Below are 54,998 nucleotides of genomic sequence, written 5' to 3' on the forward strand. Positions count from 1 at the left end.
GCGACCAGCCGAGCCAGATCGCGCGCTCGGGTGCGGCCTCCAGGCAGGCGTCGGCCCAGGCCCAGAGATCGCCGAGAGGCGGCGAGAAGGGGCGGTCGCCGTGACCGGGCAGGTCGATGGGGCAGGGGATGACGCCGGGCGGGAGATCGCCGGCGAGATCGTCCCAGACGGCACTGTTCATCCCCCAGCCGTGGAGGAGAACGAGGTGGCGATGGTTGTGCTGTGCGTCTGTCGCGTCGGTCATTCGGTGCTTGGTCGTCCGTCCGAAAGTAGAGGCTGCGCGTCTGGCTTGTCGGGATCGCGCGGCTCGGCGCTTGATTCTAACCGATTGGCTCGGGGGGGGGGGCGGTAGCGCTGCGCCTGCGCGCCTGCGCGAGGCTGAATCTCGGACTTCGCTGCACGCGTCCGACCTACGGGTTCGCGCGCCTTGCGTTCCGGGTTACGTACCGGGTGATGCGTTCGGCGCGGCGTGGCGTAGGGTTGCGAGGGCGTCGAGCAGACGGTCGACCATGGTCTCGGTGTGGGCGGCCGACAGACAGACCCGCAGACGTGCGCTGCCCTCGGGGACGGTGGGCGGGCGGATCGCACCGACGAGGATTCCGCGCGCCTCCAGCTCCCCCGCCCAAGCCAGCGCCTGATGGCTGCTCCCGGCGATCAGCGGCTGGATGGGTGTCGGCGATTCGGGCAACGGCAGGCCGAGCTGGTTCGAACCCGCCCGGAAGCGGGCGATCAGGGCTTGCAGGTGCTCGCGTCGCCAGTCCTCGCGGCGGGCGAGTGCGAGGCTCGTGCGCGTCGCCTCGGCGATGGCCGGGGGTGTTGCGGTGGTGTAGACGTAGCTTCGCGCGCGCTGGATCAGGGTCTCGATCAGGGCTTCCGAGCCGGCCACGAAGGCGCCGAAGGTGCCGAATGCCTTGCCCAGGGTGCCCATCAGGATCGGCACCTGCGCGGCGTCGAGTCTGAAATGATCGAGCGTTCCGCGCCCTTCGCGCCCGAGCACCCCGAGCCCGTGGGCATCGTCGACCAGGAGCCAGGCGCTTGCGCGTCGTGCGATCAGGGCGAGTGCAGGCAAAGGGGCAAGATCGCCGTCCATGCTGAAGACGCCGTCGCTGGCGATCATGCGCGTGTCGCGGGCGCCGATCAGACGGACGAGCTCGGCGGTATCGGCGTGCGGATAACGGCGCAACGTCGCGCGCGAGAGGAGTGCGCCGTCGAGCAGCGAGGCGTGGTTGAGCCGATCCTGCCAGAGTGTGTCGCCGCGGCCGGTCAGCGCCGAGATGATGCCGAGATTCGCCATGTAGCCGGTCGAGAAGAGGAGCGCGCGGGGTCGACCGGTGAAGTCGGCCAACTCCTCTTCCAAGGCATGATGGGCGGCACTGTGTCCGTTGACCAGATGGGCGGCACCGCTGCCGACGCCCCAGCGCTCCGCCCCTTGTCGCAATGCCGCGATGACCTCGGGGTGATTGGCGAGCCCCAGGTAGTCGTTGCTGCAGAAGCTCAGCATCGGGCGGCCGTCCACGATGGCCTCGGGCTGCTGGGGGCGCTCCTGCACGCGACGGTGTCGATAGAGCCCCGCCGCCCGCTGCTGTTCGAGCGCCTGGTCGAGGTCGGGGGTCATGGCTGAGGCATCGGCTGGGTTTCGGCTGGGGTGATCAACCCGGGTCTTGCGCCTGAAGCGCGGCGCCGTTGGTTCCCTGTCCGGCCGGGCCGAGCAGACGGACGTAGACGCCGGCGATGCTCTCGGGCAAGGGGTTGTTCAGCGCGTTCTCGCCCGGATACAGGCGGGCGCGCAAGGCGGTTCGCACCACGCCGGGGTCGATGCTGTTGACCCGGATCTTCCTGTTCTCGCGCATCTCCGCGGCGAGGACCTGCATGAGGCCTTCGATGCCGAACTTGGCCGCGGCATAGGCGCCCCAGTAGGCGAGCCCCTGCCGACCGACGCGGTCGGAGGTGAAGATCACCGAGGCGTCTTCGGAGGCCCTCAGCAAGGGCATGCAGACCTGCGTCAGGAGAAAGGGCGTGGTGAGATTGATGCGGATCACGCGATCCCATTCGCTTGCGTCATAGTCGTCGATGCGGCTCAGGAAGGGCGCGTAGGAGGCGCAATGGGCAAGTCCGTCGAGATGACCGAAGGCATCGCCGAGGACATTGGCGGCGGCGAGGAAATCGTCCTCCGTCGCCGTCTCCGGGTTCAGCGGCAGGATCGCCGGCTCCGGCCCGCCGTCGGCCTCGATTTGGTCGTAGACGTCGGTGAGGTCCGACTCGTTGGATTGCGACAGAACGACGGTCGCCCCGGCGGCCGCGCAGGCGAGTGCGACGGCCCGTCCGATCCCCTCGGCGGCGCCTGTCACCAGAATCACACGCCCGTCCAGTCGATCGGCGTCGGATTGTCCTTGGTCCATTGCTTGAAATGCCTCGTGCTCGGTTGTCATGATTCGGAATTATCGCCGTGATCGCGCGCAGCGGCATTGACGATTAAACCGCGCCGGATCCGACGGTCGTCAAGTCCGCCGGGGCCGATTCCATCCAAAAACAGCGCATACCGCGCCCGGCGCGGTTTAATCGAGTGCCCCGCGGCGACTTTCGCGCCAGGCGTTCCAAAGCTTGCGGATCGGGGTCAGGGCGATCCGCTGATCGGCGACCTGAAAACCGCTGGCCGCGATCTCGGCGAGGAGGCGATCGGCAAGGCGGACGCGGATGCGGATCATGGCGGGCAACCGGGAAAGATCATGGCTCAGGCCGTTGCGATGGCGATTCAGATCCTCGGCGAGATCGGCGAGCAGTTGGGCCAAGTGCTTGCGGATCTCGGTCGGCCGTTGAACCGCATGACCCAAAGCATGACGATTCAGTCGCTCCTCGGGCAGGAAGCCGCAGCGTCCCTGTCGCAGCAGACGACCGCTGTCGCGCACGAGTTCGACCAGGCCGCAATGGCTCCCGGCGCGTCGGGCAGCGACCAGTCCGGCCGGGGCGGTCTCGCCGTGCGCGCGGGTGATCAGCTCGAAGAGCGCGCCGAGATCCAGGTCGGTCAGGGCCGCAAGTGCGTCGACGTCCCGCACACGCCGATCGGCCAGGATCGCTTCGGTCCCCAGGAGGATGTCGACGAAGGATTGTCGCGGCAGCTCGGCCCGCGCGATCAGCGGACCGAGCGACGCACCCAACGGATGCCGCCCCGTGCCCGCGAAGATGCGCTCGAGCTCGTCGTTCCACCAGTCGAGCTTGCGTGCCGCCACACCCGGGTCCGAGACTTCATCGACAACGGATCGCACCAGATGACGCCAGCCGAGCAGCGCGGCTAGATCATCCCGCAACCCAACCGGTGCAAAGCGCACGCTGTAATACGCGGACGAGCCGGGCGGGGTTGCGGGATTCGGATAGGCCCACTCGGTCGTCGCCTCCGAGCCCTGCATCACTCGGAATCGCGCACGCAGGTGGCGAGGTAGTTGACGTCGAGGTTGTCGGGGTCGAGGTGATAGGTTTGGGTCAGCGGGTTGTAGGTCATGCCGGTCATGTCGGTGGTGCGCAGATCGGTCGGGCGGATCCAGGCGTGCAGCTCGGAGGGGCGGATGAAGCGGGCGTAGTCGTGCGTGCCCTTGGGCAGGAGACCCATCAGATACTCGGCGCCGAGAATGGCGAAGAGATAGGATTTGGGATTGCGGTTGAGGGTGGAGAAGACCACGGTGCCGCCCGGGCGCACCAGACGCGCGCAGGCATCGATGATCGAGGCCGGGCTCGGCACGTGCTCGAGCATCTCCATGCAGGTGACCAGGTCGAAGCTGTCCGGCTGCTCGGCCGCGAGCACCTCGACCGGCACGAGTCGGTAGCGCACCTCCACGCCGCTCTCCAGGGTGTGCAGCTCGGCGACACGCAGCGGCATAGCGCCCATGTCGATCCCGGTGACATCGGCACCGCGCAGCGCCATCGACTCGGAGAGGATGCCGCCGCCGCAGCCGACATCCAGGACACGCTTGCCGGCCAGCCCGCCCGCAGCGTGCTCGATATAGTCCAGGCGCAGCGGATTGATCTCGTGCAACGCCTTGAACTCGCTGTGCGGATCCCACCAGCGCGAGGCCAGCTCCTCGAACTTGCTGATCTCGGCGTGATCGACGTTGTGGATGGTTTCGGTCATCGTCTGCGGCCCCGGCGGTGTGCTGTCGACATGGTGATGAGGGACATGTCGGTCTGATCGGGCCGCAATTCTACACCGCGAAGCCCTCCAAGTCGGATCAGCGTCGGCCGCTCTCGGGGACGGTTTTTGTTCGGAGCGAGACCGATTCCGTTCAAACCCGTCCTTCCGCGGGATTGCCGATCCTCACGACATCCCTCATCTCTTCGGAACTGCGCGACCCAGATAGCGACGCGGGACCGGAAAATCGATACACTGTGCGGCTTTGCGCCGCCGGGGGAATGAACGATGTTCGAGAAAAGCATGCAGATCAGCGACTACGATCCTGAGCTCTGGGGTGCAATCCAGAACGAGGAGCGTCGCCAGGAGGAGCACGTCGAGCTCATCGCCTCCGAGAACTACGCGAGCCCGCGTGTCTTGGCGGCTCAAGGCAGTGTCCTGACCAACAAATATGCCGAAGGGTATCCGGGCAAACGCTACTACGGCGGCTGCGAGTACGTGGACGTGGCCGAGAGCCTCGCCATCGATCGCGCCAAGCAGCTGTTCGGCGCCGACTACGCCAACGTCCAGCCGCATTCCGGCTCCCAGGCCAACGCCGCGGTCTTCATGGCCCTGTGCGAGCCCGGCGACACCGTGCTCGGCATGAGCCTGGCGCACGGCGGTCACCTCACGCACGGTGCCAAGCCGAACTTCTCGGGCAAGATCTACAACGCGGTCCAGTACGGCCTGGATCCCAAGACCGGCGAGATCGACTACGCCGAGGTCGAGCGTCTGGCCTTTGATCATCGCCCCAAGATGATCATCGCCGGCTTCTCGGCCTACTCGCGGCTTGTCGATTGGGCGCGCTTCCGGACCATCGCCGATGCCGTCGGTGCCTATCTGATGGTCGACATGGCGCATGTCGCCGGCCTGATCGCCGCCGGGGTCTACCCGAGCCCGGTGCAGATCGCCGACGTCACCACGACCACCACGCACAAGACACTACGCGGTCCGCGCGGCGGCTTGATCCTGGCAAAGGCCAACCCCGAGCTTGAAAAGAAATTCAACTCGCTGGTCTTCCCGGGCACCCAGGGCGGCCCGCTGATGCATGTGATNNGTGATCGCCGCCAAGGCGGTGGCCTTCAAGGAGGCGCTGGAGCCGAGCTTCAAGGTCTACCAGCAGCAGGTCGTTCTGAATGCCCAAACGATGGCCGAGGTCTTTCTCTCGCGCGGCTACGACGTGGTTTCGGGCGGCACGAACGATCACCTCTTCCTGGTCAGCTTCATCGAGCAGGGTCTGACGGGCAAGGACGTCGACGCCTGGTTGGGTGCGGCCAACATCACGGTCAACAAGAATGCGGTGCCCAACGATCCGCAGTCGCCCTTCGTCACCAGCGGGATCCGTGTCGGCACGCCGGCCATGACCACGCGTGGCTTCGGAACCGACGAGGCGCGCGATCTGGCCGGCTGGATGTGCGATCTAATCGACGCGCGCGGCGATCAGGCGACCATCGATGCGGTCAAGACCAAGGTGCTGGCGCTCTGCAAACGCTTCCCCGTCTACGAGCGTTGAATGCGCTGCCCCTTCTGCGGCGCCCAGGACACCAAGGTGGTGGACTCGCGTCTTTCCGGTGAGGGTGACCAGGTGCGCCGGCGGCGCAAGTGCGTCGTCTGTCACGAACGCTTCACGACCTTCGAGACGGCGGAGCTGAATCTGCCGCGTGTCGTGAAGCGCGACGGCAGCCGTGCGCCCTTCGACGGGCGCAAGCTGCGCTCCGGGATGATGCGGGCGCTGGAGAAGCGGCCGGTGAGCACCGACGAGATCGACAGCGCCATGTGGCGAATCCAGCGCAAGTTGATGTCCAGCGGCGAGAGCGAGGTCCCGGCCCTGCGCATCGGCGAGCTGGTGATGGAGGAGCTGCGTCAGCTCGATCAGGTCGCCTACGTGCGCTTCGCCTCGGTGTATCGCCAGTTCGAGGACGTCGCGGCCTTCCGCGAGGAAATCGAGCGCCTCGAGCAGCAGCCCACGCCCGAGGTCAAGCGTCAGCAGTTGGATCTGCTCCAGGAGCTGGAGCCCAAGCCTTGACGACCGGTTCGGATGAGGCGTGGAGGGGCGGGTCGGCTCCGGGTGCCGACCATGCCTTCATGGCGCGTGCCGTTCAGCTCGCCGAGCTCGGGCGCTTCACGACCGACCCCAATCCGCGCGTCGGCTGCCTGATCGTTCGCGACGGTCACATTGTCGGCGAGGGATGGCACCGGCGTGCCGGCGAGCCTCATGCGGAGCGCCATGCACTGATCGAGGCCGGCGAGCGTGCCCGCGGCGCCACCGCCTACGTGACGCTGGAGCCCTGCTGCCATCAAGGCCGCACGCCGCCTTGTACGGACGGTTTGCTGGAGGCCGGTGTCGCGCGTGTCGTCTGCGCCATGGTCGACCCGAATCCGCTGGTTGCGGGGCGGGGCTTGCGACTGCTCGCCGAGGCCGGGGTTGCCGTAGAGACCGGCCTACTCGAGGCCGAGGCGCGTGCCCTGAATCCCGGTTTCATCAAGCGGATGGAGCGGGGACGGCCCTATGTTCGCTGCAAGCTCGCGGCGAGCCTGGACGGGCGCACCGCGATGGCGAGCGGGGAGAGTCAATGGATCACCGGCGAGGCGGCGCGCCGCGACGTGCAGCGTCTGCGCGCCGGCAGCTCGGCGATCCTCACCGGGATCGGCACCCTGCTGGCGGATGATCCGAGCCTGAATGTCCGGCTCGATGCCGACGATCTACCCGGGCTGCGTCCCGGCGAGGCGATTCGCCAGCCCCTGCGGGTTGTCCTCGACAGCCTCTGGCGGACCCCGGCGATTGCACGCATTCTGACCCTGCCCGGGACCACACTGATCGTCGGCGCAGTCGACGACCCGGGGCGGATGGCCAAGCTGAAGGGCGCAGGTGCCGAGGTGTTTCTCTGTCCAGGGGACTCGGGGCAGGTCGACCTCGCTGCTCTCATGAGCGAGCTGGCCCGACGCGAGATCAACGAGGTGCTCTTGGAGACCGGACCCACCCTTGCCGGGGCCGCCGTCTCGGAAGGCCTGGTCGACGAGATCCTCATCTACCTGGCCCCGCACCTCATGGGCGATGCGGGGCGCGGTCTGTTCAGCCTGCCCGGAATCGAGCGGATGCGCGATCGCATCCCGCTCGCGATCGTCGACGTGCGTGCCGTCGGCCGAGATCTGCGCATCACGGCCCGCCCGGAGCCGACCGGCAGTGCTCGCGCACCGGGTTAATCAGGCCTATCACCACTCTTCACTCACCACTCGTTACCTCACCATGTTCACCGGAATCATCCAATCCATCGGCCGAATCGAGCGGCTCGAGCCGCGCGGCGGCGACGTACGCCTCTCGATCGACGCCGGGAAGCTCGATCTGGCGCTCGCCTCGCTCGGCGACAGCATCGCGGTCAACGGCGTCTGTCTGACTGCCGTGGAGCTTCATGCTCACGGTTTCGCTGCGGATGTCTCGCGCGAGACCCTCTCGCTCACGACGCTCGGAACACTGGCGCCCGGCAGCCCGGTCAATCTGGAACCGGCACTCACCTTGGCGACCCCGCTCGGCGGGCACTTGGTCAGCGGTCATGTCGACGGTGTCGGGCAGATCATCGAGCAGCGCGAGGATGCACGGTCTTGGCGACTGCGCATCCAGGCCCCGGCCGAGCTGGCACGCTATATCGCACCGAAGGGCTCCATCTGTGTCGACGGCACCAGCCTGACGGTCAACCAGGTGGACGGCGCGATCTTCGCGCTGAACATCGTGCCTCACACCTTGACCGAGACCATCATCGGCGGCTACCGCAGCGGCACCCGGGTCAACCTGGAGGTGGACCTGATTGCCCGCTATCTGGAACGGCTGCTGCTGGGCGATGCCGCGGCCGAGGGCGGCCCGGCGACGCCGGGCCTGACCATGGAGTTTCTCGCCCGGCATGGATTCGCGAGATCCGGCGATTGATCATCACCAGCTGTAGGATGGGTAGAGCGCAGCGAAACCCATCCTCCGAAGCGAGAGGGATTCGTCGACCGCTTCTCGGATCCGACTTTGTTAAACTAACGGCCTTTTCGCTCGGACGACATTTCAGTCATGGGTAATCCAGGCCTCCACAGTACCGAAGAGATCATCGAGGAGCTCCGCCAGGGGCGGATGGTCGTGATCATGGATGACGAGGATCGCGAAAACGAGGGTGATCTGCTCATGGCGGCCGATCGCGTGACCCCGGAGGCCGTGAACTTCATGGCCAAGTATGGGCGCGGTCTCATCTGCCTGACCCTGAGCAAGGAGCACTGCGAGCGCCTGCGCCTGCCCATGATGGTCAGCGACAATCAGGCCGCCCATTCGACCGCCTTCACCGTCTCCATCGAGGCGGCCCGCGGCGTGACGACGGGCATCTCGGCGGCCGATCGGGCCACGACCATTCAGGCTGCGGTCGCGCCGGATGCGCAGCCGAAGGATCTGGTTCAGCCCGGACACATCTTTCCGCTCATGGCCCAACCGGGCGGGGTCTTGGTGCGGGCCGGCCATACCGAGGCCGGATGCGATCTGGCTCGGCTTGCCGGTTACAGTCCCGCCGCCGTGATCGTCGAGATCCTGAACGAGGACGGCTCGATGGCGCGCCGGCCGGATCTCGAAGCCTTCGCCGAGACCCACGGTCTGAAGATCGGCACCATTGCGGACCTCATTCACTATCGGGTGCGCCACGAGAAGGCGGTCCTGCGCGAGTGCGAGTGCGAGCTGCGTACGGATCAGGGGACCTTCCGCCTGGTGGCCTACAGGGATAGTATCGACAACGAGATCCATCTGGCCTTGACCCTGGGCGAGATCAGCCCGGAGCGTCCGACCCTGGTCCGGGTTCACCTGCAAAATACCCTGTGCGATCTCTTCGGCACGCGTCACAACGCCTGCGGTTGGCCGCTGCAGGATGTGATGCGACAGGTCGCAGCCGAGGGCGAGGGCGTGATCGTGGTGCTGCGCAACCGCGACAGCGCCGCCGATCTGCTGGCGCGTTTGAAGGACTTTCAGCTCCACGACGAGGACGACGTGGTCCCGGCCCGCCGCCAGGATCGCAACGCCCTGCGGACCTACGGGATCGGTGCCCAGATCCTCTCGGATATCGGCGTGCGCAAGATGCGGGTCATGAGCGCGCCCAAGGCAATGCATGCGATCTCGGGCTTCGATCTGGAGGTCGTCGAGTACACCGGCGGTAAGACGGCGAGCGGTCCGTCGAGCTGAGCCTCGGCGAATGCCGAGACGCAGAGCGAGAACCGCAAAGGCGCAGAGGACGCAAAGGATGACGAGGTGGCGATGCACGATTCGCCGACACCTTGTTGAAAAGACCAGCTTCAAAGACTTCGGTTTGAAACCCTTCGCGCCCTGTGCGCCTTTGCGGTTCGAATCGAGACGAGCCAATCCATGAGTATCAAGACGATCGAGGGCGCCATGCGCGCCGACAATGCGCGCTTCTGCCTGGTGGTGTCGCGCTGGAACAGTTTCGTGGTCGAGGCGCTGGAGAAAGGCGCCATCGACACCCTCAAGCGTCATGGCGCGACGGATGACGCGCTGACGATCGTGCGCGTGCCCGGCGCCTTCGAGATGCCGGTGACCATCGAGCGCATCGCCGCCAAGGGCGGCTTCGACGCCATCCTGGCGCTGGGTGCGGTGATCCGCGGCGGCACGCCGCACTTCGAATACGTCGCCGGTGAGTGCGTCAAGGGCATGGCCCAGGTCAGCCTCAAATACGCCATCCCGGTCGCCTTCGGCGTGCTGACAGTGGACACCATCGAGCAGGCGATCGAGCGCGCCGGCACCAAGGCCGGCAACAAGGGTGCAGAGGCGGCCATGTCCGCCATCGAGATGGTCGACCTCTTGCGGCAGCTCGATTGATGACGATCAACCCGCGCAGTCAGTCACGCCGCTATGCCGCCTTGGCGCTCTATCAATGGCGGCTGACCGGCGAAGACCCGATGGAGATCAAACGCCATCTCCTCGATGACCCCGAGTGGCTCGATGCGGTCGCCGGCTCGCTGAACGGGGTCGAGGACGACGACGCACCGCCGGATGCCAAGGAGCGGTTCAACTTCAACATGGAGCTTTTGGATCAACTGCTTACGGGCGTTCCGGTCCATGTGACCGAGATCGATGCGCAGCTCGACCGAGTCCTCGATCGACCGATCAGCCAGGTCGATCCGGTGGAGCTCGCGATCCTGCGTCTGGGTGCGTTCGAGATCCTCTTCTCCGACTCCATTCCGGATCGCGTCGCCATCAACGAGGCAGTCGAGTTGACCAAGCTGCTCGGTGCCCACGAGGGGCACAAGTATGTCAACGGCGTGCTCGACAAGGTCGCGCGCACCCATGCGGCGGCGTCGGGTCGGCCGGTTTAGGCGCGTGGACGGACAGGGAGATTCAGGACGGAGGTCCGGATTGCACGGTGCTCCGGCGTTGGGTCGAGGCATCTCGGTTTGCGCCGCGCCGACCCGACCGACGGATACTGACGATGTCTGAAGGATCGCGATCCGAGTTCGACCTGATCGGTCGCTTCTTCGCCGCTCTCGGCACGCCGCGTGCCGATGTCCTGCTCGGCGTCGGTGACGATTGTGCCTTGCTTGAGGTCCCTGCCGGCCTGAGCCTGGCGGTCAGCATCGACACACTGGTTGCCGGGACCCACTTCTTTCACGACTGCGATGCCGAGGCCCTCGGACACAAGTCGCTGGCTGTCGGGCTCAGCGATCTGGCCGCGATGGGCGCCGCGCCCGCTTGGGCGACCCTGGCCTTGACCCTGCCCGAGCGCGACGACGACTGGCTCGCCGCATTCGCGCGCGGCTTCGGTGACTTGGCCCGAACCTACGGGGTGCGTTTGGTCGGCGGCGATACCACGCGCGGTCCATTGAGCGTGACCGTGCAGGTCCATGGGCTGGTGCGCCCCGCAGCGGCGGTGCGTCGCGACGGCGCCCGCCCCGGCGACCTCGTCTGGGTGAGCGGGACGCTTGGCGATGCCGGGCTCGTGCTCCGGCTCTTGCGCGAGGGCGGTTCCGTCGATCCGGCATTGCGTGCGCGACTGGAACGCCCGGAGCCGCGCGTCGCGCTCGGGTCCGCTTTGCGCGGGATCGCCACGGCCATGATCGATCTCTCGGACGGTCTGGCCGGGGACCTCGGTCACATCCTTGCGGCATCCTGTGTCGGTGCCGAGATCGACCTCGCGGCCTTGCCCCTGTCTCCCGCCGTGGCAAGCCGGATCGCATCCGAGGGTAATTGGTCGCTGCCGCTGTCGAGCGGAGACGACTACGAGCTGTGTTTCTGCGCGCCGCCCGAGCAGGCAGCCCTGATCGCATCGATGGCGGCGGGGTTCGGCTGTTCGCTGAGCGCCGTCGGGCACATTCGTGCGGAACCCGGGTTGAACCTGAAGGGGGCGGACGGTTCCCCGACGCGCCTTTCGAGTGCCGGTTATGACCATTTCTCGAGCAACACCTGACGGCGTGCACGCAAATAGCCTCAAGTCCAGCTTCAAGTCCGGTTTCAATCCGCGACGGATCCATCATTGGATCGCCTTCGGTTTCGGCTCCGGATTGGCACCGCGCGCGCCGGGAACAGTCGGCACGCTCGCGGCGATTCCGCTCTATCTGCTGCTTAGCCCTTTGGCCTGGCCCTTCTATGTCGGTTTGCTGGTCCTCTTCACGCTCGTCGGGATCTGGGTCTGCGAGCGCACCGCACGTGATCTGGACTCCAAAGACCCCTCGGCGATCGTCTGGGACGAGTGGGTTGGTTTTCTCCTGACCATGGTCGCTGCACCGGCCGGATGGCTCTGGATCCTCGCCGGCTTTGTCCTCTTCCGGTTCTTCGATATCTGGAAGCCCTGGCCAGTGCGCGTGGTGGACCGGAAGGTGCCCGGCGGCCTCGGGATCATGCTCGACGACCTCATCGCCGGGGCGATGGCCGCCATACTCCTCGCCCTTGCCGCATTGTGGATGCCGATCTGAGACTCTCGTTTCGAGTTTTTCGAGTCCTAAACCGCGGCGGCGCCGACGCTGCCGGGTTTCACCCGAGGCCCAACGCACCCGAGGAGATCACAAAGGACGCCAGCCGCGGTTTAGCCGGCCTCCTCGATCTTCACGCACAACACGTCGCAGGTCGGGTTGCGCAGAACGGAGCGCGCCGTGGAGCCGAAAAGTCCCAGGAACCCGTGCCGTCCACGGCTGCCGATGACGACGAGGTCGATATCGAGCTCGCCGGCAACCTCGTCGATCGTGCGCCCGGTCGGACCGACACGGACCAAGCGATCGGCGATCGGCACATCCAGGCGTTCACCCAAGACGTCGAGCTCGCGCCGAGCGATCGCCAGCAGCTCTTCCTCCAGATCCAGGTTCTCCGGGACGGCGACGTCGCCCGCATAACCGACCGGCATATATTCCATCGTCGGCGGGACGTGCTCGACGACATGCAGCAGAAAAAGACGTGCACCGAGCAATGTCTTGAGCCGCCGCGCGCGTGCGACGACCGGCTCGCTTTCCTTCTCGAAATCCACCGCGAGCAACAGGCGTTGATAGTCGTGGGTGTCCATCGCAAACCTCGCTGGCTGTAGCTAAACCGCGTCCCGGAACGACATGAGGCGGCACAGCATTCGGCCGGCTCGGCACGCATACGGGGGCGTCGAAGTCGACGCGGTTTAGGTGATTGAGGATCCTCTTCTAGTGTAATCGGCTTTCGAGATGTCACCAGCTCGCTGGCCTCGCTCTCGCACGAGACTTCGCGGATCATACCGGGCGCGGTTTAGCCGTCTTTCTTCAGCAGATCGGCCAGTCCTTCGAAGGGGTTGTGTGTCGTCTGTTTGCCGGCCACGCCAGGCTTGGCAACCCGACCGCCGGCCAGCGCGGCAAGGTGCTCCTCGTACTTCTGGTGCTCGTTGTCGTGGCAGTAAACGCAGAGCAGCTCCCAGTTGCTGCCGTCGGGCGGGTTGTTGTCGTGGTTCATGTCCTTGTGGTGGACGGTGAGCTCGCGCAAGTTCTCGCGGGTGAAGGTGCGTGCGCACCGCCCGCAGACCCAGTCGTAGAGTTTCAGTGCCTGCTCGCGATAGCCGGCGGCGCGCTCGTCGCTGGCCTTGCGGGCGTCGGCGACCACGCGGTCGAGCTTGGTGCTGTCGATGGGTTTGCCGGTCTTGGCGTGACGCGGACTGCTGCTCGAGGTCATCGAGGTGTCCTCTTGTGGATTGACGATGCCGGTAATCTTAGCCGGTCTTGCCGTTTCCATCATGGCAATGGCTCCGAGACGAGACGACGTTGCGCGGGGGATGTCGGATGACGCTGCGCTAATCCGACCTACGCGTTTGCGCTCCGATGTGTCCGTAAGCGCGGCCCAGCCCCTGTGGGGCGGGGTGTACGGGCTCACCGTTCTGGCGTTGACGGAAAACTTGCGATCGGCGTTGACACCCCGGCGGAGTTCTGGTCGCAAGAGCTGATCGGGCGGTGTCCGGATGGCTTTTCCCGACTCAGTCGATCATGTCGGTGATCTTCCAATCCGTGCCCTGCAGCGTCATCCGCACATGGGTGGGCGACTGGCCCAAGTCGCCGATGCGGATGAGGAAGCGGTTGTAGGACTCGAAGAAGGCGAAGTCGATCCCGCCGAGAAGGTAGGGCGGACTCTGGCCGGTGGCTCGCGTGACGGCACCGCGTAGGGTGTCGCGCACCCAGGGCAGGGTGATCGCCTGCTCGAGCGCGGAGTCGCCGAGGCGGTCGAGGTTTTGGCGGATCCAGCTCATGACGCTGTCGGGGTCGCCCGAGGGGAAGATGCCGTCGACGCCCGAGGTGACCCGCTCCTTGTAATTGGCACGGATCGCCGGCAGGTCAACCATGACGGCGAGCTGACCCGTGCCCTCTTGATTGATCGCCTCGTCGAGCCGGAAGACCGTGAAATAGGGCCAGATGCCGTAGCCGATCAGCGCGAACAGGATCAGATATCCAAACAGACGCATGGTCTTCGGGTCTCGTGTAATGAAACGGACCGTGAATTCTACCCGCAAGCCTCCGCCCGGTATAATCGCGCGACCGGTCAGACCGCAGACATGAGGCTATCCATGCCGATCGCGACGCTCGCTCGAGACTACCCCCACCCCCGGGCGACCCTTTGTTCCGTTGCCGATGCGACCTTGCGTGCCGGATCCTCGCCGTGAGCGCCACAGCCGGTCTGCGGACCTATCTGGTCGGCGGTGCCGTGCGCGACCGCCTGCTCGGGCGCGCGGTCAGCGAGCGCGATTTCGTCGTGGTCGGCGCGACACCCGATGAACTTCTGTCCCGCGGTTTCCAGCAGGTCGGAAAGGACTTTCCGGTCTTTCTCCATCCGCAGACCAAGGACGAGTACGCCTTGGCGCGCACCGAGCGCAAGACCGCACCCGGTTATCACGGCTTTGCGGTACACGCGGATCCGGACATCACGCTCGAGGAGGACCTGCAGCGCCGGGATCTCACCATCAACGCGCTCGCCGAGGATCCGTCCGGAGTCCTGATCGATCCTTACGGTGGGCTTGCGGATCTCCAGGCGCGCGTCTTGCGTCACGTCTCACCGGCCTTCGCGGAAGACCCGGTCCGCATCCTGCGTCTTGCCCGCTTCGCGGCCCGCTTCGACGACCTCGGCTTCCGTGTCGCGCCCGAGACCATGGAGCTGATGCGCGAGATGGTCTCGGCCGGCGAGGTCGATGCCTTGGTCCCGGAGCGGGTCTGGCAGGAGCTGGCGCGCGCACTCTGCGAGGATCGACCCTCGCGTTTCTTCGAGGTGCTGCGTGAGTGCGGCGCACTGCTCCGGTTGCTGCCCGAGGTCGATCGACTTTGGGGTGTGCCCCAACCGGCGAAGTGGCACCCGGAGGTCGACACGGGCGTTCACGTCATGCTGGTGATCGATATGGCCGCGCGACTGTCCCCCGATCTCGGGATTCGCTTCGCGGCACTCTGTCACGACCTCGGCAAGGGCACCACACCCGCGGAGATACTGCCGAGCCATCGGGGTCACGAGGAACGCAGCGTCGATCTACTCGAAGCCGTCTGCGAGCGTCTGCGTGTCCCCGTGCGCTTTCGCGAGCTCGCCCGCATCACGGCGCGCTACCACGGCCTGGTTCATAAGGTCGACGAGCTGCGCGCGACGACCATCCTCGATCTCCTGGAAGGCGCCGACGCCTTCCGTCGACCGGAGCGCTTCCACCGGATGCTGACCGCCTGCGAGGCCGATTATCGGGGCCGCGCCGGCTATGCCGACCGCGACTATCCGCAGGGCGAGACCCTGCGTCGCTTGCAGGCCGCCGTCGCTGCCGTAGATGTCGGCGCCGTCGCCCGTGCAGCACGCGAGCCGCGACTCATCCCCGAGCACATCCGCGCTGCGCGCGTCTCCGCCTTGAAGACGGCTATGCGCAGCGCGCCCGACACTTAAACCGCGCCGAGAGCTGGATGCGTAATTTTTCCTCCTCTGGATCGAGTTCTCGTTTCTCCTCTTTCCTTTTCTCTGCGGCCTGCGGGCCCGACGCGGCCCGGAGGGCCCATGCAGATTCGTCTCTCGACGCTCCTCACGCTTGGTCTGCTCTCCGGCCTGACGCCCTTTGCCATCGACATGTATCTGCCGAGTCTGCCCGCGATCGCGCAGGACTTGGACTCGACGATCGAGCTGGCGCAGCTGAGCGTGACCGCGTATCTGGGCGTCTTTGCTCTGGCCCAATTGGTTTTAGGGCCGGCCTCTGATGTGCTTGGACGGCGCGCGACCATCGGCGGTGGTCTGGCGCTCTTCTGTCTGGGTGCGCTCATATGTGTCTTGGCCGCGCGGATGGAGACGCTGCTGTTGGGACGCGCCGTCCAGGGGCTGGGCGGCGCGGCGGTGGCGGTGACGGTACCGGCCCTGGTGCGGGATCTCTTCGAGCGCGATCACTATGCGCGGGTGATGAGTCTGGTGATGTTGACGACGGCGCTGGCCCCCCTGCTGGCGCCGTCCATCGGCGGGGCCATCGTCTCCTATCTGGATTGGCATTGGGTCTTCGGCGCGCTTCTGGTCTTGGGCTTGACCGCGAGCGGGCTCTTCTTTCGGCTGATCCCGGAGACCCTTCTGCACGCGGATCGCCATCCGCCCGAGCTGGCTCGGGTCTTACGCAATTATCTGATCTTGCTCCGACATCGCGTCGGCCTGGGGTATTTGCTGACCGGTGCCTTTTCCTTCGGCGGCATGATGACCTATATCGTCACCTCGCCCTTCGTCTATATCGAGCTGCACGGGGTGCCGCTGGGTTGGTTCGGGGTCTTCTTCGGGGCGAATGTGGCCCTGGCGATGGTGGTGACCAGCCAGAATGCCCGGTTGGTCGTCCGTTTGGGGGCGGAGCGGTTGCTGCGTTTGGGGCTCGGGGTTCAGGTCGTCTCGGCGGTGATCCTGCTGGGACTGGCCATCTGGGGAACGCCGCCGCTGTGGGCCATCGTCGGCGCGACCCTGCTCTATCTCGGGATGGCGGGGGTGGTGCTCGGCAATTCCATGGCCGGGTTTATGGCGCACTTCGCACGGATGGCCGGCACCGCATCGGCCTTCTCCGGGGCGTCGCGCTTCGGGCTCGGTGCGGTGATGGGATCCCTGGTCAGCCTGATGCACACCGGGGATGCGACGCCGATGCTCTTCGGTATGGCGATCTGCGGCTTGGCGGCGGGCGGGAGCTATTGGCTGCTGTGCTGCCCGCCCCGTCAGGCGACGACGGGGTCAGGCTGATCGCGTGTCGAATGCGGATCAAAGATGCACCGGATCCGCGGTGAAGACGATGGTGAGCCACCGATCCGGCCCGGCGCCGCCGATGGCGTCGCCGATCTCGGCACGCAGGGCGTCGATCTCGCCGACCGGCAGGCTGAAGTCGGGCGGAACCAGGACGGAGATCTCGATAAAGCGGGCACGGCCGGCCTTGGAGAGATAGCTCCGATACTCGGGGAAGCCGTGGCGGGCGACGAAGTCGGTCATGACCGAACGGATGTGCGCGTCCATGTCGCTCGGGCTGATCATCAGGATCTCGCCGAACGACTCGCGTGCCTCGCGAAAGGGCAACGGCAAGAGTAAGAGTGCGATGATCGCCAGCACGGCGGGGTCGACGTAGCGGATGAAAGCCTCCGCGTCGGTGCCTTTCATCGCCAACGCCGCGCCGAAGGCGACCAAGAGCGCGGTGGTGATCAGGGCCGACATCAGCCACGCCTTCACGTCCAAGCGCACCAGGCCCGAGTCGATGCGCTCGGCCTGGCGGCCCATCCACCACCACATGGCGTACGAGATCAGGGCGACGGCGCCCGCGTAGACGAGCGCGGTTCCGAATTCCGGCTCGTATGCCGGGGTCGCTCGGTGTGCCGCGCGCGAGCGGGGACGGCCGATTATAGGCGAGCCTCGCGGAGCGGGGCAGACCGTTTGAGCGCCGGCGTCGACGCCGATCCGACACAGGGGAATCAGGATGCATCAACAGCGGTTTTCAGGTCCGATCCGGCCCGCCGATCTGGATCGATCCGACGACGCGCAGGCGATCGTGACCTTGCTGAACGCCTATGCCGAGGACGCCATGGGCGCGGGCGAGCTCTTGTCCGAGGACGTGAAGGAGCGTCTGGTGCCGGCTCTACGGCGCGTGGCGGATCATCTCGTGCTTCTGGCCTGCGACGGCGAGAATGCCGTCGGGCTGGCGATCTGCTTCCAGGGATTCTCGACCTTCCGCGCCCGACCGCTACTCAATATCCATGATCTGGCGGTGCTCCCGAGCCATCGGCGCCGGGGTGTCGCCACCGCGCTGCTGGCGGCGATCGAGGCTGAGGCGAGACGCCGAGACTGCTGCAAGCTTACGCTCGAGGTGCGGGAGGACAATCCGCGGGCCGAGGCGCTCTATCGCGCGCTTGGCTTCGGCGCCGGGAATGCGGGCGAGTGCTCCGTCCAATACCGGTTCATGGAAAAGCGCCTTGGCTCAAGCGCTCAAGCCCGGGCGAAGCGTGAGAGACTGTCCAAAGTTCTCGACCACCTGACCAAGGAGTGACCATGTCCGCTCTCTTCCAACCCTTCACGCTCAAGGACGTGACCCTGCGTAACCGCATCGCCGTGCCGCCCATGTGCCAATACTCGGCGATCGACGGCCTCGTGAACGACTGGCATCTGGTGCATCTCGCCGGTCTTGCGCGCGGCGGTGCCGGTCTGGTCATCGTCGAGGCGACCGCGGTGTCCCCGGAAGGGCGCATCACGCCCAACTGCACCGGTCTCTGGAACGACGAGCAGGCGCAGGCGCTTGTGCCCGCCGTCGAGGCCATCAAGGCGGCCGGGGCTGTGCCGGGCATTCAGATCGGCCATGCCGGGCGCAAGGCGAGCGCGAACCGCCCATGGGAGGGCGATGACCACATCCCGGAGGGCGACGCGCGCGGTTGGCAGCCCATTGCGCCCTCGGCGATCCCCTACGGCGCGAATCTCCCGAAGGTGCCGAAGGCGATGACGCCGGACGACATCGCGCGGGTGCGCTCCGACTTTACGGCCGCGGCGCGACGCGCGCGGGATGCCGGGTTCCGCTGGCTCGAGCTGCATTTCGCGCACGGCTATCTGGGCCAGAGCTTCTTCTCCACGCATTCCAACCAGCGCGACGATGCCTATGGCGGGATCCTGGAAAACCGCTGCCGTTTCCTGTTGGAAACACTCGATGCCGTGCGCGAGGTCTGGCCCGAGAATCTCCCCTTGACCGCGCGTTTCGGCGTGATCGAATACGACGGACGCGATGAGGAGACCCTCGCCGAGTCGATCGAGCTGTCCCGGCAGCTCAAGAGTCACGGCCTCGATCTCTTGAGCGTCAGCATCGGCTTCTCCATCCCGACCGCTCGGATCCCTTGGGCGCCGGGGTTCCTCGCGCCCGTCGCCGAGCGGGTGCGGCGCGAGTCGGGTTTGCCGGTGGCGTCCGCCTGGGGGTTCGACGTCCCGGAGATCGCGCAAGGCGCCGTGGCAAGCGAGCAATTGGACCTGGTGATGATCGGGCGCGCGCATCTCGCGAATCCGCACTGGCCTTACGCGGCCGCCCGCAAGTTGGGTGTCGAGCGTGCTGCATGGATGCTCCCGGCACCCTATGCGCATTGGCTGCAGAGTTACGGGGTTGGGAGCTGATTTCGGGGGCGCGGGCAGCGATCGGACGCAATTGACCGAGCTACCACAATCGCGCAACGCCGAAGGTATCGAACAGGATCTCGTTGCTGACCAGGGTCAGCCCTTCGATCTGCGCCTGGGCAATCAGCATCCGGTCAAACGGGTCCCGGTGTGTGCCGGGCATCAGGCCGGCACGCCGGGCGTGGTCGACGCCGACAGGAAGATGGAAAAAGTCTTGGGAATCTAGGATCTCGGCAAGGTGCTCGATGACGTGAATGGCTCCCGGCAGCTTACCGATGCGCACCTTGGTGGCGATTTCCCACGCCGAAGCAGCACTGACCAGGACGACGGTCTGTTGGTTTGCGATGGCTTCGCGCGCCGGCAACGACAGCTGCACATCGCCGTCCAGCCACCACAGCAGGGCATGGGTGTCGAGCAGGAGTCGCATCTCGCTCATTCCCAAGCGCGCAGCTCATCCTCCGGCAATGGATCGAAGAATCGTTCATCCACCTTTGCCTTTCCGCGCAGCGCGCCGAAGCGCCGACCGCTTGGCTGTTGCTCGATCGGGGTCAACCGCACCAGCGGTTGACCGGCCTTGGCGATCACGATCTCCTCTCCGCGACAGGCCCTGGCGATGATCTTGGAGAGTTGAGTTTTCGCTTCGTGGATGTTGACCTGGAGAGCCATCGCTGTGCCTTCATTAGCTAAGGTTTAGTGACCAAGTCTAGTCTGCGGGGCCTCCGGGCTGCAATGGACTTCGTTCAGCCCGCGGCTCGGGTTTGTCCCGAGCCGCATCTTGCCGCATCATGCGCGACCGCGGATTCAGTGAGCGCAAGACGACGGCATGACGGAAACCACGACCTACAACGCGGAGGGCCTCGAGCGCCTGCCGCTGAAGGATTTTACCGAGAAGGCGTATCTGGACTATTCCATGTACGTCATCCTCGACCGCGCGCTGCCCCATGTGGGCGACGGGCTCAAGCCCGTGCAGCGGCGCATCCTCTACGCCATGTCGGAGCTCGGGCTCTCGGCGGCGGCCAAGTTCAAGAAATCCGCGCGCACCGTCGGCGACGTGCTGGGTAAGTTCCATCCGCACGGGGATTCGGCCTGTTACGAGGCGATGGTGCTGATGGCGCAGCCCTTCAGCTATCGCTATCCGCTGGTGGACGGGCAGGGCAACTGGGGCTCGCCGGACGATCCCAAGTCGTTCGCGGCCATGCGCTACACCGAGTCGCGTCTCACGCCCTACGCGGATCTGCTGCTCGACGAAGTGGATCAGGGGACGGTCGACTGGCAGCCCAATTTCGACGGGACGCTCGAGGAGCCGAAGCTGCTGCCGGCGCGTCTGCCGAACCTGCTGCTCAACGGTGCGACCGGGATCGCGGTCGGGATGGCGACCGACATCCCCTCGCACAACCTGCGCGAGGTCGCCCGTGCCTGCATCCATCTGCTCGATCATCCGGACGCGACACTCGAGGATCTGATGCGCTTCGTGCCGGGGCCGGATTTTCCGACCGCGGGCGAAATCGTCACCCCGCGCGAGGATCTCGCGAAGATCTACCAGACCGGCGGCGGGAGCCTGAAGCAGCGCGCCGTCTACGAGGTCGAGCGCGGCGAGATCGTGATCACCGCCTTGCCCTATCAGGTCTCCGGCAGCCGTGTCCTGGAGCAGATCGCGCAGCAGTTCAACGCCAAGAAGCTGCCGATGATCGAGGACTTCCGCGACGAGTCCGATCATGAGTTCCCGACCCGATTGGTGATCGTGCCGCGTTCGAATCGCGTCGATGTCGACCGGGTGATGTCGCACCTCTTCGCCACGACCGACCTGGAACGCAGCTACCGGGTCAACATGAACGTGATCGCTCTGAACGGTCGGCCGCGCGTCATGACCCTGCGCGACATTCTCGTCGAATGGCTGATGTACCGCACCGAGACGGTCCGGCGGCGCTCGCAACATCGTCTGGACAAGGTCCTCGAGCGTCTGCACCTCTTGGACGGCCTGCTGATCGCCTTTCTCAACATCGACGAGGTGATCCGCATCGTCCGTACCGAGGACGAGCCCAGGCCGGTGCTCATGGAGCGGTTTGTGCTCTCCGAGGCCCAGGCGGACTATGTGCTCAACACCAGGCTGCGTCAGCTCGCGCGTCTGGAAGAGATGAAGATCCGCAGCGAGCAAGCGGAGCTGGCCGAGGAGCGCGACGCCCTGCAAGCTATCCTGGGCGACGAGTCGGCGCTCAAGCGGCTGATCTCCGAGGAGATCACCGCCGATGCGGAGAAGCACGGCGACCCACGGCGCTCGCCGCTGGTCGCACGCGCCAGCGCGGCGGCGATCGACGAGATCGACCTGGCCCCGAGCGAGCCGGTAACCGTGGTCCTCTCCGAGAAAGGCTGGGTGCGCGCGGCCAAGGGGCACGAGGTCGATCCGGCCGGGCTGAGCTACCGCTCCGGTGATCGATTCCTCATGGCGGTGCGGGTGCGCAGCAGTCAGACCGTTGTCTTTCTCGATTCAACCGGACGCAGCTATTCATTGCCTGCCCATAGCTTGCCCTCGGCGCGCGGCCAGGGCGAGCCTTTGACCGGGCGGCTGGATCCGCCCGCCGGTGCGCGTTTCGTGGCGGTGCTGGGCGAGGCGCCCGAGAGTCGGGTGTTGATGGCCTGCGATGCCGGATACGGGTTCATCGCCCGGATGGAGGACCTCTATGCCAAGGCCAAGGCCGGCAAGGCGGTCCTGAGCCTGCCCAAGGGCGCGGAGGTTTTGAATCCGCTCGCGCTGACCGCGGAGGAGGGCGGCTCGGAGTGTGCCAGGCTCGCGGCCGTCACCACCGCGGGCCATCTACTGCTGTTTCCGGTCTCGGAGCTTCCCGAGATGCCGCGCGGCAAGGGCAACAAGATCATCGGCATCCCCTCGGCCCGGGTCGCGGCACGCGAGGAGCTGGTGATTGCGCTCGCCGTGGTCCCGCAGGGCGGGAGTCTCGTGTTGCTCTCGGGCAAACGGACGCTGACCTTGAAGCCGGCCGATCTGGATGTCTACCAAGGTGAGCGTGGGCGCCGCGGGCGTCTGCTGCCGCGGGGGTTCCAGCGGGTGGAAGGCTTATCCGTCGCCGTCGGGCCGTAGGGGCGTAGGTGCCTCCTCGTTCCGATACGCCTCAGCTCATATAGCTCAGGGCTTCATCGCCCGGATGCGGCAACCCCGCGATGCGCCACGCCTGGCGGCAGGAGCCGAAGAGCCGACGTACCGCATCGCGCTCCATGCCGTGTGTGCGGCAGATCTGCGATACCGGCGGGATGGCGCCGTAGGTCATACGGTGCTCGCGCAGGTAGTAGATGATCGACCAATGGTCGGGGCCGAGCGGCCCGATCTCGTCGATCTCCGCCATGACGCGGGCCATGCCGGCGTTCCAATCCGTCGGGTCGATCAGGAACCCGTCCTCGTCGACGGGAAGGGGGCGGTGCTTAGGCGGGGTGTGGGTGCGAACGGCGGTATGAGTCATCGTGATTATCCTTGGTCTTTGATGGATCATTTATTTTTATGGCAGCATTAGCTGGTTTCTCACTGACGAATATAGTCAGAATTGAGGGCGCGTCAACCCCCTGATTGGCGAACCGATTCATCGAGGCCATCCTTGTGTCCGAGTGCCGTATTGATTTGCGGTGATGTCGGCGGGATGGGTCAGAGCTGAATCTGGTGATGCTGCAGCGGGTAGCCGCGATCGCGGTAGTAGCGGAAGCGCTCGCGCCCGGCGAGGCGGGCGGCGGGGTCGTGGTCGATGGGCTCGCAGAGGCGCTCGAAGCGGCCGAAGAACTCCGGGACCTCGCTGGAGAGGTTGATCAGGACCTGATCCTCGGTCTCGGGCGAGCCGTCGCCGCTGATGAGGACGGGTGTCAACTCAGGGTCGGTTTGACCGACCCGTCCGTGGGGCAGGAAGCTGTCCTCGCGGAAGGTCCAGAGCAGACGATCCAGATGTTGGGCTTGCCCCGGGTCGGGACAGTGGATCAGCACGCGTGCGCCGGTCCCGCGGATTCGTTCGACGAGGCGGCAGACGAGGAGGAAACGATCGCCGCCGCTGTTGCCGTCCAGGCTGTAGAAGTCGATTCTGGTCATGGGTTAAGGCGCGTCCGGTTTGGCATCTGCTGTGGTTGTTTGGGTCCGACTTGGCGCGAGTCCGCGATCATTGTCGCCGACGCGCCTTAAGTCTCGGGATGGGGTTAGTATACGAACAGCATGTCACTTCTTCGCGGGGTTGTGTCCTCGGCGCGCAGAAGCCGACCGATCAAGCCCCGATTCGCAAGGACCACCGAACAGACTCCCGAGCACCCATGGCCCACGATTCGCTCACCGCCTGTCTGGAATGCGGTCTGCTCCAGCGCATCCCGGAGGTGCCGCCGGGCGGGTCGGCGCAGTGCGTGCGCTGCGGCGGCACGATGCACCGTCATCGGCCGGATAGCCTGAACCGGACTCTGGCACTCACGATCGCAGGGCTCGTCCTTTTCGTCGTCGCCAACAGCTTCCCCTTTCTGTCGTTCGAGATGCAGGGCAGGGGGACCCAGACGACGCTGATCACGGGCGTGGTCGATCTCTATCAAGGCGGCAATTGGCCGATTGCCGCGGTGGTGCTCTTCACGAGCATCCTGGCGCCGGGTCTGCAGTTGGCGCTCTTGTTGGTGGTCTTGGTCCCGTTGACGATGAACCGGATGCCCCCCTGGTTGCCGACGCTCTTTCGATGGGTCCGGACCCTGGTTCCTTGGGGGATGATGGACGTCTTCATGGTCGGAATCCTGGTAGCGGTCGTCAAGCTCGCCGACATGGCCTCGATCGTTCCGGGTGCCTCGCTTTTCGCGCTTGTCGCGCTCATCTTTGTCCTGGCGGCTGCGCAGGCGGCCCTGGATCCCGATCTCGTCTGGTCACGCGTGCCGATTGCGGGCGGTTGCACGCGTCTGTCGCGCCACGGCGAGGATCACGTCTCCTGCGATGTCTGCGAGCTCCTGGTTCTGCCCTCCGAGGCCGTAGCCGACGGCGATCGTCTGCGCTGTCCGCGTTGTACCGACGTCCTGCACCGGCGTAAACCTCAGAGTCTGCAACGGACGTGGGCGCTGTTGATTGCGGCGATCGTCTGCTACATCCCCGCGAACATCTTGCCGATCATGTCGGTGACGTCGCTCGGACGCAGCCAATCGGATACCATCTTTACCGGTGTGTCGTTCATGTTGGATCACGGGATGTGGTCTCTGGCCCTCGTGATCTTTACCGCGAGCATCTTCGTTCCGCTGCTGAAGCTGTTGATCTTGATCTTCCTTCTCGTGTCGGTTCAATGGCGATCTGCCTGGCGTCCTCGGGAAAGAACCAGTCTCTATCGTGTCGTCGAGACGATCGGACGCTGGTCCATGGTCGATGTCTATGTGGTCACCATCCTGGTCGCCTTGGTGCGGCTCGGTAATATCGCGAGCGTCCAAGCGGAGCTTGGCGCCATCTTTTTTTGCGCGGTCGTGGTCTTGACCATGCTCGCGGCCATGTCGTTCGATCCCAGGTTGATCTGGGACGCGATGGAGCAGGGACATGTCGGAGATCGAGAACGGCCGTGCGGGGCCGCCCTTGCCGAATCCCCTTGATGGCGCGCCCGCGGCGATCGTCAAGGGTCGCAGCGGTGTCTCGCTCGTCTGGCTGATCCCGATTGTGGCCCTGTTGATCGGGGTTTGGCTTGCGGCCAAGACTTACGCCGAGCGGGGACCCACGGTCACGATCGAGTTCAGGACGGCCTCGGGGTTGGAGGCCGGTACGACCAAGGTCAAGTTCAAGGATGTCGACATCGGCCAGGTCACCTCCATCGACGTGAGTCCGGATCTGAAGAGCGTCATCGTGACCGCCGAGCTCAAGCATGGCTCGGAGCAGTTTCTGACCGAGAAGACGCGCTTCTGGGTCGAGCGCCCGCGGGTGACCGCCAGCGGTGTCTCGGGTCTGGAGACCCTGCTATCGGGCTCCTTTATCGCAATCGATCCGGTGCGCGACGGAAAAGCAGTGTTTGAGTTCAAAGGCCTCGAGGAGCCGCCGCTGTTCACGACCTCGGAGGCGGGGACACGATTCTTGTTGCGCTCGCCGACCTTGGGGTCGTTGAACGTCGGTGCTCCGGTCTATTACCGCCAGATTCAGGTCGGTCAGGTCGCGGGGTTTGCGCTCGACGAGGACGGGGAGGCGGTCGGCATCGACGTCTTTGTCTTCGCGCCGCATGATCGGTTGGTGTCGACGAGCACTCGGTTCTGGAACGCGAGCGGGATCGATTTCTCCTTGACTGCAGCCGGCGTGAAGGTGGATACCGAATCGCTCATGTCGGTTTTGATCGGCGGCGTGGCCTTCGATACCCCGGACACCATCGATGCGCCGGGCCAGCCTCCGAGCGCGGATCATGTGTTCCCGCTCTATGCGAGCCGCGACAACGCCCATGAGAAGACTTACCTGCATAAAGAGCGCTATCTTCTCTTCTTCGAAGGCTCGGTGCGCGGTTTGACTGTCGGCGCACCCGTCATGCTGCGTGGGATCGCGATCGGGAAGGTTCTCGATATCCAACTCCAGCTCAGTGTCGAGGACCTGCAGTTTCACATCCCGGTCTTGATCGAGGTCGAGCCCGAGCGGATCGCGGTTCGCGGTGACCGCGGCGCACTCGAGGAGACGGGCATGATCAGGCAGTTGGTCGCCAAGGGCCTGCGTGCCCAGCTCAAGACGGGCAGCCTCATCACGGGCCAGCTCTATGTCGAGCTGGATTTCTACCCGGATGCGTTGTACGCAGTGCTTGCAAGAGAGGGCGATTACGAGGTGCTGCCGACGATCTCGGGCTCGCTCGAGGCGCTGACCAACAAGGTCACGGCGATCCTCGATCGGCTCGATGCCTTTCCGTTCGATCGGATCGGAAAGGACCTGACCGACACGCTCGCCGGAGCGAGCGAGATCGTGAACTCCGCAGCGCTCAAACAGGGTATCGTGGAGCTTGAGAAATCGCTGGCCGAGATCCGTGCGCTGGCCGAGCAGCTCAACACCGGCATTGCGCCCGAGCTTGCCGAGACCCTGCGTCAGACCACTGCGACCTTACAGGGTGTGCGCCGGATGATCGAGGAGGGCTCCCCCATGTCCGTGGAGCTGCGACGCTCGCTCAACGAGGTCTCGGGTGCGGCGCGATCGCTGAAGGTCCTGACGGACTATCTGGAGCGTCACCCGGAAGCCCTGCTCAGGGGCAAAGGAGGAGGTCGATGAAGGTGCGCGGATTTGGGTTGGCCCGCGTGGCTGTGGTCGCCGTCGCCGTCCTGGTCACGGCGGGCTGTGCGACCTCGCCGCCGTCGAGCTTTTACACCCTCACGCCGATGCGCGCGACGCCCGACTCGGGCGGTCCGCCGAGCACGGCGCTGGGCGTCGGGCTTGGTCCGGTGAACTTTCCTCAGTTTCTCGACCGACCCCAGATCGTGACGCGCGATGCCGGCAACCGTCTGGCCATCGACGAGTTCCATCGTTGGGGCGGGAGCATCCAGGACGATTTCCTGCGGGTCTGGATCGAGAACATGTCCGCCTTGTTGGGCACGACCAGCGTCTTCGCCTTTCCCGGCGAGGTCCGTATTCCATTGGCCTTCCGGGTGACGGCCGACGTGCTCGCCTTCGAAGGGACTTACGACGGGTACGCCGTGCTGCGGGCGCGCTGGATCGTGCTCGACCATCGTACGGATCAGGTTCTACGCGTGGAGGAAACGCACTACCGTCGCCCGCTCGCCGAGCCCAAAGACGAGGGTGCACTCATCGCGGCGATGAGCGAGACCTTGGGCGATTTCAGTCGGGATGTTGCGGTGACCCTGAAGCAGCTCCCGAAGCCGAAGCCGCCGGCAGCCGAGCAGCCGGACGATCGCGACGGTGCGCTGCGGATCCGCTGATTCGCATTATGGGATTCGCGGCCCCGACGTGAGTCCGGCCCCGCATGCCGGCTGTCTGCACTGATTGACCTCGACGGTGATGTGGAGCAGGCCGGTCATGCCCGAGAGCAGACCGCGATAGTGGTCCACGGGTCGCGGGTAATGGGTGACCAGCGACAGGATGCAGGCGCGTCCGGCCGGTGCGATCCGCCAGACGTGTAGATCCGCGATCTGGTTGTCGGCATCGGCCTCGATTCGCCGGCGTATCTCCTGCTCGATCGCGCCGTTGTCACCCGCGTCGAGCAGCACCTGTGCGCTCTCGCGAGCGAGCCCCCAAGCCCAGCGGCCGACCAAGGCGGCGCCGACGATCCCCATCAGCGGGTCCATGAAGGCCCAGCCGTAGAGCATACCCAGCGCCAATGCGACCAGCGCCAGGACGGATGTCAGGGCATCGGCGATGACATGCAGATAGGCCGCCTTGAGGTTGTGATCCTGGATGTCGGCGAGCCCGCGATGATGGTCATGTGCATGATCGTCGTATGCCTGATGGCGATCGTGCTCATGCTCATGCGAATGATCATGCCCGTGATGATGGTGTTCATGTCCGGAGTGGCCCAACAACCAGGCGCTGAGCAGATTCACGGCGAGTCCGAAGACGGCGACGATCATCGCCTCCTCATAGCGGATCTCGACTGGATCGACGAGGCGGCTCAGTGATTCGAACAGCATCCAAAGGGCGCCGGCGGCCAGCAGCAGCGCGCTCGTATAGCCTGCGAGCGAAGAAACCTTGCCGGTCCCGAAGGTGAAGCGCCGATCCGCCCCGCGCTGCCGTGCGAAGGCGTAGGCATAGGCGGCGATACCGAGCGCCGCGGCGTGACTGCCCATGTGCCAGCCGTCCGCCAGCAGGGCCATCGAGCCTGTGATCCGGCCGGCAACCAATTCGACGCACATGGCCGCGAGGGTGAGACCCACGACCCAGCGCGTCCGACGCTCTGCATCCGCCTGGTCGGCAGTCGCGAAGTCGTGGCTGTGACCCCAGTCGCTGATGTCGTGTGTGTGCATAGGCATCTCGCCTGTGATCGAAGCCGCTATCGAATCCGAATTCTTAGCTCCTAGCTCCTAGCTCTTAGCTGATAGCCGAGAACTCATCGCCGACCACCGATGACTCCTCGCCCCGACATCAGGACTCCGCCCGAGACCCCTCGCCGATCCACTCATAGGTCTCGACCGTCGCCGGATCGCATTTGCTGCAACCCGAGCTGCATCCGGCCGAACCCGTGATCCGACGGACCCGCCCCTTGCGCTCCAGAATGGTCAGCATGCCGCGCAACGCATCCGGACTGGATTCGAAGCGATAGGCCAAGTCCATCAAGCCGACCCGGCGGTGCTGCGCGAGATAACCGGTGAGCTCCGAGAGGATCATGCTGCATCTCCTTGGTGATGGGGCGAGTGTGTCGATCCGAACCGGCCGCTAGGCCCCTTCGCGGACCAGCCCGGTCGGCCGCGGACCTCCGCGTTCCGCACTGATCCGCATCCCGATGACCACCACAGCGAAGAGGGCCAGCATGCCGGCGATCCAGGCCGCGGAGCTGGTCGGATCGCGCGCGAAGATGGCACTCTGATAGAAGACGGTGGCGACGATATAGCCGAGCCCGGTCGTCCAGAGCACCGCAAAGACCGCCCAGCCCGGCGAGGTCTCGCGATAGATGGCCGCAATGGCCGCGACACAGGGCGCATAGAGCAGGATAAAGAGCAGATAGGCGAAGGCGCCGGCGGCCCCGTCGAAGCGCGAGGCCATGGCCCCGAAGGTGCCCGTGGTGATCGCTTGAGACTCGGCCAGCGCGGCCGTGTCGGTCAGGTCGCCGACGTTTAAGCCCATCGGATCCTCCCAACTGCCGAGCGCATCGGCGAGGTTCGCGGGAACCGTCGCCAAGGCGCCGAGCAGACCGGCCTTCAGATCGAAGTGCGTCGCCTCTTCGGTCTCGCCGGCATCCGCGACCGCGAGTGCCGAGTAGGCCGCATCCAGGGTGCCGACCACGGCCTCCTTGGCCAGGATGCCGGTGAAGATGCCGACGGTAGCCGGCCAGTTTTCGGCGTCCAGACCCATGGGGGCAAAGGCGGGCGAGAGTGTGCGCCCGACCTCGGCGAGGACGGACTTGTCGCTGTTCTCGTTGCCGAAGGAGCCATCCGTGCCGACGCTGTTCATGACGTTGAGCACCAACACCATGGGGACGATGACCTGACCCGCCCGGACGACGAAGCCGCCGGTGCGGTCGAGCGTGCACAAGGCGACGCCTTTCAGGGTCGGAAGATGATAGGGCGGCAGCTCCATGATGAAGGGCGTGGCATTGCCCTTGAGCAGGGTGTTCTTCATCACGAAACCGGTCAGCACCGCGACCGCGATGCCGATCAGATACAGCCCGAAGACGACGTTTTGCCCCCCGACCGGGAAGAAGGCCGCGGCGAAGAGCACATAGACCGGCAGACGCGCACCGCAGGACATGAAGGGCGCCATCAGGACCGTCAAGGTCCGGTCGCGTTGGTTCTCCAGGGTCCGGGCGGCCATGATCGCCGGCACGTTGCAGCCGAATCCGACCAGGAGCGGCACGAAGGATTTGCCCGGCAGGCCGATGGCGCGCATGAAGCGATCCATCACGAAGGCGGCACGCGCCATGTAGCCCGAGTCCTCGAGGATCGACATGAAGATGTAGAGGAAGGCGATGATGGGGATGAAGGTCGCCACCACCTGAATGCCGCCGCCGATGCCGTCGGCCAGCAGCAGGACCAGCCAGGCGGGGGCACCCAGGCCGGCCAGGACATGGGCCGTCCCGTCTACGAAGAGCGTGCCGGCGGCCTGGTCGAAGACGTCGATGAAGGCCCCGCCGAGGTTGATGGTGAACATGAACATCAGATACATCACGATCAGGAAGATCGGGATGCCGAGCATGCGATTGAGCATGACCCGGTCGATGCGGTCGGAGAGGTTGCGCGAGACCTTGCCGACCTGCGTCACCGTAGACTGGGTCAGGGCGTGGGCGAAGCTGTAGCGTGCATCCGCGATCAGGATGTCGAGATCATCGGCCTGATCGCCGAGCAGCGCGCGGACCTCGTCCGGTCTCGCCCGGTCGCCGACCAGACGCTGCGCCAGATCGTCGCCTTCGAGCAGACGGGCGGCAAGCCAGCGCGGAGAGTCGCCGTTCTCGCGAGCGATCGGCGCGACACGCGGCACGAGTGCGGCGATCGCCTTCTCGAGCAGAGGCTGATAAGGGATCTCGATCTGCGGGATCGGATGGGTCATCTGGCTTTCCAGCAGAACGCGCTTGAGATCCGCGATGCCGGAGCCGGTGGCGGCCGAGATGGGAACGACCGGACAGCCCAGACGCTTGGCGAGGGCGGCGACGTCGATCGTCATGCCCCGCTCGCGGGCCACGTCCATCATGTTCAGCGCCACGACCAAGGGGCGCCCCATCTCGATCAGCTGAGTGGTGAGATAGAGATTGCGTTCGAGGTTGGTCGCATCGAGGATGTTGAGGACGAGATCCGCCTCGCGATCGTGGATGAAGTCACGTGCGATGCGCTCGTCGAGCGAGAGATCGTGATCCGAGACATCCAGCGAATAGGTGCCGGGCAGGTCGACGAGGTGGACGATGGACCCCTCGAAACGGTAGCGCCCGATCTTGCGCTCCACGGTCACGCCCGGCCAGTTGCCGACGCGTTGACGCGAGCCGGTCAAGGCGTTGAAGAGGGTCGTCTTGCCGCAATTCGGATTGCCGACCACGCCGATGGTCAAGGGTTTGCTCATGGATGGCTTCACGGCTTCGCCGCCGGTTCCGTTCGGCTGGTTGCTCACGTCAGGCCCTCCACCAGCAGGGCGGCCGCTTCGTCCTTACGCAGACTGATCGAGCAGCCGCGCACGCGAATCTCCACCGGATCGCCGAGCGGTGCGACCCGGATCACCTGGATTTCCGCCCCGGGCGTCAACCCCATCGAGAGGAGCTTGCGGCGATAGGCGGGTGCGCCGGCGTCAAACCCCTTGACGCGGCCGTGATCGCCGGACTTCATGTCTCTGAGTGTGGTCATGAGTGCTGCTGCATCGCGTGAACATCAAATGAGGTCGGTTTCCCGGCCGTCCGGACCGGATCTCGGTCGTCGACCGAGCGGTCGGGATTGCGCCGTCAGGCGAGGGGTGCGACTTGGATCTTGGCCGCCATGCCGCCGCCGAGCGCAATGCGTGCCTCGCCGCGGGCAATCAGTAAACCGCCGCCTTGGCGTTGCACGACGGCGAGCTCGGATCCGACGTTCAGACCCAGCTCCGTCAGGCGGGTCGTCAATCCTTTGCCGCCATGCAGTGCGACGATTCTCACGCGGGCGCCTTCATCGGCCATCATGAGCGGAAATCCCTTCACGGGTGGGATGCCCATCATGAGGGACTCATGGCTGACGGGGTTTGAGAGGCCGTGTTGACCGAACATCGTCGATTCTCCAATTCTTGTGGACCCCGGGATCCGGAGGTGTCGCCGAGTTTCAAGGGCGGCACGGCGCTCGCGAGGGGCGTTGAACGTCTGGATGGCTCGGCTGGATGGGCCTATCGCGGGGCGCTGCGATGGCTCGACCGGTAGGCATCCTGTTTCATTAAAATCTTAGTCCAACTCATCTCTAATTGCAAATGATTCTCAACGCGAAGGCGCTCGGCGGTGACGATTCGATCGTCATTCGGGTCGAAAGACGATTCGCCGAGACGCTGTGGCTGTTGCCTATTTCAGCAGCTTTCAGAGCCGCTGCACATGATCGGAATCGGGTTTTCAGAAAGAGGGCGGACCCGCTCACGACAAGCGTGTCGGACATGCCTGCGTTGCCCGCCGCTGGCTGGACGCATCGTCCGGCCCGTCGGGGGGGCTCTCGCATTCACACATCGTATCGGTCGGCGGCCACCGATGGTTTATCCTGTCTTGAGTGCGGTGCTCGCACGCGTCAAGGGAGGGTGGGAACATGGATCTCGGGCGGCGATCTCGGCGCTTCCTCAAGGTCCCTTCGTTGAATACGTTGCGGCTGCGTCCTTACGGCGATAGCCTCGCGACACCGGCCGTTGCGGTTTGGCTCGGCTTCGCCCGGGTCATCATCCTGCTGATGGCCGGCATCGAAGGCATCGTCTGGGGTTTCGTCGGTGCCTCGATCGTCCCGCAGGCTGCGACCTGGCTGCGGCCGGTCGCCGGTCTCTTCATGTTCGTGCTCATGTTCGCGATCATCTGGATCGTCGACGCCTCTCTGATCATGTCCGAGCGTCCGACCCGCGCCCGGGGTGCACCCGGGGGCGTCCTGCGTGGCGCTCGGCCGGAGGAGCGCGGTGCGGGTGCACGCTGGTTTTTCGGTCTGCTGGTTCGGGTGCTGATCGTGGCGGTCTCGCTCTATGTGACCGCGCCCTTTCTGGCCAAGCTGATCCGCGCCGACGACATCGAAAGCTACCACCAGCGCCTGGTCGAGCAGTATTACGCCCAACGCGATGCGGCTTTCCAAGCGCAGGTCGCCGTGCGTGCCCAAGAGATCGAGGCGCGCTACGGTGGGCTGATCGCTCCACTGGAGGAGGAGGTCGAGCGTCTGAATCGCTCGCTCGATGCCGAGCGGCAACGCCGTGATCAAATCGCGGCCGAGTACGCCCCGGAGATCACGGTGCTGCGCACCGAGCTGGCCGCTGCACAGGAGCGCCTCGGCGACGAGATCCACGGACGCGGCGACCGGCCGGAAGGCTATGGTCCGGAGGCGCGCAAGTGGGACGCGCGTGTCAATGCGCTCGTCGCCGCGCTGGCCGACAAACAGGCCGAGATCGATCGGCGCATCGCCGAGGTCGCGCAGACGATCGCGGATCAAGAAGAGCGTCTGCGTGCGCGCACCGACGAGCTCCAACGTATCCGTCTGGAACAGCAGGAGCGCATGGACCGCATCCGTGCCGAGGTGGCCGCCGCGCAGCCCGAGGAGCGGCCGCCGCGCTTGACCTTCGCGGCACGCTCCAAGGCCTTGCAGGCGCTGCGGATGAGCCCGGACGAGGCGGGCGTGCCGCACTTCGAGACGGTCGACGGCTTTGCGCAGGCGGCGCTGGCGATTCTCTTCTTCTCGCTGATCGCGCTCAAGCTGTTCGAGCCGGCCGCGGTGCGTGCCTACTTCAGCGAAGCCTTGCAGTACCAGTACCGTAAGTATCTCGACGGCGCACTGTCCGGGATCCCCGGTTTCGCCTGCCCGGAGGATCCCGCACAGCGCCTGAGCCCGGTCGAGTTCGCGCGTCTCTGGCAAGGCTACGAGCGCGATCCGGAGGGTCACTTCGCCGAGCAGGAGGCTCGGCTGGCGGCCGCCGAGCCGATGCGGACGCGTTTGGCGGAAGAGTCGGTCGCCGAGACCCTCGTCGAGCGTCGTCGCGAGAACCTCGATGGGGAGCTGGATCTGGCGCGGCGCCGTCGCGAGATCGAGGTCGCGGCCTACGAGAACGAGCAGCGTCTGCGCGCCGGCGAGCTGCGCGCCCGGTTGGCCGACGAGACGCGCGCCCAGCACCATCATCGACGCGCCGAACTCGAGCATGAGCTGCAGCAGGCGCGCGAGTCCTGGGCCTTGCAGAAGGCCCGGGACGAGGAAGACCTGCGCGAGCGCATGGCCGCCTTCGAGCGTTCCATCGAGCTGGCGCGCGAGGACCGGCGTCTGCGCGAGAAGGAGATGGAGATCCGCCGTACCCAGCGCGAGGAGGAACTGCGTCAGGCCGATGTGCAACGCCTGCACCGTCATCGAGTCGAGGTCGCGGAGCTGGAGGCACGCCGCCGCCGGGAGGAGCGTCTGGAGCGTCTTGCCGGGATGCGAGAGGAGCTGAGTCGTCTGCGTGAGCTGGAGACGCGCGACACGACCGAGGCCGCAACACTGCGCGAGGCCGGCTACCGTCTGAAGGACGCGATCGACGCCTTGAGCGGGAAGATCGGGTCGAGCGAGAGTGCGCTGGCATCGGCCCGCGGGCGGATGGCCGAGCTGAAGCGGATCGCGGACGGCCGCACCGAGGACCTCGGCGAGACAGCAGGGTCCTCCGGCGGCGGCTTTTGGTCACGCAGGGAGCGTTCCGAGGACGGCAAGAGTGCTCGCGAGGCCAGGCGTGAGATCAAGTCGCTCGAGAAATGGCTGCGCGATGAGACCGAGCGCTTAGACCACTTGCGCGAAGAGCGACGCGCCTTGGAGGTGCGTCGGATCACGCACGAGGATCAACTTCGCGCCATCGAGGAGCGACTTTCGGGCGTCCGCTCGCGCATCCTCTTCCACGAAGACGCGATCGGAACCCTGTTGACGTCGGAGCGAGCGGTGGCCGACGCTCCAGAGGTCTAAACCGCGTCCAGAGCGAGATGCTGATTTTCGAGTGAGTTCGCCGTTTGGTGCATTCACGGTCCTCAGCGGTGACGCGGTTTGAAATGATCTTTTTTTAGTCTCTTAAACCGCGCCGACTCCGGCGGTCGTCACGTCCGCCGGGGCCGATCCCATCGAAAAACATCGCATAGCGCGCCGGGCGCGGTTTAGGCGACAGTGCTTCAGGGTTCGACATCCATGACGACGCTCGACAGCTACGATCAAATCCCTTACGAGAGTTTTGCGATCCCGGAGACCCATCCGGACTATCTCGCGACGCTCGGGCGGCTGCTCGGCCTGACCACGGCGGATCCGGAGCACTGCCGGGTGTTGGAGCTGGGTGCGGCGAGCGGCGGGAATCTGATCCCGATGGCCTTTCATCTGCCCCGGAGCGAATTCGTCGGGGTCGAACTCTCCGCCGAGCAGGCCCGGCGCGGACAGGCCATGATCGCCGAGCTTGGACTCACCAATCTGCGTCTGCTCCATCAGGACATCCTCGCTGTCGAGGAGACGCAGGCCCCGTTCGACTTCATCCTGGTCCACGGTGTCTATTCCTGGGTCCCGGATGCGGTCAAGGAGCACATCCTGCATCTCTGCGGTCGGCTCCTGAGCGAGCGCGGGATCGCCTATGTCAGCTACAACGTCCTGCCGGGCTGGCGTCAGCGCGGCATGTTGCGCGACATGCTTCTGTTCCACTGTCGCGGCGCAGCGGCGCCCGGCGAGCGTCTGAGCCGAGCACGCGATCTGCTCGATCGGCTCGCCCGCGGGATCTCGGTCAAGCATCCGGACGGTCAGCCGCGACCCGAGGCCGAGACGCTGCGTCGCGAGGTCGAGTATCTGCGCACCGCCCGCCCGAGCTATCTCTATCACGAGTATCTGGAAGAGACGAACAGCCCCGAGCTGTTCAGCGATGTCATGGCGCGGGCGCGTCGTCACGGGCTCGCCTTCCTCGCCGAGTCCAAGCTGCACACCATGTTCGCCTCCACGCTCGGGGCGGCGGCCGAGGCCGCGCTCGACGGGCTCGGCGGTCAGCTCGTGCAGGAGCAGTACATGGATTTCCTGCGCCTGCGGGCCTTTCGGCAGACCCTGTTCGTGCGCTCGGATGCGCAGCCCTGTCTGGAGATCGATCTGGAGCGACTCTACGACTTCTCGATCCATGCCGATCTAACCCCTTTGCAGCGGGTCCATCTGAACCGCGTGAAGCGCCAGGAGTTCGCCACGGCGGACGGTGGTCGTCTGCAGGTGGAGCATCCCTTGACCAAGGCCGTTCTGGAAGGCCTCGCGCGGGTCTATCCCAATGCGATGCCGTTGGCTCCTCTCCTGGACACGGCGGCAAAAGAGGTCGCCGGGGCCGGCGGGCGGCGCTATGCGGACGAGCGGGATGCCTGCTTGAGCGAGCTCTTCAACCTCTATATCTCGCAGGGGATCGGGCTGACTCGGCGCGCCGCCCGTTGGCCGCACCAGGTCGGCGCATGGCCTCGGGCGACGCCTTTGGCACGCGCGCAGGCGGCATCCGGTGAGGGACATGTCGCGAGCGTACGCCACCGCAGTCTCGGGCTCGATGCCTTGTCCGCCCGTCTGCTCATGCTGCTCGACGGCACGCGTGATCTGAACAGCCTGTTGACTGACCTTGCGTCCGAGATTCGGACCGACCCGAAATTGGCCGCGGTGTCGGGATCACCGGGCGAGGGCGAGGGCTGTTCGGAGCAGATCGCACCGGCCAGTCTCGAGCGCCTGCTCGGCATCTTCGCGCGCGCCGGCCTGCTTGTTGTGGACGCGCAGCCGAGCGATTCGGAGCCGGCGGCGCAAGGACGCAACGGCTCGACCGACGGCTGACCGCGGAGGTTCCGCCGTGACACGGCCCGGGTGGTCTCGGTGAACGGCGTGCTGCTCAAGCCGCTTGCGGCGCTCGGCGCCGTTGTGCTTCTGCTGGCGGGCGGTCGAGCCGGGTTGGATGCGCTCATCGATACCGCGCCGCCGCCCGACATGCGTATCGCCACCTCGACCCTCATGCTGGACCGCGACGGGCGTCTGCTGCGCGCCTTCACGGTTGCCGACGGACGCTGGCGTCTGCCGGTCGATCTGAATGCGGTCGATCCGACCTATGTGGCGATGCTCCTGGCCTACGAGGATTGCCGATTCGAGTCCCATCCGGGTGTCGATGCGCTCGCCCTCATGCGCGCCGGCTGGCAACTGCTGAGCCAGGGAGGTATCCGTTCGGGCGGCTCGACCCTCACTATGCAGCTGGCACGGCTGCTGGAGACGCGCTCGACACGGGACGCGGGCGGCAAGCTCAGCCAAATCCGCACCGCACTCTGGCTGGAGCGACGTCTCGACAAAGACGCCATCCTCCAAGCCTATCTGACCCTCGCCCCCTACGGCGGCAACCTCGAAGGCCTGCGCTCGGCCTCGCTCGCGTGGTTCGGCAAGGAGCCGCGACGCCTGACGCCGGCCGAGGCGGCGTTGCTCGTCGCTCTGCCCCAGTCGCCCGAGACACGCCGGCCGGACCGGCTCCCCGAGGCCGCCCGTCGGGCGCGCGATCGCGTGCTCGAGCATGTGCGTCTGGCCGGGGTCATCGACGCGGACGAGGCCGCCGCGGCCCGTGCCGAGCCCGTCCCGACCGCACGCTTGGATGCGCCGATTTTGGCGGCGCATCTGACCGATCGGTTGAGGCGCGCGCATCCCGAGCGCGCAGTCCATCGCCTCACTCTGGATGCCGGCCTGCAGGAACGGCTCGAGCAGCTCGCGAACGCGCGGTCCGCGGCGCTCGGTCAGCGGGTCTCGATGGCGATCCTGGTCGCCGATCACGGGCGCGGCGGGATCCTGGCCAGCGTGGGCTCCGCCGGCCTGTTCGAGACCGCTCGGCAGGGTCATGTCGATATGACGCGCGCAGTGCGCTCGCCCGGCTCGGCACTCAAGCCGCTCATCTACGGGCTGGCCTTCGAGGATGGTCGCGCCCATCCGGAGAGCCTGATCGAGGATCGCCCCAGCGCCTTCGGCGCCTATGTTCCGGCCAATTTCGACCTGGGGTTTCAAGGAACGATCACGGTGCGTCGGGCGCTTCAGCTCTCGCTCAATATCCCGGCGGTCAAGCTGCTGGATGCGGTCGGACCGGCGCGTCTGGTCGCTCGGATGCGCCGAGCCGGTGCGCGTCCGGTACTTCCCGATCTCAGCCCGCCCGGACTCGCGGTCGGCCTAGGCGGGGTCGGCGTGTCCTTGACGGACCTCGTCGGCATCTACGCGGCGATCGCGCGCAGCGGCCGGCCGGTGATCTTGCGGGAGACCCTCGACGAAGCAGGCGCGGACTCCGGATTGCTCGGCGTCGTCGGAAGCGGCGCGGATGTCGGGGCGCCCGTCCTCGAGGCGCGTGCGGCCTGGTATGTCGCCTCGATCCTCGCCGGTGCGCCGGCACCGACCAACAGCGCGCCCGGGGTTCTCGCCTTCAAGACCGGGACCTCCTACGGCAATCGCGATGCCTGGGCGATCGGGTTCGATGGGCGCCATGTGGCCGGCGTCTGGGTCGGTCGTCCGGACGGCGCGCCCGTGCCCGGACTCGCCGGCATCGACGCTGCCGCCCCCGTGCTGGTGGAGGTCTTTGCGCGTCTCGGTCCGACGACACCGCTCCCTGCCGCGCCACCCGGCATCCTGAGCAGCACCTCCGCCGAGCTGCCCCCGCCGCTGCGTCGCGTTCAGGATCCACGTGCCGCCTCGCGCGACCCATCGCTCGGCGGGGTCCAGGCCCCGCAGATCGCCTATCCGCCGGAGGGCGCGCGCGTCGAGCTGGGTCTCGGGCGAGGTCGGGCCGCCGATCTGGTCTTGCGGGTTCGCGACGGTGTCCCACCCTTCACCTGGTTCGTCGACGGCGCGCCGGTCGTGCGCGAACCCTTTGCCCGAACCGCCCGTTGGACGCCCGACGGCCCCGGCTATGTGGCCATCTCGGTCGTCGACGCCCGCGGCGGTGCCGCGAGGGTGAGTGTATTTCTCGAGTAATCTGGCGTTCGGGAAGATTCACCCTCACAATTCAGGATCCTCGAGGCCGGAGTCCGGCTACCGGCCATCTCGGAGCCCGTCATCATGAAACCGATGCAATCCGCCATGACTGAGACCCTCTCGTCCCGGCGCACCACGGCCCTGCTCTGGGCCGTTGCCGGCCTGCTGCTCGTCGCCGTTGTCGCGGTCGCACTCTATAAGGCTTGGCCGCTGCTGAATCCGACGCTGGTCGAGGTTGCGTCGCTCGATCCGAGCTGCGACCTTCGTACCGGCGCCTGTGCCGTTCGGTTTGCCGGTGGGGGTAGCGTGCGCTTTGCGATCGAGCCGCAGAGCATCCCGGTCGTCACTCCGCTGCGGCTTGCCGTAGATACAAGCGGTTTGGATGTCCGCGCCGTGGAGGTCGATTTCGCGGGTGTCGACATGAACATGGGGTACAACCGCGCTGCGCTTGAGCCGGCTGGTCCGGGCGTCTACGCAGGGCAGGGAACCTTGCCGGTCTGCGTGCGCGCGCGCATGGAGTGGGAGGCGAGGGTGCTGGTCCACACGGCCGAGGGGATCTTGGCGGCGCCGTTTCGATTCGAGACGCGCAGGGATTGAATCGCATTCGGGATTCCCTGCGTGAGCCGTGTTCGGGCACGCCGAACACTTCGGGCGCGGTTACCGATCCCGATAACGGCATGTCAGGTCGCTGTAGGCGTCGATGCGGCGGTCGCGCAGGAAGGGCCAGAGTCGGCGGACCTGCTCGGTGCGGGCCGGGACGATCTCTGCCAGTAGGATCTGCGGGTTTTGGTCGCAGGCCTGTGCGAGGATCTCGCCTTGGGGGCCGCAGACGAAGGAGTGCCCCCAAAACCGCGCCCCGGCGGTCGCGCCGCTCGGATCCTGCTCGAATCCGACCCGATTGCAGGCCGCGACGGGCAGGCCGTTCGCGATCGCATGACTGCGCTGAATCCCGACCCATGCCTCGCGCTGGCGTGCCTGCTCGTCCGGAGCATCGTTGGGATCCCAGCCGATCGCGGTCGGATAGAGCAGGATCTCCGCCCCGGCCAACGCCATCAGACGGGCGGCCTCCGGATACCATTGGTCCCAGCACACCAACACGCCCAAGCGCCCGACCGAGGTGTCGATCGGCTCGAAGCCGAGGTCTCCGGGCGTGAAATAGAACTTCTCGTAGTAGCCGGGATCGTCCGGGATGTGCATCTTGCGGTAGACACCGGCGAGACGTCCGTCGCTGTCCAGGACCACGGCGGTGTTGTGATAAAGACCGGGTGCGCGGCGCTCGAACAGCGAGGCGACGATGACCACGCCCAGCTGCTCCGCCAGCGCACCGAGTCGCTCGGTGCTCGGACCGGGGATCGACTCGGCAAGATCGAAGTTGGCAGGGTCCTCGGTCTGGCAGAAGTAGGCGCCGTTGTGCAGTTCCTGGAGCAGAACGAGCCGCGCACCACCCGCGACGGCCTCGAGGATTCCCCGCTCGCAGGCGTCGAGATTCGCCGCGACGCTCCCGTGATCGGTTTCCTGCACGAGTGCGATGCTGAACGGGGACTTTGACATGACTCAAACCTCCGAAAACGATGGGTTCGGGTGTGATTAATCGATGCCCGAGCCTTGCTCGACCCGGCCAGGTTGTTGAGCGAATGAGGTCGGGTGGACAAGCGCCGTAGGGCGCGCGGCTTCGATCAAACGAGTGGCCGCCAGCGTGAAAAGGTCGCGGCCTGCCCGAGATGCCGTCCCTCTCGATCGATCAGGTTCCAGACGACGGCCCCATCGATGCGAAATCGCCGACCGCTCGAGGATACGCGCACCCCGCTGTAATGGTCGATGAAGCCGTGGGCCGTCACCTGCGCAAGCAGGCGTGCGCGCTCCTCCCGATCCGGTGCCTCGGCGGTCAAGCGCGAGGGCATCCGTGTCAGCGCCTCCCAATCGAGCTCCAATAGATCCAGGACCCGCCGGTTGCCGTAGGTCAGGATCGGATCGGGCTCGGCATTGTGCGACAGGAGCGCAAAGGGCGCCTCGAACAGCCGCCGTGCGGCCTCGCGGTCGTTCAAGTCGGGATCGATCAGATCGCGCCCCGTGAGGCGTCGATAACCGGCGCATAGGAGTCGGGTATGGTCGCTCAGGAAAGCATTGGACGGGTCGGGGTAGGGGAAGGGCATCGCCTCATGATCCTGTCGGCATTCGAAGGGGCAGGCTCACCGTTTGAGCCTCCGCCCTGTTAGTCTCTGCGGGTTTCGGGTCCGGCAATCGGACCCCTCTGTTCCCGGACCGAGATCGCGCATGGCCAATTTCCAAACTCATCTCAACGGCGGCATCTTCGTGAGCGTGACCGCGGTGCTCGGTTTGCACAGCGCCGGATTGGTCGAGCAGGGCGCAACACTCGACTATTTTGCACTGGGCGTGGCCGGGAGTCTCCTTCCGGATATCGATGCCGATGCATCCAAGCCCGTGCGTGCCTTCTTCAATGTGCTCGGGGTTGCTGTCGCCTTCGCCATGACCCTCCCTCTGATCGGCAAGCTTCTTCCGCTCGAGGTCGCGCTCATCTGGGTCGGCGTCTTTCTCTGCGTGCGCTACCTGATCTTCGAGCTCTTTGCGCGGGCGACGGTCCACCGCGGCATTTGGCACTCCTGGCTCGGGATCGCCGCGGCAGCGCTGGCGACCGTCAACATCGCCTATTGGACGATGGATCGCTCCGCGGAGTCGGCCTGGATCGCCGGCCTCATGGTCGGGATCGGCTACCTGACGCATCTCGTCCTGGACGAACTCTACAGCGTCGATCTCTTGAACAGTCGGGTCAAGCGCTCCTTCGGGACCGCGCTCAAGCCCTTCAGTCTCGCCGATCCTCGGAGCAGTCTCGCGATGCTGGCCGTCGTCGTTGCGTTGGCGTGGTTTGCGCCCGCGCTCGATCGGGGTTTGCTGCCGGCCGAACATCTCCCTCGGATGGCCGTTGTCGTCGCCGATCGTCTGGTCGAGACCCTCAAAGGCGTGATCGAGGGGGCTGGTCCGGTTGTGCAGTCCCTGATCGACTGGATCCGCACGGGAGCGGCCAACCTTTGACCTTTGATCGCGGAGCACCGGCTTGTTGACGTCCACGCTCGCGAGTAGCATCCCCTGCGGCTCGGCGGGGTGCCGAGACCGGCCTCGATCATCCCTTTGCCCACATCGGCCGCCAAATGCGTAGTCAGGCCATCCTGGCCTGACGGAATCAGGGCTGGAAGCCCTGACTACGCAGGGACCGCAAGCAGTTGGACCGAACGATGATCAAGGCCCCGAGACCTCTGTCCCGGACCGAAGATCGAGGTCACCACGCGATGAAATATTCTCTCGGAGCAGTCTGCCTTCTCATGGGCGCCTGGTTGGTGTACCAAGCGTTGGCGCATCGACGCGCCGTGATCGGGGCCCGCGAGCGCGCCGCCGCGCAGAACCGCGAGCAGAAGATCCATCAACACCTTCAAGGCATGCGGTTCGGTCTAGCACCTCTCTATGTGATGGGCGTCCTCTTCACGGGGGTGGTTTTGGCCGCGATCTGGTTCGTCGTCGACCGCGAGCGGGTCTTTTCCGTCCTCGACATCCTCGGGTTCCTGATGGTCCTCGCGGCTTACGCCTTCTGGATGGCCGTGCGGATCCAATACAGCCCGATCGGGTTGGACGCCAAGCAGACCGAGTGAGCGCGTGCAGCGCCGTGCCGCGGATCAGGGTTCGACCGCACCGCCGCCGACGTGCGTCGCCGACGGGCCGATCCGTCCATCGTGAAGACGGTATTGGTGACTGGTGACCGCCCGTCTGAAACTGGCGTCGTGCGAGATGACCACCAAGGCGTGCGGGAGTTCGCTCAGGATCCTGACCAGGCGCCCGCGGGTCTTCTCGTCGAGCCCGTTCCCGGGCTCGTCGAGCAAGAGCACATCCGGTTCCATCGCCAGAACCGTGGCGAGGCTCACCAGGCGTTTCTCGCCGCCGGAGAGCTTGTGCGTCACGCGATCGCGCAGATGGGACAAGTCCAGGCGCGCAAGCGTGCGATCGACGATCTCCAGGACCTCGGCCGTGGATCTGCCGAGGTTGAGCGGTCCGAAGGCGATGTCTTCGGCCACCGTCGGACAAAAGAGTTGGTCGTCGGGATCCTGGAACACCAGGCCGGCACGCCGTCGAACCTCGTGGAACTCCCGCTCGTTGCGGCGCGGCGCGCCGAACGCGACAACCGTCCCCGCCTGCGGACGCAGCAGTCCGACCATGATGTGCAGGAGCGTGCTCTTGCCGGCGCCGTTGGGTCCGGTCAAGGCGATGCGCTCGCCCTCGTCGAGCCTCAGGTTCAGCCCGTTCAGCACCGGCGGGCGGCCGGGATAGGCGAAGCGGATCCCGGTCAGCTCAAACAGCAGCGGCATACGTAAGATCCATCATCAGCAGTCCCGTGCAGGCGACGGCGGTAAGCCCGGCGAAGAGGGCGTCGGCACGGCCGTAGGCGAAGTCGTCGAGCAGATGAAAGCGACCCTGGAAGCCACGGCAACGCATCGCTGCAAGGATACGTTCCGAGCGTTCGAGACTGTGCACCAGAAGCATCCCGACGAGATAGCCGATGCTGCGGTAGGTGTGGAGGGTATTTGCCGGCCGAAATCCGCGCGCCCGCATGGCCGTGCGCAGGCGGGCATATTCCTCGCCGATGACGCCGATGTAACGCACCGTAAAGAAGAGCAGCTGGACCAGGTTTGCCGGCATCCGCAAGCGCGCCAAGGCGTGTCCGAGCGTGACCGCATCCAGGCTGCCGACCAGGGCCAAGAGAACCAAGACGACGGCGTTGGCCTTGAGCAGGATCTCGACGGCCTTGACCAGTCCCTCCGCGCTTGCGGTGAATCCGCCCCATTCGACGATCGGCGTTCCCGGCACGGTGAAGGGCAGCAGGACGAGGATCAACAGCATGAAGCCGTCCATCGCGGCCATCCGTCGCAGCGTCGGGCCGGCCGGCAGACGCGCTGCGAGCATCACCGAGAGGGCCAGACCCACTGCCGTGAAGAGTGTCGCGAGACCGGACAGGGAGACCACGACCAAGGCGAACAGGGCGGCGGCCATGATGCGCAGACGCGGGTCGAGCATTCGGATCGAGCCGTGCCCGGCCCGATCCGACAAGGCGTCGACGATATGCATGTTGACCTCGGCGGGGACGCCCGTCTCGGTGGTTGTGGTTCGGCCGAAGACGGATCGGGCTTCGCCGTTGCGTCGAGTGCGCCGTACCCGCGACCCGTCCGAACAGTCTAAATGAACGGCCCCGGCACCAGCAATGTCGGCCGCTTGTGCGCTTGCACAAAACCGACCCCGCTGGCAGATTGGCGCGATGACTGCTCATCGCTTGCCTACTGCCGGATCGCTCGCTCCGACGCCGCCGCCTCTGGAGCACGGCGGGCGTTTGCGCGAGGCCGCCGCGCGTTACCGCATCCCCGTGCAGAATTGGTTGGATCTCTCGACCGGCATCAATCCCGATGGCTGGGCCGTACCCGAGGTGCCCGGTACCGCATGGGCGCGGCTGCCCGAAGAGGAGGATGGATTGGAAGACGCGGCCGCGCGGTGTTACGGCGCGCCCGGGCTCCTGCCGGTTGCCGGTTCGCAGGCCGCGATCCAGAGCTTGCCACGGCTGCGGGTGCCCGGACGCGTCGGGGTGCCGAAGGTGGGCTATCAGGAGCATGCCCGGGCTTGGCAGCGCGCAGGCCACACCTTGGTGCGCCTCGATGGCGGAGACCCCGGGGACGAGCCCGGCGCGGGTGCGGACGGCCTCGACGTCCTGCTCGTCATCAACCCGAACAATCCGACGGGCCGAGTTTGGCCGATGAGTCGGTTGCTCGACTGGCACGCGCAGCTCGCCGCACGGGGCGGCTGGCTTGTCGTCGACGAGGCATTCATGGACACGACCCCGCAGGACAGTCTGGCCCCCTACACAGATCGGCCGGGGTTGATCGTCCTGCGTTCGTTGGGCAAGTTCTACGGGCTCGCCGGGGTGCGCGTCGGGTTCGTGCTCGGCACGTCGGATCTGCGCGAAGCGCTGCGTTCGCAGCTCGGACCCTGGACGCTGAGCGGCCCGGCCCGCCATGTCGCGCGGCTCGCCTTGAGCGATTCGCCCTGGCAGGAGGCGACCCGCGCATCGTTGCGCCGGGCATCTGCCCGGCTCGCCGCTCTGCTGTCCGATTACGGTCTCGTGCCGACGGGCGGAACCGATCTGTTTCAATGGGTCTGCACGGCCGAGGCTCCGGCCATCCAGGATCGACTCGCGCGTCAGGGGATCTGGGTACGGCGCTTCGAGGCACCGCCGAGTCTTCGCTTCGGACTGCCGGGTGGCGAGGCGAGCTGGGCGCGGCTTGAGTCTGGGCTGCGCTGTCTGGCGTCGGACACGCCCGGGGATGCGATCCCGCGAGCAGCCGTCGAGGCCCCCGGCAGTCGGCCTTTTTCATCGGTGGCCCCGCCGCTCGCCCCCGCTAACGGAGACGCAAGATGACCGCAGCGACCCTCATGGTCCAGGGCACGACCTCGGACGCGGGCAAGAGTGTCCTGGTGGCCGGTCTGTGCCGCTGCTATAGCCGCCGCGGGGTCAAGGTGACACCCTTCAAGCCGCAGAACATGGCCCTGAACAGCGCCGTGACCGCAGACGGCGGCGAGATCGGCCGGGCCCAAGCGGTGCAGGCGCAGGCCTGCGGGCTGGCGCCGAGCGTCGACATGAATCCGGTCTTGCTCAAACCCAATTCGGACCGCGGCGCTCAGGTCATCATCCAGGGCCGGGTCGTCGGCAACATGGACGCCGTCGCCTATCACGACTACAAACGCATCGCCCGCGCCGCCGTGCTGGAGTCCCATGCCCGGCTCGGCGCGTCATTCGATCGCATCGTCGTGGAGGGCGCGGGCAGTCCCGCCGAGATCAATCTGCGCGAGCACGACATCGCCAACATGGGGTTTGCCGAGGCGGTGGACTGCCCTGTGATCCTGATCGCGGACATCGACCGCGGCGGGGTCTTCGCCCATCTGGTCGGTACGCTGGCGTTGCTCGCGCCGAGCGAGCGGGCGCGGGTGGTCGGATTCGTCATCAATCGCTTCCGAGGCGACCTTGCGCTCCTGCAGCCGGGTTTGGACTGGCTCGAGCGCGAGACCGGCAAGCCGGTGCTCGGCGTCTTGCCCTACCTGCACGGTCTGCATCTGGAGGCCGAGGATGCCGTCGCCGTGCGCCAGGGCGACAAGCCGAGCGACGCCTTGCGGGTGATCGTCCCGCGGTTACCGCGCATCAGCAACCACACCGACCTCGACCCCCTGCGGCTCCATCCTCAGGTCGACCTGCGCTATGTCTTGGCCGGAGAGGTTCCGCCGCCTGCGGATCTCATCATACTCCCCGGATCCAAGTCGGTGCGCTCGGATCTGGATTGGATGCGGTGCGAGGGCTGGGAGCCGGTGATCGCGCGGCATCTGCGCTACGGCGGCCGGCTGATCGGGATCTGCGGTGGATTTCAGATGCTCGGCACCCGGATCCTGGATCCTCTGGGTCTTGAAGGCGATCCGGGCGAGGGGCCGGGTCTCGGTCTGTTGGATCTGCAGACCCGGCTCGCGCCCGAGAAGATCCTGGCCAACGTCTCCGGTCGCCTCCGGCTGGAGGATGCCGCGGTGACGGGGTACGAGATCCATGCCGGCGTGACGACCGGTCCGGCGCTCGAGCATCCGGCCGTGCTTCTGAACGACGTTCCAGGCGAGCGTCCGGATGGTGCGGTTTCGGAGGATGGACGGATCTTGGGAACCTATCTGCACGGACTCTTCGAGTCGCCCGCCGCGACGTCAGCGTTGCTGCGTTGGGCAGGTCTCGCAGTGCACGAGACCCCGGACTATCGTGCTGTCCGCGAGGCGGCCCTGGAGCGCTTGGCCGACAGCATCGAGCAGCATCTCGATCTCGGACAGATCGAGCGGATTTTAGGTGTCACGGCTCCGGGCAGCGGGACCGAAGCCTCTTGAGACCGGGCTGGCTGAGCGTTCCCGCGGCGCATCGCGATCGCCCCCGGGGTCCGCAGGTATCCGATGACGTTTGCGCTCACCGCAAGCGATCGGGTTTGCTCGGCAACAAGGGGTCAGATCATCTCGGTGCAGCCCGAGCCGATGTCTCGGTGACGGTCGATCGGACGATCTCGGTTGCGTCCGGCATCCGGGTGGTGCGCGTTCAGCTCGATTCGGAAGGCGGCAGCCTTTCCTTCTCCGGCGACGGGCGGGCGCGGATCGCGTTGCCTAACCTGCCCGCTGTTGCCCGGCGACTCAATGACCTTGAAGATGACGCGGATCTCGAGCTCGAGATCCTTCGGCTGCGGGCCTGTTCCGAGGCGTCTTCGGACAGTCTTCCCCCGGATTGTCGATGGATCCGCGGCGAGGATCCACCGTCTCGGACGGCCAGTCAACTCGACAAGCACCGCCTGGACATCGCCTTGAGCGCCGGTCGCCACGCGGCCGAGCGTGCCAAGCTTGCAGGGGTCGCATACCTGATCGGTGTGGCCCCGTCGGTGTACCCCGCGACCGAGTGGTGGCCCCGCACGCCGGATACCTCTGCACCTGATGCGGCGCATGAGCCGCCCGGTTTCGACGGATGTCTCCCGGAGCCTTCCGTTTGCTTCGACACCTATGATGCCTTGGGTGATCTCGGCAGCCCCGAGATCGCCGCATTGGTCGGCGTTGCCGTCGCCGCCGCGCAGATGGGAATCCCGTTCTGTCTACCGGATCCTGCAGGCTGTATCGCGCTCGACGCGGCGGTCGGAGTGAACCCGGGCGTGCGTGCCTGGCTCGACCCGATACCCGTCGTCCGTCCCTTCTGGCGACCTTCCCCGGGACGTGCGCGCAGCCTGTGCGCCGCTTGAGGCCGTTAAGTCATGCGGTGTGTCTGGCTTCACAGCGTCGATGACGGCGGCGAACGCCGTATCGCATCTGACCTCGCCGCGACGCGATCCCCGATCAGGAACGGCAGGTAATAGATGAAGCTCGACACCAGCGCCAGCCCGGCCAGGCTCAGGACATACCAAGGCCAAGGGCCGAGAAAATCCATCAAGGACGCCTGCTCGGGTTTGCTGCAGAGGAAGAGATAGTTCGTCCCCAACCAGAGGTTGATGGGAGCAACGACGGCGACGACGAGCAGCAAGACGCCGAGGGATTTGAAGATGGACGCGAGTCGCGGTCTGAAACGATAGACCAAGGTGGCATAAAGGACGCCGACGATGACGAGCCCATGCCCGAGAAAGAAGGCGATGAAGGCTGGGTCCGGAAATCCCCTGTCCAGATCCGGTGTGACGAGCGCCTGAAGGGTCCCGCCCCACGCCCAGAAATAGACGATCTCGTAGGCGGCATACGACCGTGCCGCGAGGGTCCATGCCGTGAGCAGGACCGACAGTCCGCACAGATGCAGAGGCAGCAGGCTGCTCAAGAGCTGATCGTAGTGGTTCGCCAGCAGCCAGATATGAAATCCTTCCTGACCGATCAAAAGGGCCGCGATCAAGAGCCCGACGCGATATTGCGTCGCGCTGCTCAGCGTGCAGCGCGCCAGCAGCGGTAAGCCGATCCCGACGGCGACGATCACGAGTACGCTGCCGAGGTGTGCCGTACCGAAAAGGATGAGTGGGCCCGCCGTGCTCATCGATCTTCTTCTCCCGTGTGAGTCTGCGCGTCCGCGCCCTGACCGATGCTTTGATCTTGCGGTGTGGGTCTGCGTTCATGATCTCGGCGAGTTTGGCATGATAGCGTACTCACCGGATCCTTCTGCCACTTTTGATCGGACGAGCGATCCCGGCGAATGGGGTCGGGCATCCGAGCCACTGCATAGTCGTCGCGATCATCGCCGGTTCATTTCGCGAAGCCCGGCTCCTCGAATGACGACACGCCAACAGATTCATTCGTGTCGTCCGGATAGAAAGACCTTTGGAGCTCAATAGATCCATCGTATTAGATTTTACTAATATGATGGAATAATCCGAAGCCAGCCGGCCGATAAAAATATTTTAGTCGGACTCTTGACAGTATTCCTGTCGACACTACATCCTAATCACATCAATAATGACGATAGGTGAGAACGACTAGAGCGATAGGTAAACCCCGTCGAATAATCGTGGGTCGGACACCTGCGGAATCGCCTCGCTAGGTCAGATGCCGTTCATTGCCCTGTGATGCGTTGAATAGATCTTGGACAGGTTACATTACTATCGGCGCTGCTCAAAAGACGCCGACAACGAGGTGGAGACAACAATGTCTGACATTGTAGATCACAGCAGAAGACAGTTTCTGTCGTTCGCAGGTAAAGCCGGCTTGACGACCTTGGTCGCACAGGCGGTCGGTATCAATCTCGGTGTCGTGGATATCGTTCGGGCGCAAACCGGCAAGCGCGGAGTGGAACCCTTCCGATTCGCAATCATCAGCGACGCGCACCTATACAGCATGCCCGATCACAAGTTCGATACCCAGCTCGCCGACGCCGTCGCCCAGGTTAATGCAATGACTCCGCTGCCGGACTTCGTCTTGTTCGGCGGAGACGTCGCGCAAAACGGAACCGAGGATCAGTTGGTCAAGGGGAAGAAGATCCTTTCCGAGCTGAAGATGCCGCTCAAGATCATTCCGGGAGAGCACGATTGGTATCTCGACATGGGCGATGCTTGGCGGGGACTCTACGGCGATGAGACCTGGTCGTTCAACCACAAAGGCGTGCATTTTATCGGTCTCAACTCCATTCTGGTCCGCGATTTCTGGACCGAGACGGGAATGACGCCTCTGGAGCGTATGACCGTTATGGAGATGCTCGAAAGCCCGATCCCCGGTCCATGGGGAGTGCACGAAAAGCAGCTCGAATGGCTTGCCAACGACGTCAAGGACTTGGCTCCGGATACGCCGATCGTCGTCTTTACTCACTCCCCGCTTTGGGACTATTACCCGCGCTGGAACTTCCAGACCTCCGACGCCCCCGAGATTCGAGAGATCCTCTCGAAGTTCGAAAATGTCATGTCCTACCACGGCCATGTCCACCAGACCCTGTTCAACCGGATCGGGAATATGAGCTCGGTCGCCGCACTGAGCACCTCTTGGCCGTGGCCCTACCCCCCGGTCGAGCTGGCCTTCCCCGAGACTCGGATGAACCGGGCCGACCCTTCGATTGCGACCGACGGCATGGGGACACAAGTCATCGATCTCAGCGGGTCGTTCGAAGCTCTGGTTCAATACAATCCGTTCGAAGATTCGCTGACACCATTCATGAGAGATGGATTCAAGGTCTAAGGGGGAGTGACGATGACGAATCAGAAGCTGAAGATCGAACGGGTCTTGGTCGTATCTGCGGTTGCTGCGGTGCTTGCGGCCGGCAGCAGTTGGGCACGTGCACCATTTACGGATGAAGAGCTCGCGGAGCAGAAGGCCGCTTTGGTCGAATCGGTTGCCCTGGGATACGACCTTTGGCACGGCAGCCGTGCGGATATGACCACCAATGGTCTCGCATGCGGAAACTGCCATCCCGATACGGCTGCGGCCAATCCGCAAACCTTTCCGAAATACATGACGATGTACGGCAAGGTCATCCCCTTCCGCGAGATGGTGAATTGGTGCATCGAGAACCCGCAGGTAGGCACCCGGCTCGACGTCAACGGTGACGACATGACCGCGATGGAAGCCTACGCCTTCTATCTACATCGCGGGAAGGAAATCACACCTGGTCTCGCCAGCGAGCAAACGACGCCCATTGTCGTGGAATACGGCACCGGTTTCGCAAGAACGCCGACCGGCATCGGCGTCGATACCAAACCCTGAGGTCAGTTCAAAGTGTCGGGCATCTGCGGGCTCCCGTTTTGGGGGAAGCCCGCAGATCGTCTGCGGGTGATGTCGACAGTCTTGCGTCGAGCGCCGGAACGGCGTTCTCGTTTGTACTTGGAATGAGTTGCCGGTTGAGCCTATGAGAGCGGTGTTCGTATTCATGATCGTTTTCGCTGGTGTCCACGCCGCGGCCTTTGCCGAACAAACCTGCGATACCGGCCGATACCCGCTGTCGACCCCGACGGAGCGATTCAGCGACAACGGCGACGGAACCGTCACGGATGTTGTGTCCCAGCTGATGTGGATGCGGTGTTCGGTCGGGCAGACCTGGTCGGGCGAAACCTGCCTCGGAGAAACAGCCGCTTACGACTGGCAAGCGGCGCAGGAGGCTGCGACCGCGTTGAATGCGAGTGGATCGCACTTCTTCAACGACTGGAGGGTTCCGAAGCTGCGGGAGCTGGCGATGATCGCCGAACGGCAATGCGAAAACCCCCGCATCAATCTGGCGGTCTTTCCGAATACTCCGCCGAGTCTGTTTTGGACCGAGTCGCTGCGACCCGGCGAGGGGGAGGAGGGCTACGCATACGCCCTGAGTTTCGGTCCGGAAGGTGTGCAGCACATCGAGAAAACCGAGCGGCACGAGGTGCGACTCGTTCGCACGGCGCCATGATCGTCGACAGGACTCTCGAGCGCCGTGACGACACGGCTCGGCAACCCCCGACCGGACCCTCGATCGGGAGCGCCGAAACCGGTTGCCAGGAGTGTGTCGATCGCAATCGGCGTGGCCTGATTGCTGCCGGCGGGGTCTTCTTGGCGCTGTTGCAGGTCGGTCTCCTCGGCTCGGCTCGCGCGGAGACCTTACGACACGACGACTTGTTTAGCGTGACGACGCTCGACGGGGCGCTCGCGGCACTGGGCAGCACTCCGATAGACGAGGTTTCGGTCGAGGTGATCCTACCCGAGGTCGTCGAGGACGGAGCCGTGGTTCCCGTGACGGTGTCGAGCACACTCGTCGGTGTGGAGGAGATCTACGTCTTGGTTCCGACCAATCCGTATCCGGCCGCGGTTCGCTTCGAGATTCCGGACGGGACCGAGCCGTTCGTCTCGATACGCCTGAAGCTGGCGCAAAGCGGTGCGGTTTATGCCGTGGTGAGAGCGAAAGGCCGCCTGTACTCCAGGGTCGCGGAGACTCGGGTGACGGTTGGCGGATGCGCTTGAGCGTTCGGGCCCCTCGCGACGGGCCGCTTGACCGCGAGACTTGTTCGAGAGTGAGACAGGATGGCTGATCCGATACGAATCCGCGCAAGAAGCAATGGCGGCATCACCGAGGTCATGGTCCTGATGCCGCATCCGATGGAGACGGGACTGGGGTTGGATGCATCGGGGAGGGGGCGTCGCGCCCATTACATCAGCGACGTCGAGATTAAGCTCGGAGATCGGACGGTGCTGCGAGCTCGTTTGAGCATCGCCGTTTCGAAAGATCCCTTGATCTCGTTTCGGTTCAAGGGGGGAGGGGCGGGTGATCGCATCGGCGTCACCTGGACAGACAACTTCGGTGACCAGGGAAGCGGGTCGGCCTCGATTGTTTGACCGTCGACACCGGATTGCAGCGGCGGCCGACCATTGGATCGCGCCTTCGGATCTGTCCGCGATCATTCGAAAAACAGGCGCAACGGGCTCCGCGTCGATGACGAGACACCCGTTGCAACGTGGTAAAGACCACCAAACGAGGGCATATACGATGAGCGAATGCAATCGCCGGACTTTCATGCTTGGACTTGTCGCCGGGGGCTCGGCGCTCGCCCTGAGTCGCTTGAGCCTTGCCGAGGAAGCGAAGAAGGCTGTTCTGACTGAAGACGACGCCTACGCGAAGTCGATGGGCTTCCGCTTGGACACCACGCAGGTCGATCAGGCCAAGTACCCCAAGCACACGCTCGAGCAGAAGTGCAGCGGGTGTCAGTTGTTCTCGGGAGAGCCGGGAGAACCACTCGGTCCCTGTTCCTTCTTCGGCAAACGCTTGGTTCCGGTAGACGGCTGGTGCCGAAACTTCAAACCCGAAGGCGCAGCATAGTCGTTCGACGCGCCGACCGATACGAACCCTGGCGGGTCGGCGCATCAAGACCGACCCGGTCGGAGCAGGGTCGATCGGCGGGACAGGGTCGCTCGCCGGACTCGGTCGAAAAGATCGACCGGCTCGGTACAGGGGCCGAAATCGGGGCATTGGCCTCTCAACCACGCCACTAAAACAAAGCCGGTCGTCCGCTTTGCCGGACGCAGGGCAGCGAGCATTGGAGGTCACAGCGATGAGGTGTCCCGCAGGCACTTCGGGGCAAGCGCGGGTGCAGATCGAGCACCGGCGCATGCAGCGGATCGATCGGTCTTCAGCCATCGAAGCTTTGCCATCGACAACCCTGAACGCGTCATTTCGGCCACACCGAGAATCGAGCGGGCGCGGCCCGACGTGGATGGTGACCGGCCTGATGATCTTCAGTTTCCTGAGCCTCGTCGGATGTGATCGCACGGAGAGCGTGCAGTGGGGTGAACGCGGTACCTCCATGATCCATATCGACAAGCCAGGTCGATTGCAGTCGGCGGCGGATCTTCACAGCATCCCCCCGCCCGAGCCGCGCGATCCGCCCGATCCGGAGATTCCGCTCGCAAAGGACGTCAATGAAAACGTTCAGGTCCTCACCGACCTGGACGCCCTCGAATTCGCACGCCTGATGCAGGCCATCTCGACCTGGGTCGCGCCGGAACAGGGCTGCGAGTATTGCCACAACACCGAGAACCTGGCCTCGGACGAGAAATACACGAAGGTTGTTTCGCGGCAGATGCTGCGGATGACCCGGGATATCAATACCAACTGGAAGTCGCATGTCGCGGGGACCGGGGTCACCTGTTGGACCTGTCATCGCGGCCAAGCGGTCCCGTCCGGAACCTGGTACACGAATCTCGGCCCGCAGACCCCGTCTGCAGGTATCACCGGGGTCAAAGCAGGGCAGAATACGGCTGGCATGCGCACCGTCGGCAACGCGGCGCTCCCGTTTGATCCCTTGACGCCCTACCTGGAGGGCGACACGCAGGTCTCGATCCAAGGAACCACGGCGCTGCCCTCGGAGAACCGCAATTCGGTCAAAAAGGCGGAATGGACCTACGCCTTGATGATGTATATGTCCAATTCGTTGGGTGTGAATTGCACCTACTGTCACCAAACCCGCGCGATGGGCGTTTGGGAGCAGAGTACGCCCCAGCGGGTCACCGCGTGGCACGGCATTCGGATGGTGCGCGACCTCAACGGAGATTATCTCAACCCACTGAAAACCTTGTATCCCCCCGAACGACTGGGAACCACGGGCGATGCGCCTAAGGTGGCCTGCGACACCTGCCATAAGGGCGCATTCAAACCGCTTCTCGGCGTCGGTATGCTCGGCGACTATCCCGAGTTGGCTGGATATCGGACCGAACGACCGGGAGCCGTGCCGGTGGACGAGCCTGCTCCCGAGATTGCGGATGCAGGAACCGACGGCATGCCGATTGCCGCAGCGGAGATTGCGGCAGCGGAGGAGGTGCAGACGCAGGTGCAGGAAGGCGTGGCCGAACCGGCCGCCGAGTCCGTTTCCGAACCGGTGTCGCCGGATTTCGTTGCAGGAGCGGTCGAAGAGATCTTGGCGGAATCGGCGGTCGAGAGCGCTGCCGCGGAAGAGGCGGTGACTCAATCGCTGGCCTTGCAGATGGATGAGCCGGCGGTCGGCGACACCGAGACCTCGGCCGAAGTCACCCGGTTTGCCGAGTCAGCGGCGTTGCCGGTTCTCGAGGAGGTCGCGTCCGAGTCCGTGGCCGATACCGCCGAGCTCGAGCGTCTGCATCGAGCCGAGTTGAGCCAAGTCGAGCGGCGTCTCGCGGCCGCGGGCGCCAGGTTGCAGCAAGAGCGAACGGCATTGCAGCAGCAGCTCGCGTTGGTTCGCGATCAGCGTGACGCCGCCACGACCGACGCCGAGATGCAGATCGCGCGGCTGCTTGAAGAGTCCGCCGGCGAACGCTCGGCGGCACTGAGGGCCGCCGAGGCGAGACTGGACCAAGAACGTACGGCGCTGCAGCAACAGCTTGCGGTGGTTCGCGAGCAACGCGACAGGGTCGCAGCCGATGCCGAGATGCAGGTCGCCAAGTTGGCCGAAAGCCGGGCTGCGGCGCTGCGTGCCGCCGGCGCGAGGCTCGATCAGGAGCGGATCGCCTTGCAGCAACAGCTTGCGGTGGTTCGTGACCAGCGCGATAGCGTTTCAGCCGAGGCCGAGACGCAGATCGCCAAGCTGTCCGAGGAGCGTGCGGCAGCGTTGCGTGCCGCCGGGGCGAGGCTCGATCAGGAACGTGTCGCACTGCAACAGCAGCTTGCGGTGGTTCGCCGACAGCGCGATACAGTGGCGGTCGAAGCCGAGAGGCAGATCGCCGAGCTCGACGGCGAGCGTGCGGCGACGCTCAGGGCCGCCGGCGCAAGACTCGACCAAGAGCGCACCGCACTGCAACAGCAGCTCGCGCTGGTTCGCGGGCAGCGCGATGCGGTTGCGGCCGAAGCCGAGATGCAGATCGCCAAGCTGGGCGAGGAGCACGCGAGGGCGCTGCGGGCCGCCGGCGCAAGACTCCATCAGGAGCGTGTCGCCTTGCAGCAGCAGCTCGAGGTCGTCCGAGGGCAGCGCGAAGCTGCCTTGGCGGATACCGAGTCCGAGTCGCAGATCGCGGCCTTGACCGATGAGATGGATGCCTTGCGGGCGAAGCTTGCCG

The 54,998-nt window shown here is 65.4% G+C and carries 55 protein-coding genes and 1 pseudogene (2 of these 56 running past the window's edge); 33 read left to right on the forward strand and 23 right to left on the reverse strand.

All coding sequences use genetic code 11. The features are described 5' to 3' along the window. The 5 genes from bioH to ubiG all read right to left on the reverse strand — a co-directional run. Positions 1-244 carry the 5' end (the start) of a pimeloyl-ACP methyl ester esterase BioH gene (gene bioH, locus B4N44_RS07250; protein WP_296698628.1) on the reverse strand. 569 nt of this gene lie to the left of the window's left edge, so 244 of the gene's 813 nt are visible here — the first part of the coding sequence; its start codon is at positions 242-244; the stop codon falls past the left edge of the window. A 195-nt stretch (positions 245-439) separates the two neighbouring features. After that, positions 440-1,615 carry an 8-amino-7-oxononanoate synthase gene (gene bioF / locus B4N44_RS07255; RefSeq protein ID WP_296698631.1) on the reverse strand — a complete coding sequence of 392 codons (1,176 nt, stop codon included), beginning with the start codon at positions 1,613-1,615 and terminating at the stop codon, positions 440-442. A 34-nt stretch (positions 1,616-1,649) separates the two neighbouring features. Next, entirely contained in the window at positions 1,650-2,399 is a 750-nt protein-coding gene (locus tag B4N44_RS07260) for an SDR family NAD(P)-dependent oxidoreductase (RefSeq protein ID WP_296698793.1), read from the reverse strand. Positions 2,400-2,555: 156 nt separating this feature from the next. Continuing rightward, the gene (locus tag B4N44_RS07265) at positions 2,556-3,404 is read right to left on the reverse strand and encodes a squalene/phytoene synthase family protein (RefSeq protein WP_296698633.1); all 849 of its coding nucleotides are present in this window, start codon (positions 3,402-3,404) and stop codon (positions 2,556-2,558) included. Then, the gene (gene ubiG, locus B4N44_RS07270) at positions 3,404-4,123 is read right to left on the reverse strand and encodes a bifunctional 2-polyprenyl-6-hydroxyphenol methylase/3-demethylubiquinol 3-O-methyltransferase UbiG (RefSeq protein WP_296698634.1); all 720 of its coding nucleotides are present in this window, start codon (positions 4,121-4,123) and stop codon (positions 3,404-3,406) included. The genes B4N44_RS07265 and ubiG overlap by 1 nt, the downstream gene beginning before the upstream one ends. Positions 4,124-4,408: 285 nt before the next feature. Here ubiG and glyA point away from each other — a divergent pair. From glyA to B4N44_RS07315, 9 genes and pseudogenes are all read left to right on the forward strand, one after another. Beyond that, a pseudogene (gene glyA / locus B4N44_RS20020) lies at positions 4,409-5,672 on the forward strand (serine hydroxymethyltransferase). Then, positions 5,673-6,185, forward strand: a complete 513-nt coding sequence (gene nrdR / locus B4N44_RS07280) for a transcriptional regulator NrdR (RefSeq protein WP_296698637.1) — start codon at positions 5,673-5,675, stop codon at positions 6,183-6,185. Positions 6,186-6,244: 59 nt separating this feature from the next. Next, positions 6,245-7,363 (forward strand): bifunctional diaminohydroxyphosphoribosylaminopyrimidine deaminase/5-amino-6-(5-phosphoribosylamino)uracil reductase RibD, encoded by a 1,119-nt coding sequence (gene ribD / locus B4N44_RS07285; RefSeq protein ID WP_296698796.1) that lies wholly within the window; start codon positions 6,245-6,247, stop codon positions 7,361-7,363. 43 nt (positions 7,364-7,406) lie between these two features. Then, the gene (locus B4N44_RS07290) at positions 7,407-8,081 is read left to right on the forward strand and encodes a riboflavin synthase (RefSeq protein WP_296698638.1); all 675 of its coding nucleotides are present in this window, start codon (positions 7,407-7,409) and stop codon (positions 8,079-8,081) included. A 129-nt stretch (positions 8,082-8,210) separates the two neighbouring features. Further along, a complete protein-coding gene (ribBA, locus tag B4N44_RS07295) occupies positions 8,211-9,356 on the forward strand; it encodes a bifunctional 3,4-dihydroxy-2-butanone-4-phosphate synthase/GTP cyclohydrolase II (RefSeq protein ID WP_296698641.1) in 1,146 nt (381 codons plus the stop codon). A gap of 180 nt (positions 9,357-9,536) precedes the next feature. Continuing rightward, a complete protein-coding gene (ribE, locus tag B4N44_RS07300; protein WP_296698644.1) occupies positions 9,537-10,007 on the forward strand; it encodes a 6,7-dimethyl-8-ribityllumazine synthase in 471 nt (156 codons plus the stop codon). Further along, entirely contained in the window at positions 10,007-10,504 is a 498-nt protein-coding gene (gene nusB, locus B4N44_RS07305) for a transcription antitermination factor NusB (protein ID WP_296698646.1), read from the forward strand. Before ribE ends, nusB begins: the two co-directional genes overlap by 1 nt. A 113-nt stretch (positions 10,505-10,617) precedes the next feature. Beyond that, positions 10,618-11,592 carry a thiamine-phosphate kinase gene (thiL, locus tag B4N44_RS07310; RefSeq protein WP_296698649.1) on the forward strand — a complete coding sequence of 325 codons (975 nt, stop codon included), beginning with the start codon at positions 10,618-10,620 and terminating at the stop codon, positions 11,590-11,592. Next, positions 11,567-12,097, forward strand: coding sequence for a phosphatidylglycerophosphatase A family protein (locus B4N44_RS07315; protein ID WP_296698652.1), 531 nt, complete (start codon positions 11,567-11,569; stop codon positions 12,095-12,097). Before thiL ends, B4N44_RS07315 begins: the two co-directional genes overlap by 26 nt. 110 nt (positions 12,098-12,207) lie before the next feature. Here the strand turns inward: B4N44_RS07315 and B4N44_RS07320 are convergent, their stop codons facing one another. From B4N44_RS07320 to B4N44_RS07330, 3 genes are all read right to left on the reverse strand, one after another. Then, positions 12,208-12,678: a universal stress protein gene (locus B4N44_RS07320; RefSeq protein ID WP_296698655.1), complete on the reverse strand. Its 471-nt coding sequence runs from the start codon at positions 12,676-12,678 to the stop codon at positions 12,208-12,210. 209 nt (positions 12,679-12,887) lie between these two features. Then, on the reverse strand, positions 12,888-13,304 hold the full coding sequence (locus B4N44_RS07325) for a YajD family HNH nuclease (protein ID WP_296698799.1): 417 nt from the start codon (positions 13,302-13,304) through the stop codon (positions 12,888-12,890). Between the two features lie 298 nt (positions 13,305-13,602). Next, on the reverse strand, positions 13,603-14,085 hold the full coding sequence (locus B4N44_RS07330; RefSeq protein ID WP_296698657.1) for a DUF2939 domain-containing protein: 483 nt from the start codon (positions 14,083-14,085) through the stop codon (positions 13,603-13,605). 194 nt (positions 14,086-14,279) lie between these two features. Between B4N44_RS07330 and B4N44_RS07335 the strand changes: the two genes are divergently transcribed. After that, positions 14,280-15,530 carry a multifunctional CCA addition/repair protein gene (locus tag B4N44_RS07335; protein ID WP_296698659.1) on the forward strand — a complete coding sequence of 417 codons (1,251 nt, stop codon included), beginning with the start codon at positions 14,280-14,282 and terminating at the stop codon, positions 15,528-15,530. A gap of 108 nt (positions 15,531-15,638) precedes the next feature. Beyond that, on the forward strand, positions 15,639-16,838 hold the full coding sequence (locus B4N44_RS07340) for a Bcr/CflA family multidrug efflux MFS transporter (protein WP_296698663.1): 1,200 nt from the start codon (positions 15,639-15,641) through the stop codon (positions 16,836-16,838). An 18-nt stretch (positions 16,839-16,856) separates the two neighbouring features. On the opposite strand, the gene B4N44_RS07345 is transcribed toward B4N44_RS07340, so the two are convergent. Beyond that, positions 16,857-17,561 (reverse strand): cation transporter, encoded by a 705-nt coding sequence (locus B4N44_RS07345; RefSeq protein ID WP_349681075.1) that lies wholly within the window; start codon positions 17,559-17,561, stop codon positions 16,857-16,859. On the opposite strand from B4N44_RS07345, the gene B4N44_RS07350 reads away from it, so the two are divergent. Both B4N44_RS07350 and B4N44_RS07355 read left to right on the forward strand, forming a co-directional pair. Continuing rightward, a complete protein-coding gene (locus B4N44_RS07350; RefSeq protein ID WP_296698665.1) occupies positions 17,560-18,126 on the forward strand; it encodes a GNAT family N-acetyltransferase in 567 nt (188 codons plus the stop codon). The two genes, B4N44_RS07345 and B4N44_RS07350, sit on opposite strands and share 2 nt — an antisense overlap. 2 nt (positions 18,127-18,128) lie before the next feature. Then, positions 18,129-19,229 (forward strand): NADH:flavin oxidoreductase/NADH oxidase, encoded by a 1,101-nt coding sequence (locus tag B4N44_RS07355; RefSeq protein ID WP_296698668.1) that lies wholly within the window; start codon positions 18,129-18,131, stop codon positions 19,227-19,229. Between the two features lie 40 nt (positions 19,230-19,269). Here B4N44_RS07355 and B4N44_RS07360 read toward each other — a convergent pair whose 3' ends face one another. Continuing rightward, a complete protein-coding gene (locus tag B4N44_RS07360) occupies positions 19,270-19,656 on the reverse strand; it encodes a type II toxin-antitoxin system VapC family toxin (RefSeq protein WP_296698671.1) in 387 nt (128 codons plus the stop codon). 5 nt (positions 19,657-19,661) lie between these two features. Continuing rightward, positions 19,662-19,895, reverse strand: a complete 234-nt coding sequence (locus B4N44_RS07365; RefSeq protein WP_296698674.1) for a type II toxin-antitoxin system Phd/YefM family antitoxin — start codon at positions 19,893-19,895, stop codon at positions 19,662-19,664. Between the two features lie 157 nt (positions 19,896-20,052). Here B4N44_RS07365 and parC point away from each other — a divergent pair, with 157 nt between their 5' ends. After that, a complete protein-coding gene (parC, locus tag B4N44_RS07370) occupies positions 20,053-22,323 on the forward strand; it encodes a DNA topoisomerase IV subunit A (protein ID WP_296698677.1) in 2,271 nt (756 codons plus the stop codon). Positions 22,324-22,354: 31 nt separating this feature from the next. Here the strand turns inward: parC and B4N44_RS07375 are convergent, their stop codons facing one another. Both B4N44_RS07375 and B4N44_RS07380 read right to left on the reverse strand, forming a co-directional pair. Beyond that, positions 22,355-22,699, reverse strand: a complete 345-nt coding sequence (locus tag B4N44_RS07375; RefSeq protein WP_296698679.1) for a TusE/DsrC/DsvC family sulfur relay protein — start codon at positions 22,697-22,699, stop codon at positions 22,355-22,357. 179 nt (positions 22,700-22,878) lie between these two features. Continuing rightward, positions 22,879-23,310: a DNA polymerase III subunit chi gene (locus B4N44_RS07380; protein ID WP_296698682.1), complete on the reverse strand. Its 432-nt coding sequence runs from the start codon at positions 23,308-23,310 to the stop codon at positions 22,879-22,881. 215 nt (positions 23,311-23,525) lie between these two features. On the opposite strand from B4N44_RS07380, the gene B4N44_RS07385 reads away from it, so the two are divergent. The 3 genes from B4N44_RS07385 to B4N44_RS07395 are packed head-to-tail and all read left to right on the forward strand — an operon-like array spanning position 23,526 to position 27,113. Next, positions 23,526-24,815, forward strand: coding sequence for a paraquat-inducible protein A (locus B4N44_RS07385; RefSeq protein WP_296698685.1), 1,290 nt, complete (start codon positions 23,526-23,528; stop codon positions 24,813-24,815). Then, positions 24,763-26,448: an intermembrane transport protein PqiB gene (locus B4N44_RS07390; RefSeq protein WP_296698688.1), complete on the forward strand. Its 1,686-nt coding sequence runs from the start codon at positions 24,763-24,765 to the stop codon at positions 26,446-26,448. The genes B4N44_RS07385 and B4N44_RS07390 overlap by 53 nt, the downstream gene beginning before the upstream one ends. After that, complete coding sequence (locus B4N44_RS07395) at positions 26,445-27,113, forward strand: PqiC family protein (protein ID WP_296698692.1); 669 nt, start codon at positions 26,445-26,447, stop codon at positions 27,111-27,113. Before B4N44_RS07390 ends, B4N44_RS07395 begins: the two co-directional genes overlap by 4 nt. Before the next feature lie 6 nt (positions 27,114-27,119). Here B4N44_RS07395 and dmeF read toward each other — a convergent pair whose 3' ends face one another. From dmeF to B4N44_RS07420, 5 genes are all read right to left on the reverse strand, one after another. Then, positions 27,120-28,154 carry a CDF family Co(II)/Ni(II) efflux transporter DmeF gene (gene dmeF / locus B4N44_RS07400; RefSeq protein ID WP_296698695.1) on the reverse strand — a complete coding sequence of 345 codons (1,035 nt, stop codon included), beginning with the start codon at positions 28,152-28,154 and terminating at the stop codon, positions 27,120-27,122. Positions 28,155-28,272: 118 nt separating this feature from the next. Then, complete coding sequence (locus B4N44_RS07405) at positions 28,273-28,515, reverse strand: FeoC-like transcriptional regulator (protein ID WP_296698698.1); 243 nt, start codon at positions 28,513-28,515, stop codon at positions 28,273-28,275. Between the two features lie 48 nt (positions 28,516-28,563). Next, entirely contained in the window at positions 28,564-30,894 is a 2,331-nt protein-coding gene (gene feoB, locus B4N44_RS07410; RefSeq protein WP_296698804.1) for a Fe(2+) transporter permease subunit FeoB, read from the reverse strand. Positions 30,895-30,938: 44 nt separating this feature from the next. Further along, positions 30,939-31,172 (reverse strand): FeoA family protein, encoded by a 234-nt coding sequence (locus tag B4N44_RS07415; protein ID WP_296698701.1) that lies wholly within the window; start codon positions 31,170-31,172, stop codon positions 30,939-30,941. A 95-nt stretch (positions 31,173-31,267) separates the two neighbouring features. Further along, positions 31,268-31,564 carry a FeoA family protein gene (locus B4N44_RS07420; protein WP_296698706.1) on the reverse strand — a complete coding sequence of 99 codons (297 nt, stop codon included), beginning with the start codon at positions 31,562-31,564 and terminating at the stop codon, positions 31,268-31,270. 517 nt (positions 31,565-32,081) lie between these two features. Here B4N44_RS07420 and B4N44_RS07425 point away from each other — a divergent pair. The 4 genes from B4N44_RS07425 to B4N44_RS07440 all read left to right on the forward strand — a co-directional run bounded on the left by B4N44_RS07425 (position 32,082) and on the right by B4N44_RS07440 (position 39,047). Beyond that, complete coding sequence (locus tag B4N44_RS07425; protein ID WP_296698709.1) at positions 32,082-34,442, forward strand: DUF4407 domain-containing protein; 2,361 nt, start codon at positions 32,082-32,084, stop codon at positions 34,440-34,442. A 216-nt stretch (positions 34,443-34,658) separates the two neighbouring features. Next, the gene (locus B4N44_RS07430) at positions 34,659-36,296 is read left to right on the forward strand and encodes a methyltransferase regulatory domain-containing protein (RefSeq protein WP_296698713.1); all 1,638 of its coding nucleotides are present in this window, start codon (positions 34,659-34,661) and stop codon (positions 36,294-36,296) included. A 30-nt stretch (positions 36,297-36,326) separates the two neighbouring features. Beyond that, on the forward strand, positions 36,327-38,450 hold the full coding sequence (gene pbpC, locus B4N44_RS07435; protein WP_296698716.1) for a penicillin-binding protein 1C: 2,124 nt from the start codon (positions 36,327-36,329) through the stop codon (positions 38,448-38,450). Positions 38,451-38,534: 84 nt separating this feature from the next. Continuing rightward, positions 38,535-39,047: a hypothetical protein gene (locus B4N44_RS07440; protein ID WP_349681074.1), complete on the forward strand. Its 513-nt coding sequence runs from the start codon at positions 38,535-38,537 to the stop codon at positions 39,045-39,047. 60 nt (positions 39,048-39,107) lie between these two features. On the opposite strand, the gene B4N44_RS07445 is transcribed toward B4N44_RS07440, so the two are convergent. Further along, positions 39,108-40,001, reverse strand: coding sequence for a carbon-nitrogen hydrolase (locus tag B4N44_RS07445; RefSeq protein ID WP_296698719.1), 894 nt, complete (start codon positions 39,999-40,001; stop codon positions 39,108-39,110). A 125-nt stretch (positions 40,002-40,126) separates the two neighbouring features. Further along, positions 40,127-40,603: an MEKHLA domain-containing protein gene (locus B4N44_RS07450; protein WP_296698721.1), complete on the reverse strand. Its 477-nt coding sequence runs from the start codon at positions 40,601-40,603 to the stop codon at positions 40,127-40,129. A 121-nt stretch (positions 40,604-40,724) separates the two neighbouring features. Here B4N44_RS07450 and B4N44_RS07455 point away from each other — a divergent pair, with 121 nt between their 5' ends. Beyond that, positions 40,725-41,501: a metal-dependent hydrolase gene (locus B4N44_RS07455; RefSeq protein ID WP_296698724.1), complete on the forward strand. Its 777-nt coding sequence runs from the start codon at positions 40,725-40,727 to the stop codon at positions 41,499-41,501. Between the two features lie 254 nt (positions 41,502-41,755). Next, positions 41,756-42,112: a hypothetical protein gene (locus B4N44_RS07460; protein ID WP_296698727.1), complete on the forward strand. Its 357-nt coding sequence runs from the start codon at positions 41,756-41,758 to the stop codon at positions 42,110-42,112. 24 nt (positions 42,113-42,136) lie between these two features. Here the strand turns inward: B4N44_RS07460 and B4N44_RS07465 are convergent, their stop codons facing one another. Together B4N44_RS07465 and cbiQ are read right to left on the reverse strand one after the other, a co-directional pair. Then, entirely contained in the window at positions 42,137-42,823 is a 687-nt protein-coding gene (locus tag B4N44_RS07465; protein WP_296698730.1) for an energy-coupling factor ABC transporter ATP-binding protein, read from the reverse strand. Then, entirely contained in the window at positions 42,807-43,580 is a 774-nt protein-coding gene (cbiQ, locus tag B4N44_RS07470) for a cobalt ECF transporter T component CbiQ (protein ID WP_296698733.1), read from the reverse strand. Before cbiQ ends, B4N44_RS07465 begins: the two co-directional genes overlap by 17 nt. 187 nt (positions 43,581-43,767) lie before the next feature. On the opposite strand from cbiQ, the gene cobD reads away from it, so the two are divergent. The 3 genes from cobD (at position 43,768) to B4N44_RS07485 (ending at position 47,299) form a co-directional block, all read left to right on the forward strand. Beyond that, positions 43,768-44,919 (forward strand): threonine-phosphate decarboxylase CobD, encoded by a 1,152-nt coding sequence (cobD, locus tag B4N44_RS07475; RefSeq protein WP_296698735.1) that lies wholly within the window; start codon positions 43,768-43,770, stop codon positions 44,917-44,919. Beyond that, entirely contained in the window at positions 44,916-46,412 is a 1,497-nt protein-coding gene (locus B4N44_RS07480) for a cobyric acid synthase (RefSeq protein ID WP_296698738.1), read from the forward strand. Before cobD ends, B4N44_RS07480 begins: the two co-directional genes overlap by 4 nt. A 149-nt stretch (positions 46,413-46,561) precedes the next feature. Continuing rightward, the gene (locus tag B4N44_RS07485; RefSeq protein ID WP_296698740.1) at positions 46,562-47,299 is read left to right on the forward strand and encodes a nicotinate-nucleotide--dimethylbenzimidazole phosphoribosyltransferase; all 738 of its coding nucleotides are present in this window, start codon (positions 46,562-46,564) and stop codon (positions 47,297-47,299) included. A 29-nt stretch (positions 47,300-47,328) separates the two neighbouring features. On the opposite strand, the gene B4N44_RS07490 is transcribed toward B4N44_RS07485, so the two are convergent. Next, entirely contained in the window at positions 47,329-48,069 is a 741-nt protein-coding gene (locus B4N44_RS07490; protein ID WP_296698743.1) for a TIGR02206 family membrane protein, read from the reverse strand. Between the two features lie 605 nt (positions 48,070-48,674). Between B4N44_RS07490 and B4N44_RS07495 the strand changes: the two genes are divergently transcribed. The 7 genes from B4N44_RS07495 to pufC all read left to right on the forward strand — a co-directional run. Then, entirely contained in the window at positions 48,675-49,694 is a 1,020-nt protein-coding gene (locus B4N44_RS07495; RefSeq protein WP_296698745.1) for a metallophosphoesterase family protein, read from the forward strand. A 12-nt stretch (positions 49,695-49,706) separates the two neighbouring features. Beyond that, a complete protein-coding gene (locus tag B4N44_RS07500) occupies positions 49,707-50,219 on the forward strand; it encodes a c-type cytochrome (RefSeq protein ID WP_296698748.1) in 513 nt (170 codons plus the stop codon). A gap of 163 nt (positions 50,220-50,382) precedes the next feature. Next, complete coding sequence (locus B4N44_RS07505) at positions 50,383-50,892, forward strand: DUF1566 domain-containing protein (RefSeq protein ID WP_296698752.1); 510 nt, start codon at positions 50,383-50,385, stop codon at positions 50,890-50,892. Beyond that, positions 50,889-51,440, forward strand: coding sequence for a thiosulfate oxidation carrier protein SoxY (locus B4N44_RS07510; protein WP_296698755.1), 552 nt, complete (start codon positions 50,889-50,891; stop codon positions 51,438-51,440). The genes B4N44_RS07505 and B4N44_RS07510 overlap by 4 nt, the downstream gene beginning before the upstream one ends. 60 nt (positions 51,441-51,500) lie before the next feature. Further along, complete coding sequence (gene soxZ / locus B4N44_RS07515; RefSeq protein ID WP_296698757.1) at positions 51,501-51,812, forward strand: thiosulfate oxidation carrier complex protein SoxZ; 312 nt, start codon at positions 51,501-51,503, stop codon at positions 51,810-51,812. A gap of 151 nt (positions 51,813-51,963) precedes the next feature. Then, the gene (locus tag B4N44_RS07520) at positions 51,964-52,293 is read left to right on the forward strand and encodes a high-potential iron-sulfur protein (RefSeq protein ID WP_296698761.1); all 330 of its coding nucleotides are present in this window, start codon (positions 51,964-51,966) and stop codon (positions 52,291-52,293) included. A 409-nt stretch (positions 52,294-52,702) separates the two neighbouring features. Beyond that, positions 52,703-54,998, forward strand: the 5' portion of a protein-coding gene (gene pufC / locus B4N44_RS07525) for a photosynthetic reaction center cytochrome PufC (protein ID WP_296698765.1). It continues 539 nt past the right edge of the window; only the first 2,296 of its 2,835 coding nucleotides appear in the window; its start codon is at positions 52,703-52,705; its stop codon lies beyond the right edge, outside the window.

Source organism: Thiocapsa sp. UBA6158 (genome assembly GCF_002423035.1).
Taxonomy (GTDB): domain Bacteria; phylum Pseudomonadota; class Gammaproteobacteria; order Chromatiales; family Chromatiaceae; genus Thiocapsa.

Excerpts from the sequence above, each read along its gene's own strand:
- ribE (WP_296698644.1), top strand. The coding sequence starts at position 9,537 with ATGAGTATCAAGACGATCGAGGGCGCCATGCGCGCCGACAATGCGCGC.
- nusB (WP_296698646.1), top strand. The coding sequence starts at position 10,007 with ATGACGATCAACCCGCGCAGTCAGTCACGCCGCTATGCCGCCTTGGCG.
- B4N44_RS07320 (WP_296698655.1), bottom strand. The coding sequence starts at position 12,678 with ATGGACACCCACGACTATCAACGCCTGTTGCTCGCGGTGGATTTCGAG.
- nrdR (WP_296698637.1), top strand. The coding sequence starts at position 5,673 with ATGCGCTGCCCCTTCTGCGGCGCCCAGGACACCAAGGTGGTGGACTCG.
- ribBA (WP_296698641.1), top strand. The coding sequence starts at position 8,211 with ATGGGTAATCCAGGCCTCCACAGTACCGAAGAGATCATCGAGGAGCTC.
- B4N44_RS07355 (WP_296698668.1), top strand. The coding sequence starts at position 18,129 with ATGTCCGCTCTCTTCCAACCCTTCACGCTCAAGGACGTGACCCTGCGT.
- B4N44_RS07350 (WP_296698665.1), top strand. The coding sequence starts at position 17,560 with ATGCATCAACAGCGGTTTTCAGGTCCGATCCGGCCCGCCGATCTGGAT.
- B4N44_RS07445 (WP_296698719.1), bottom strand. The coding sequence starts at position 40,001 with ATGTCAAAGTCCCCGTTCAGCATCGCACTCGTGCAGGAAACCGATCAC.
- B4N44_RS07330 (WP_296698657.1), bottom strand. The coding sequence starts at position 14,085 with ATGCGTCTGTTTGGATATCTGATCCTGTTCGCGCTGATCGGCTACGGC.
- B4N44_RS07495 (WP_296698745.1), top strand. The coding sequence starts at position 48,675 with ATGTCTGACATTGTAGATCACAGCAGAAGACAGTTTCTGTCGTTCGCA.
- B4N44_RS07460 (WP_296698727.1), top strand. The coding sequence starts at position 41,756 with ATGAAATATTCTCTCGGAGCAGTCTGCCTTCTCATGGGCGCCTGGTTG.
- B4N44_RS07420 (WP_296698706.1), bottom strand. The coding sequence starts at position 31,564 with ATGTTCGGTCAACACGGCCTCTCAAACCCCGTCAGCCATGAGTCCCTC.
- B4N44_RS07360 (WP_296698671.1), bottom strand. The coding sequence starts at position 19,656 with ATGCGACTCCTGCTCGACACCCATGCCCTGCTGTGGTGGCTGGACGGC.
- B4N44_RS07500 (WP_296698748.1), top strand. The coding sequence starts at position 49,707 with ATGACGAATCAGAAGCTGAAGATCGAACGGGTCTTGGTCGTATCTGCG.
- B4N44_RS07430 (WP_296698713.1), top strand. The coding sequence starts at position 34,659 with ATGACGACGCTCGACAGCTACGATCAAATCCCTTACGAGAGTTTTGCG.
- B4N44_RS07375 (WP_296698679.1), bottom strand. The coding sequence starts at position 22,699 with ATGACTCATACCGCCGTTCGCACCCACACCCCGCCTAAGCACCGCCCC.
- ubiG (WP_296698634.1), bottom strand. The coding sequence starts at position 4,123 with ATGACCGAAACCATCCACAACGTCGATCACGCCGAGATCAGCAAGTTC.
- B4N44_RS07325 (WP_296698799.1), bottom strand. The coding sequence starts at position 13,304 with ATGACCTCGAGCAGCAGTCCGCGTCACGCCAAGACCGGCAAACCCATC.
- B4N44_RS07290 (WP_296698638.1), top strand. The coding sequence starts at position 7,407 with ATGTTCACCGGAATCATCCAATCCATCGGCCGAATCGAGCGGCTCGAG.
- soxZ (WP_296698757.1), top strand. The coding sequence starts at position 51,501 with ATGGCTGATCCGATACGAATCCGCGCAAGAAGCAATGGCGGCATCACC.
- B4N44_RS07425 (WP_296698709.1), top strand. The coding sequence starts at position 32,082 with ATGGATCTCGGGCGGCGATCTCGGCGCTTCCTCAAGGTCCCTTCGTTG.
- ribD (WP_296698796.1), top strand. The coding sequence starts at position 6,245 with ATGGCGCGTGCCGTTCAGCTCGCCGAGCTCGGGCGCTTCACGACCGAC.
- B4N44_RS07415 (WP_296698701.1), bottom strand. The coding sequence starts at position 31,172 with ATGACCACACTCAGAGACATGAAGTCCGGCGATCACGGCCGCGTCAAG.
- B4N44_RS07465 (WP_296698730.1), bottom strand. The coding sequence starts at position 42,823 with ATGCCGCTGCTGTTTGAGCTGACCGGGATCCGCTTCGCCTATCCCGGC.
- B4N44_RS07510 (WP_296698755.1), top strand. The coding sequence starts at position 50,889 with ATGATCGTCGACAGGACTCTCGAGCGCCGTGACGACACGGCTCGGCAA.
- feoB (WP_296698804.1), bottom strand. The coding sequence starts at position 30,894 with ATGAGCAAACCCTTGACCATCGGCGTGGTCGGCAATCCGAATTGCGGC.
- B4N44_RS07260 (WP_296698793.1), bottom strand. The coding sequence starts at position 2,399 with ATGGACCAAGGACAATCCGACGCCGATCGACTGGACGGGCGTGTGATT.
- B4N44_RS07395 (WP_296698692.1), top strand. The coding sequence starts at position 26,445 with ATGAAGGTGCGCGGATTTGGGTTGGCCCGCGTGGCTGTGGTCGCCGTC.
- B4N44_RS07385 (WP_296698685.1), top strand. The coding sequence starts at position 23,526 with ATGGCCCACGATTCGCTCACCGCCTGTCTGGAATGCGGTCTGCTCCAG.
- dmeF (WP_296698695.1), bottom strand. The coding sequence starts at position 28,154 with ATGCACACACACGACATCAGCGACTGGGGTCACAGCCACGACTTCGCG.
- B4N44_RS07265 (WP_296698633.1), bottom strand. The coding sequence starts at position 3,404 with ATGCAGGGCTCGGAGGCGACGACCGAGTGGGCCTATCCGAATCCCGCA.
- B4N44_RS07405 (WP_296698698.1), bottom strand. The coding sequence starts at position 28,515 with ATGATCCTCTCGGAGCTCACCGGTTATCTCGCGCAGCACCGCCGGGTC.
- B4N44_RS07365 (WP_296698674.1), bottom strand. The coding sequence starts at position 19,895 with ATGGCTCTCCAGGTCAACATCCACGAAGCGAAAACTCAACTCTCCAAG.
- cobD (WP_296698735.1), top strand. The coding sequence starts at position 43,768 with ATGACTGCTCATCGCTTGCCTACTGCCGGATCGCTCGCTCCGACGCCG.
- B4N44_RS07390 (WP_296698688.1), top strand. The coding sequence starts at position 24,763 with ATGTCGGAGATCGAGAACGGCCGTGCGGGGCCGCCCTTGCCGAATCCC.
- B4N44_RS07505 (WP_296698752.1), top strand. The coding sequence starts at position 50,383 with ATGATCGTTTTCGCTGGTGTCCACGCCGCGGCCTTTGCCGAACAAACC.
- cbiQ (WP_296698733.1), bottom strand. The coding sequence starts at position 43,580 with ATGCATATCGTCGACGCCTTGTCGGATCGGGCCGGGCACGGCTCGATC.
- bioF (WP_296698631.1), bottom strand. The coding sequence starts at position 1,615 with ATGACCCCCGACCTCGACCAGGCGCTCGAACAGCAGCGGGCGGCGGGG.
- B4N44_RS07450 (WP_296698721.1), bottom strand. The coding sequence starts at position 40,603 with ATGCCCTTCCCCTACCCCGACCCGTCCAATGCTTTCCTGAGCGACCAT.
- B4N44_RS07380 (WP_296698682.1), bottom strand. The coding sequence starts at position 23,310 with ATGACCAGAATCGACTTCTACAGCCTGGACGGCAACAGCGGCGGCGAT.
- B4N44_RS07480 (WP_296698738.1), top strand. The coding sequence starts at position 44,916 with ATGACCGCAGCGACCCTCATGGTCCAGGGCACGACCTCGGACGCGGGC.
- parC (WP_296698677.1), top strand. The coding sequence starts at position 20,053 with ATGACGGAAACCACGACCTACAACGCGGAGGGCCTCGAGCGCCTGCCG.
- B4N44_RS07440 (WP_349681074.1), top strand. The coding sequence starts at position 38,535 with ATGAAACCGATGCAATCCGCCATGACTGAGACCCTCTCGTCCCGGCGC.
- thiL (WP_296698649.1), top strand. The coding sequence starts at position 10,618 with ATGTCTGAAGGATCGCGATCCGAGTTCGACCTGATCGGTCGCTTCTTC.
- B4N44_RS07520 (WP_296698761.1), top strand. The coding sequence starts at position 51,964 with ATGAGCGAATGCAATCGCCGGACTTTCATGCTTGGACTTGTCGCCGGG.
- B4N44_RS07455 (WP_296698724.1), top strand. The coding sequence starts at position 40,725 with ATGGCCAATTTCCAAACTCATCTCAACGGCGGCATCTTCGTGAGCGTG.
- B4N44_RS07340 (WP_296698663.1), top strand. The coding sequence starts at position 15,639 with ATGCAGATTCGTCTCTCGACGCTCCTCACGCTTGGTCTGCTCTCCGGC.
- B4N44_RS07490 (WP_296698743.1), bottom strand. The coding sequence starts at position 48,069 with ATGAGCACGGCGGGCCCACTCATCCTTTTCGGTACGGCACACCTCGGC.
- B4N44_RS07315 (WP_296698652.1), top strand. The coding sequence starts at position 11,567 with ATGACCATTTCTCGAGCAACACCTGACGGCGTGCACGCAAATAGCCTC.